The 56,131-nt window shown below is 67.8% G+C and carries 54 protein-coding genes and 1 tRNA gene (1 of these 55 cut by a window edge); 38 read left to right on the forward strand and 17 right to left on the reverse strand.

Going from position 1 to position 56,131, the window contains the following annotated elements; all coding sequences use genetic code 11:
- Positions 1-333 (reverse strand): ABC transporter permease (locus BJP32_RS14170; RefSeq protein WP_158043314.1); only part of this gene is annotated, 333 nt, incomplete at its 3' end.
- Positions 333-1,268 (reverse strand): ABC transporter ATP-binding protein, encoded by a 936-nt coding sequence (locus BJP32_RS14175; protein WP_003163886.1) that lies wholly within the window; start codon positions 1,266-1,268, stop codon positions 333-335. The genes BJP32_RS14170 and BJP32_RS14175, both read right to left, overlap by 1 nt.
- Positions 1,269-1,418: 150 nt before the next feature.
- Between BJP32_RS14175 and BJP32_RS14180 the strand changes: the two genes are divergently transcribed.
- Entirely contained in the window at positions 1,419-2,744 is a 1,326-nt protein-coding gene (locus BJP32_RS14180; protein WP_076224586.1) for a sorbosone dehydrogenase family protein, read from the forward strand.
- 257 nt (positions 2,745-3,001) lie between these two features.
- Positions 3,002-4,801 (forward strand): long-chain-acyl-CoA synthetase, encoded by a 1,800-nt coding sequence (locus BJP32_RS14185; RefSeq protein WP_076224588.1) that lies wholly within the window; start codon positions 3,002-3,004, stop codon positions 4,799-4,801.
- Here the strand turns inward: BJP32_RS14185 and BJP32_RS14190 are convergent.
- The gene (locus tag BJP32_RS14190) at positions 4,798-5,787 is read right to left on the reverse strand and encodes an AraC family transcriptional regulator (protein WP_003163891.1); all 990 of its coding nucleotides are present in this window, start codon (positions 5,785-5,787) and stop codon (positions 4,798-4,800) included. The two genes, BJP32_RS14185 and BJP32_RS14190, sit on opposite strands and share 4 nt — an antisense overlap.
- Positions 5,788-5,981: 194 nt before the next feature.
- Between BJP32_RS14190 and BJP32_RS14195 the strand changes: the two genes are divergently transcribed.
- From BJP32_RS14195 to BJP32_RS14230, 8 genes are all read left to right on the forward strand, one after another.
- On the forward strand, positions 5,982-6,734 hold the full coding sequence (locus tag BJP32_RS14195; RefSeq protein WP_233126853.1) for a DUF2306 domain-containing protein: 753 nt from the start codon (positions 5,982-5,984) through the stop codon (positions 6,732-6,734).
- Between the two features lie 112 nt (positions 6,735-6,846).
- Positions 6,847-7,716 (forward strand): flagellar motor stator protein MotA, encoded by an 870-nt coding sequence (motA, locus tag BJP32_RS14200; protein WP_003163893.1) that lies wholly within the window; start codon positions 6,847-6,849, stop codon positions 7,714-7,716.
- A gap of 91 nt (positions 7,717-7,807) precedes the next feature.
- Positions 7,808-8,125, forward strand: coding sequence for a hypothetical protein (locus tag BJP32_RS14205; RefSeq protein WP_003163894.1), 318 nt, complete (start codon positions 7,808-7,810; stop codon positions 8,123-8,125).
- Positions 8,126-8,264: 139 nt separating this feature from the next.
- Positions 8,265-8,552 (forward strand): hypothetical protein, encoded by a 288-nt coding sequence (locus BJP32_RS14210; protein WP_052747950.1) that lies wholly within the window; start codon positions 8,265-8,267, stop codon positions 8,550-8,552.
- A gap of 133 nt (positions 8,553-8,685) precedes the next feature.
- On the forward strand, positions 8,686-10,497 hold the full coding sequence (gene mnmC, locus BJP32_RS14215) for an FAD-dependent 5-carboxymethylaminomethyl-2-thiouridine(34) oxidoreductase MnmC (RefSeq protein WP_076224591.1): 1,812 nt from the start codon (positions 8,686-8,688) through the stop codon (positions 10,495-10,497).
- Positions 10,498-10,530: 33 nt separating this feature from the next.
- On the forward strand, positions 10,531-10,968 hold the full coding sequence (locus tag BJP32_RS14220; protein ID WP_076224593.1) for a DUF6491 family protein: 438 nt from the start codon (positions 10,531-10,533) through the stop codon (positions 10,966-10,968).
- A gap of 182 nt (positions 10,969-11,150) precedes the next feature.
- Positions 11,151-12,308: an efflux RND transporter periplasmic adaptor subunit gene (locus BJP32_RS14225; RefSeq protein WP_076224595.1), complete on the forward strand. Its 1,158-nt coding sequence runs from the start codon at positions 11,151-11,153 to the stop codon at positions 12,306-12,308.
- A 9-nt stretch (positions 12,309-12,317) separates the two neighbouring features.
- Positions 12,318-15,407, forward strand: a complete 3,090-nt coding sequence (locus BJP32_RS14230) for an efflux RND transporter permease subunit (protein ID WP_076224597.1) — start codon at positions 12,318-12,320, stop codon at positions 15,405-15,407.
- 287 nt (positions 15,408-15,694) lie between these two features.
- Here BJP32_RS14230 and BJP32_RS14235 read toward each other — a convergent pair whose 3' ends face one another.
- Complete coding sequence (locus BJP32_RS14235; RefSeq protein ID WP_046651903.1) at positions 15,695-18,289, reverse strand: TonB-dependent receptor; 2,595 nt, start codon at positions 18,287-18,289, stop codon at positions 15,695-15,697.
- 231 nt (positions 18,290-18,520) lie between these two features.
- A complete protein-coding gene (gene nhaA / locus BJP32_RS14240) occupies positions 18,521-19,732 on the reverse strand; it encodes a Na+/H+ antiporter NhaA (protein ID WP_046651904.1) in 1,212 nt (403 codons plus the stop codon).
- A gap of 222 nt (positions 19,733-19,954) precedes the next feature.
- Between nhaA and BJP32_RS14245 the strand changes: the two genes are divergently transcribed.
- The 6 genes from BJP32_RS14245 to BJP32_RS14270 all read left to right on the forward strand — a co-directional run bounded on the left by BJP32_RS14245 (position 19,955) and on the right by BJP32_RS14270 (position 26,045).
- Positions 19,955-21,406, forward strand: a complete 1,452-nt coding sequence (locus BJP32_RS14245; RefSeq protein WP_046651905.1) for a protein adenylyltransferase SelO family protein — start codon at positions 19,955-19,957, stop codon at positions 21,404-21,406.
- A gap of 262 nt (positions 21,407-21,668) precedes the next feature.
- Positions 21,669-22,082 (forward strand): DoxX family protein, encoded by a 414-nt coding sequence (locus BJP32_RS14250; protein WP_046651906.1) that lies wholly within the window; start codon positions 21,669-21,671, stop codon positions 22,080-22,082.
- Between the two features lie 200 nt (positions 22,083-22,282).
- The gene (locus tag BJP32_RS14255; protein ID WP_046651907.1) at positions 22,283-22,771 is read left to right on the forward strand and encodes a MerR family DNA-binding transcriptional regulator; all 489 of its coding nucleotides are present in this window, start codon (positions 22,283-22,285) and stop codon (positions 22,769-22,771) included.
- A 4-nt stretch (positions 22,772-22,775) separates the two neighbouring features.
- Positions 22,776-24,557 (forward strand): acyl-CoA dehydrogenase C-terminal domain-containing protein, encoded by a 1,782-nt coding sequence (locus BJP32_RS14260; protein ID WP_046651908.1) that lies wholly within the window; start codon positions 22,776-22,778, stop codon positions 24,555-24,557.
- Positions 24,558-24,657: 100 nt separating this feature from the next.
- Positions 24,658-25,821, forward strand: a complete 1,164-nt coding sequence (locus tag BJP32_RS14265; RefSeq protein ID WP_046651909.1) for an acyl-CoA dehydrogenase family protein — start codon at positions 24,658-24,660, stop codon at positions 25,819-25,821.
- A 35-nt stretch (positions 25,822-25,856) separates the two neighbouring features.
- Entirely contained in the window at positions 25,857-26,045 is a 189-nt protein-coding gene (locus BJP32_RS14270; RefSeq protein WP_003163904.1) for a hypothetical protein, read from the forward strand.
- Between the two features lie 6 nt (positions 26,046-26,051).
- On the opposite strand, the gene BJP32_RS14275 is transcribed toward BJP32_RS14270, so the two are convergent.
- A complete protein-coding gene (locus BJP32_RS14275; RefSeq protein WP_046651910.1) occupies positions 26,052-27,566 on the reverse strand; it encodes an AarF/ABC1/UbiB kinase family protein in 1,515 nt (504 codons plus the stop codon).
- Between the two features lie 83 nt (positions 27,567-27,649).
- Here BJP32_RS14275 and BJP32_RS14280 point away from each other — a divergent pair, with 83 nt between their 5' ends.
- The 3 genes from BJP32_RS14280 to BJP32_RS14290 all read left to right on the forward strand — a co-directional run bounded on the left by BJP32_RS14280 (position 27,650) and on the right by BJP32_RS14290 (position 31,505).
- Positions 27,650-28,369, forward strand: coding sequence for a 16S rRNA (uracil(1498)-N(3))-methyltransferase (locus BJP32_RS14280; protein ID WP_046651911.1), 720 nt, complete (start codon positions 27,650-27,652; stop codon positions 28,367-28,369).
- Between the two features lie 69 nt (positions 28,370-28,438).
- Complete coding sequence (locus BJP32_RS14285; protein ID WP_046651912.1) at positions 28,439-29,800, forward strand: glutamate--cysteine ligase; 1,362 nt, start codon at positions 28,439-28,441, stop codon at positions 29,798-29,800.
- A 94-nt stretch (positions 29,801-29,894) separates the two neighbouring features.
- A complete protein-coding gene (locus BJP32_RS14290; protein WP_046651913.1) occupies positions 29,895-31,505 on the forward strand; it encodes an ATP-binding protein in 1,611 nt (536 codons plus the stop codon).
- A 15-nt stretch (positions 31,506-31,520) separates the two neighbouring features.
- On the opposite strand, the gene BJP32_RS14295 is transcribed toward BJP32_RS14290, so the two are convergent.
- Positions 31,521-32,312 (reverse strand): TSUP family transporter, encoded by a 792-nt coding sequence (locus BJP32_RS14295; RefSeq protein ID WP_046651914.1) that lies wholly within the window; start codon positions 32,310-32,312, stop codon positions 31,521-31,523.
- A gap of 158 nt (positions 32,313-32,470) precedes the next feature.
- Between BJP32_RS14295 and BJP32_RS14300 the strand changes: the two genes are divergently transcribed.
- From BJP32_RS14300 to BJP32_RS14325, 6 genes are all read left to right on the forward strand, one after another.
- Entirely contained in the window at positions 32,471-33,076 is a 606-nt protein-coding gene (locus BJP32_RS14300) for a hypothetical protein (RefSeq protein ID WP_046651915.1), read from the forward strand.
- Positions 33,077-33,142: 66 nt separating this feature from the next.
- A complete protein-coding gene (locus BJP32_RS14305) occupies positions 33,143-33,895 on the forward strand; it encodes a DUF72 domain-containing protein (RefSeq protein WP_046651916.1) in 753 nt (250 codons plus the stop codon).
- A gap of 4 nt (positions 33,896-33,899) precedes the next feature.
- Positions 33,900-34,970 carry an NAD(P)-dependent alcohol dehydrogenase gene (locus BJP32_RS14310; RefSeq protein WP_046651917.1) on the forward strand — a complete coding sequence of 357 codons (1,071 nt, stop codon included), beginning with the start codon at positions 33,900-33,902 and terminating at the stop codon, positions 34,968-34,970.
- Positions 34,971-35,070: 100 nt separating this feature from the next.
- On the forward strand, positions 35,071-35,796 hold the full coding sequence (phbB, locus tag BJP32_RS14315) for an acetoacetyl-CoA reductase (protein ID WP_003163916.1): 726 nt from the start codon (positions 35,071-35,073) through the stop codon (positions 35,794-35,796).
- Positions 35,797-35,844: 48 nt separating this feature from the next.
- Complete coding sequence (locus BJP32_RS14320; RefSeq protein ID WP_046651918.1) at positions 35,845-36,678, forward strand: DUF4908 domain-containing protein; 834 nt, start codon at positions 35,845-35,847, stop codon at positions 36,676-36,678.
- A 54-nt stretch (positions 36,679-36,732) separates the two neighbouring features.
- Positions 36,733-37,755 (forward strand): isopenicillin N synthase family oxygenase, encoded by a 1,023-nt coding sequence (locus BJP32_RS14325; RefSeq protein WP_083674011.1) that lies wholly within the window; start codon positions 36,733-36,735, stop codon positions 37,753-37,755.
- Positions 37,756-37,831: 76 nt separating this feature from the next.
- Here the strand turns inward: BJP32_RS14325 and BJP32_RS14330 are convergent, their stop codons facing one another.
- The 3 genes from BJP32_RS14330 to BJP32_RS14340 form a co-directional block, all read right to left on the reverse strand.
- Positions 37,832-39,781 (reverse strand): TadE/TadG family type IV pilus assembly protein, encoded by a 1,950-nt coding sequence (locus tag BJP32_RS14330; protein ID WP_046651919.1) that lies wholly within the window; start codon positions 39,779-39,781, stop codon positions 37,832-37,834.
- A gap of 127 nt (positions 39,782-39,908) precedes the next feature.
- Positions 39,909-40,616, reverse strand: a complete 708-nt coding sequence (gene mtgA / locus BJP32_RS14335) for a monofunctional biosynthetic peptidoglycan transglycosylase (RefSeq protein WP_046651920.1) — start codon at positions 40,614-40,616, stop codon at positions 39,909-39,911.
- A 200-nt stretch (positions 40,617-40,816) separates the two neighbouring features.
- Positions 40,817-41,782 (reverse strand): WD40 repeat domain-containing protein, encoded by a 966-nt coding sequence (locus tag BJP32_RS14340; RefSeq protein WP_076224599.1) that lies wholly within the window; start codon positions 41,780-41,782, stop codon positions 40,817-40,819.
- 86 nt (positions 41,783-41,868) lie between these two features.
- Here BJP32_RS14340 and BJP32_RS14345 point away from each other — a divergent pair, with 86 nt between their 5' ends.
- Positions 41,869-42,567, forward strand: coding sequence for an alpha/beta fold hydrolase (locus BJP32_RS14345; protein WP_076224601.1), 699 nt, complete (start codon positions 41,869-41,871; stop codon positions 42,565-42,567).
- Between the two features lie 18 nt (positions 42,568-42,585).
- Here the strand turns inward: BJP32_RS14345 and BJP32_RS14350 are convergent, their stop codons facing one another.
- From BJP32_RS14350 to BJP32_RS14365, 4 genes are all read right to left on the reverse strand, one after another.
- Positions 42,586-42,795 (reverse strand): DUF2093 domain-containing protein, encoded by a 210-nt coding sequence (locus BJP32_RS14350; protein WP_003163923.1) that lies wholly within the window; start codon positions 42,793-42,795, stop codon positions 42,586-42,588.
- A complete protein-coding gene (locus BJP32_RS14355) occupies positions 42,792-43,889 on the reverse strand; it encodes a GTP-binding protein (RefSeq protein ID WP_076224603.1) in 1,098 nt (365 codons plus the stop codon). The genes BJP32_RS14350 and BJP32_RS14355 overlap by 4 nt, the downstream gene beginning before the upstream one ends.
- A gap of 49 nt (positions 43,890-43,938) precedes the next feature.
- The gene (locus tag BJP32_RS14360) at positions 43,939-44,913 is read right to left on the reverse strand and encodes a cation diffusion facilitator family transporter (RefSeq protein ID WP_076224605.1); all 975 of its coding nucleotides are present in this window, start codon (positions 44,911-44,913) and stop codon (positions 43,939-43,941) included.
- Between the two features lie 86 nt (positions 44,914-44,999).
- Entirely contained in the window at positions 45,000-45,659 is a 660-nt protein-coding gene (locus tag BJP32_RS14365; protein WP_076224607.1) for a hypothetical protein, read from the reverse strand.
- Between the two features lie 304 nt (positions 45,660-45,963).
- On the opposite strand from BJP32_RS14365, the gene rplU reads away from it, so the two are divergent.
- From rplU to BJP32_RS14420, 11 genes are all read left to right on the forward strand, one after another.
- Positions 45,964-46,455: a 50S ribosomal protein L21 gene (rplU, locus tag BJP32_RS14370; RefSeq protein WP_046651927.1), complete on the forward strand. Its 492-nt coding sequence runs from the start codon at positions 45,964-45,966 to the stop codon at positions 46,453-46,455.
- A gap of 96 nt (positions 46,456-46,551) precedes the next feature.
- Positions 46,552-46,836, forward strand: a complete 285-nt coding sequence (gene rpmA / locus BJP32_RS14375; protein ID WP_040344569.1) for a 50S ribosomal protein L27 — start codon at positions 46,552-46,554, stop codon at positions 46,834-46,836.
- 177 nt (positions 46,837-47,013) lie between these two features.
- The gene (locus BJP32_RS14380; RefSeq protein ID WP_003163930.1) at positions 47,014-47,547 is read left to right on the forward strand and encodes a GNAT family N-acetyltransferase; all 534 of its coding nucleotides are present in this window, start codon (positions 47,014-47,016) and stop codon (positions 47,545-47,547) included.
- Positions 47,548-47,671: 124 nt separating this feature from the next.
- Positions 47,672-47,758, forward strand: a tRNA-Leu gene (locus tag BJP32_RS14385).
- 161 nt (positions 47,759-47,919) lie between these two features.
- A complete protein-coding gene (locus BJP32_RS14390) occupies positions 47,920-48,534 on the forward strand; it encodes a ribonuclease D (RefSeq protein WP_046651929.1) in 615 nt (204 codons plus the stop codon).
- 20 nt (positions 48,535-48,554) lie between these two features.
- Positions 48,555-49,217 (forward strand): LPS export ABC transporter periplasmic protein LptC, encoded by a 663-nt coding sequence (lptC, locus tag BJP32_RS14395; protein ID WP_003163932.1) that lies wholly within the window; start codon positions 48,555-48,557, stop codon positions 49,215-49,217.
- Positions 49,214-49,702 carry an LptA/OstA family protein gene (locus BJP32_RS14400; RefSeq protein WP_076224608.1) on the forward strand — a complete coding sequence of 163 codons (489 nt, stop codon included), beginning with the start codon at positions 49,214-49,216 and terminating at the stop codon, positions 49,700-49,702. Before lptC ends, BJP32_RS14400 begins: the two co-directional genes overlap by 4 nt.
- Before the next feature lie 6 nt (positions 49,703-49,708).
- Positions 49,709-50,509, forward strand: a complete 801-nt coding sequence (gene lptB / locus BJP32_RS14405; protein ID WP_076224610.1) for an LPS export ABC transporter ATP-binding protein — start codon at positions 49,709-49,711, stop codon at positions 50,507-50,509.
- Positions 50,510-50,617: 108 nt separating this feature from the next.
- Positions 50,618-52,141: an RNA polymerase factor sigma-54 gene (gene rpoN / locus BJP32_RS14410; RefSeq protein WP_076224611.1), complete on the forward strand. Its 1,524-nt coding sequence runs from the start codon at positions 50,618-50,620 to the stop codon at positions 52,139-52,141.
- A gap of 72 nt (positions 52,142-52,213) precedes the next feature.
- A complete protein-coding gene (gene hpf, locus BJP32_RS14415) occupies positions 52,214-52,864 on the forward strand; it encodes a ribosome hibernation-promoting factor, HPF/YfiA family (protein WP_040344572.1) in 651 nt (216 codons plus the stop codon).
- A gap of 77 nt (positions 52,865-52,941) precedes the next feature.
- Complete coding sequence (locus BJP32_RS14420; RefSeq protein ID WP_003163938.1) at positions 52,942-53,406, forward strand: PTS sugar transporter subunit IIA; 465 nt, start codon at positions 52,942-52,944, stop codon at positions 53,404-53,406.
- Between the two features lie 48 nt (positions 53,407-53,454).
- On the opposite strand, the gene BJP32_RS14425 is transcribed toward BJP32_RS14420, so the two are convergent.
- Together BJP32_RS14425 and BJP32_RS14430 are read right to left on the reverse strand one after the other, a co-directional pair.
- Positions 53,455-53,709, reverse strand: coding sequence for a DUF1150 family protein (locus tag BJP32_RS14425; protein WP_003163939.1), 255 nt, complete (start codon positions 53,707-53,709; stop codon positions 53,455-53,457).
- 58 nt (positions 53,710-53,767) lie between these two features.
- Positions 53,768-54,187, reverse strand: coding sequence for an Hsp20 family protein (locus tag BJP32_RS14430; RefSeq protein ID WP_003163940.1), 420 nt, complete (start codon positions 54,185-54,187; stop codon positions 53,768-53,770).
- A gap of 203 nt (positions 54,188-54,390) precedes the next feature.
- Here BJP32_RS14430 and BJP32_RS14435 point away from each other — a divergent pair, with 203 nt between their 5' ends.
- Positions 54,391-55,065, forward strand: coding sequence for an OmpA family protein (locus BJP32_RS14435; protein WP_046651934.1), 675 nt, complete (start codon positions 54,391-54,393; stop codon positions 55,063-55,065).
- 262 nt (positions 55,066-55,327) lie between these two features.
- Here the strand turns inward: BJP32_RS14435 and BJP32_RS14440 are convergent, their stop codons facing one another.
- Positions 55,328-56,131, reverse strand: the 3' portion of a protein-coding gene (locus BJP32_RS14440; protein ID WP_076224613.1) for a UDP-glucose/GDP-mannose dehydrogenase family protein. 513 nt of this gene lie beyond the right edge of the window; the window shows 804 of its 1,317 coding nt (coding positions 514-1,317); its start codon lies off the right edge, out of view; the stop codon is at positions 55,328-55,330.

A 56,131-nucleotide genomic window follows, 5' to 3' on the forward strand; every position in this document is an offset into this window, starting at 1 on the left:
CGCCCCGACATAGGCCAGCACGATCTCCAGCGGCGACACGGGCGCGGACAGGATCTCGTAGATCGTCCCGGTGAACTTGGGGAAGTAGATGCCGAAGGAGGCGTTGAAGATCGACTGGGTGAACAGGCTGAGCATGATCAGTCCCGGCACGATGAAGGCGCCGTAGGGCACGCCGTCCACCTCGGTCATGCGGCTGCCGATGGCGCCGCCGAAGACGACGAAATAGAGCGAGGTGGTGATAACCGGCGTCACCAGCGACTGCCACAGGGTGCGTAAAGCCCGCGCCATCTCGAAGCGATAGATGGCCCAGACTCCGTATCCGTTGAAGCTCATCACGCGGCCTCCCGATCCTGATGGACCAGGCCGACGAAGATGTCCTCGAGCGAGCTCTGGCGGGTGCTGAGATCCTTGAAGCCGACGCCGAGATCCGACAGGCGGCGCATCAGGGAGGGGACGCCGGTCTTTTCGGCGTTGGAATCAAAGACGTATTCCAGTTCGGTCCCGTCGCCTTGCAGCGTGAGGTTCCAGTCGGCCAGTTCGGGCGGCAGGGCCGCCAGCGGCTCCTGAAGCTGAAGGGTCAGGGTCTTCTTGCCCAGCTTCTGCATCAGGTCGGCGGTCTTCTCGACCAGGATCAGTTCGCCCTTGAGGATGACGCCGACGCGGTCGGCCATCTCCTCGGCTTCCTCGATGTAGTGGGTGGTCAGGATGATGGTCACGCCGCGCTCGCGCAGGCGGCGCACCAGAGACCACATGTCCCGGCGCAGCTCGACGTCGACGCCCGCCGTGGGCTCATCGAGAAACAGGATTTCCGGTTCGTGGCTCAGGGCCTTGGCGATCATGACGCGGCGCTTCATCCCGCCGGACAGAGTCATGATCTTGGCGTCCTTCTTGTCCCACAGGGAAAGGTCGCGAAGGATCTGCTCGACATAGGCCGGGTTCGGCGCCTTGCCGAACAGGCCCCGGCTGAAGGTCACGGTGGCCCAGACGGTCTCGAAGGCGTCAGTCGTCAACTCCTGCGGCACCAGGCCGATCTTGGTGCGGGCGGCGCGGTAGTCGCTCTGAATATCGTGGCCGTCGGCGGTGATGGTTCCGCTGGACGGGGTGACGATGCCGCAGACGATGGAGATCATCGTCGTCTTGCCCGCCCCGTTCGGCCCCAACAGGGCGAAGATCTCGCCCTTCTCGATCTCCAGATCGACGCGTTTCAGGGCCTGATGGCCGGACTTGTAGGTCTTGGTCAGACCTTCGATGGAAATGACGACTGGCATGGAGCCCCTCCCGGCTTCGGGGAAGGCAGATAAGGAGCGGCATGATGCGGCTCAAGGGGACGCCCATCCTCTTCCAACGGAAAGGGGTTGCAGGAGCGATCCCCCCTGAAAGGCGTTATAGTCGAGGCCGAACCGCACAGGACGATCGCCATGTCCCCTCGCCGCCCCCTTCTTCTGGCCCTGCCCCTCGTCGCCCTGCTCGGTCTGACGGCCTGCGAGACCGAAAGCGTGCTGCCGGAAACAGACGGTTTCGGCGCCGCGCCCAACCTGCCGGCGCCCCAGCCCCAGGCCGTGCCGACCGTGAAGATCGCCCGCGCCGTCGGCTGGCCGCAGGGACAGACGCCGGTTGCGGCGGCGGGCCTGGCGGTGAACGCCTTTGCGACGGGGCTGGATCATCCGCGCTGGCTCTACGTCCTGCCCAACGGCGACGTCCTGGTCGCCGAATCCCAGGGGCCCGCCAAGCCGAAGGAGAAGAAGGGGGGCCTGCGCGGCTGGATCGAAGGGCTGGTTATGGCGCGCGCGGGATCGGGCGACCGCCCCAGCGCCGACCGCATCAGCCTGCTGCGCGACGCCGACGGCGACGGGACGGCGGAGACGAAGACCGTCTTCCTGAGCGGCCTGACCTCGCCCTTCGGCATGGCCCTGGTCGGAGAGCGGCTGTACGTGGCCAACGCCGACGCCGTGGTCATGGTCCCCTATCAGACGGGCCGGACGCGCATCGACGCGACGCCGGTCAAGGTCGCGGACCTGCCCGCCGGACGCAATCATCACTGGACCAAGAGCCTGATCGCCTCGGCGGACGGGACCAAGCTGTATGTCGGGGTCGGCTCCAACTCCAACATCGGCGAGAACGGGCTGGACGAGGAGGTCGACCGCGCCGCCATTCTGGAGATCGACGCGGCGACGGGCGCACGGCGCGTCTTCGCCTCGGGGCTGCGGAACCCGGTCGGCCTGGCCTGGAATCCGCAGGACGGGCGTTTGTGGACCTCGGTCAATGAGCGCGACGCCCTGGGCGACGATCTGGTGCCCGACTACATGACCTCGGTCACGCCCGGCGGATTCTACGGCTGGCCGTGGAGCTATTACGGCCAGAATGTCGACGAACGGGTGCAGCCCGCCCGGCCCGACATGGTCGCCAGGGCGATCAAGCCCGACTACGCCCTGGGGTCGCATACGGCCTCGCTGGGCCTGACCTTCTATACGGGGGCGCTGCTGCCCCAGTGGCGCGACGGGGCGATCATCGGCCAGCACGGCTCGTGGAACCGCAACCCGCCGTCCGGATACAAGGTCATCTTCGTGCCCTTCCGCGAGGGCCGCCCGGACGGCCCGCCGCAGGACGTGCTGACCGGCTTCCGCAACGCAAGGGGCGAGGCCATGGGGCGGCCGGTCGGGGTGGCGGTAGACGGACGCGGCGCCCTGCTGGTCGCAGACGACGTGGGCGACGCGGTCTGGCGCGTGACGCCCGCCTCGCGATGAGATGCGACGTCCGCCTGATCAGTCATGAAGGCGCGGGCCCGATTTCATCTGTAGACGATCCAGTGTGGAACCGCCGATCAGCGTCGGATCAGCTTGACCTTAGGTCGGCCTTCGACTTGACCCTACGTCATTGAAAAGGACGCGAAAGCTTGCCTTTTTGTCGAATGGCCCCGCCTGCGTCTCCGCCGCCGGTTGACCCGCCGCCCCGCGCCGTCCATCAACCATGACAAAGGCAATCGGGAAGAGGCGGCGCACCCATGGGACTGGCGGCAAACATCCGGCGTGACATCAAGTTCGCTGGCGGGCTGTTCAGACTTCTGAAGCGCATCAAGCCCATCACGCTCGACAGCGACGTCCTGGCCTGTGACGACATCGAGGAGGCGGTCGACAGGTTCGGCCCCAACATCGCGGTCGAGGACGAGAGCCGCAAGCTGACCTATCGCGAGTTCGAGGCCCTGGCGAACCGCTACGCCAACTGGGCCAAGAGCCGCAATCTGAAGCGCAGCGACGTCATCGCCCTGGTGATGCACAACCGCGTGGAATACGTGGCCGCCTGGTTCGGCTTCTCCAAGGTCGGGGTGGCCACCGCCCTGATCAACAACAATCTGACCGGCGCGGCCCTGGCCCACTGCCTGACCATCTCGACCGCCTTCAACGTGGTGACGGACGAGGACTGCTGGCAGGCGGTCGAGGACGCGCGCGGCCTGGTCGACCGCAACCTGATGATCTGGGTCCACGGCCTGGGCGAAGAGAACGAGACCAACGCGCGCCGCGACCTGGACAACGCCGTGCGCAGCGCATCGTCCGTACGGCCCGACCGTTCGCTGCGTCAGGGCATGACCAACCGCGACACGGCCCTGTACATCTACACCTCGGGCACGACCGGCCTGCCCAAGGCGGCGCGGATGCCGCATTCGCGGGTGCGGACCTATATGCGCGCCTTCGCCGGGGCCACGGCCTCGACGCCGAAGGACGCCCTGTTCAACGTCCTGCCGCTGTATCACTCGACCGGGGGGCTGGTCGGCGTCGGCTCGGTGCTGCTGAACGGCGGGCGGATGATCACGCGGCGGCGCTTCTCGGCCACGCATTTCTGGCCCGACGTGAAGACGACCGGCGCGACCATGTTCGTCTACATCGGCGAACTGTGCCGCTATCTGATCAACAGCCCCGAAAACCCGGACGAGAAGGGCCACAAGCTGCGGCTGGCCTTCGGCAACGGCCTGCGCCCCGACGTCTGGCCCGAGTTCCAGAGCCGCTTCGGCATCAAGGACATTCTTGAGTTCTACGGCTCGACCGAGGGCAACGTCTCCCTGTTCAACTTCGACGGCAAGGCTGGGGCCATCGGCCGCGTGCCGGGCTTCCTGAAGTCGCAGATCAACATCCGCCTGATCGACCTGGACCCGGAGACGGGCGAGCCGGTGCGCGGCCACGACGGCCTGTGCCGCCTGGTGCTGACCGGCGAGACGGGCGAGGCCATCGGCCAGATCGGCAGCGACATCCGCCACGACTTCTCGGGCTACGCCGACAAGAAGGCTTCGGAGAAGAAGATCCTGACCGACGTGTTCAAGAAGGGCGACCGCTGGTTCCGCACCGGCGACCTGATGCGCCAGGACCGTCAGGGCTACCTCTATTTCATGGACCGTCTGGGCGACACCTTCCGCTGGAAGGGCGAGAACGTCTCGACCGCCGAGGTCGAACAGCGCCTGTCCGAGGCGCCGGGCGTGCAGGAAGTCATCGCCTATGGCGTCGAGGTGCCGGGCCAGGAAGGCAAGGCGGGCATGGTCGGCCTGGTGCTGGACGAGAAGTTCGACGCAGCCGCCTTCGCCGCCTGGGCCGATGAGCAGTTGCCGACCTACGCCCGGCCGGTGTTCGTGCGGATGCTGAAGTCGGCCGACACCACCGGCACCTTCAAATACCGCAAGGTCGATCTGGTCGCCGACGGCTTCGACCCGGACAAGGTCGACGGCCCCGTCTGGGTGCGCGGCGGCAAGGCTGGTTATCAGAAGCTGACCGCCAAGGCGCGCGAGGCGATCCTGAGCGGCGCGACGCGGCTCTAGACCCGCGCGCGAAACGCCTGCGGCGTCACGCCGGTCTGCGCCTTGAAGGCGCGGTTGAAGGGGCCGATCGACCCGAAGCCGCAGTCATAGGCGATGGTCAGGATCGGCAGGCGGCGCAGAGCGGGGTCCGCCAGCCGCCGCTTCGCCTCCTCGATGCGGAAATGGTTGGCCATCTGGCTGAAGTTGCGGAAGCCCAGCCCGGCGATGCTGCGGCTGACCTTGTATTCCGCCTCGCCCAGACGCTGCGCCAGATCCGACACCTTGAGGTTGGGCTGGGCGTAGAGCGCCTGTTCGGTCATCAGACGCAGGATGCGCTCGCCCAGGTCCGCCTCCGCATCGGTCCGGGGCCGGGCGCGACTGCGAACGGCCGTCGTCAGCGGGCGGCGGCGACGCCACCAGACGGCGAAGCCCATGCCGCCCAGGGCGATCAGGGCGCAGACCGCCTTGATCTCGCCGCTCCGAAGCGCGGCCCAGCTCCCGTCCGGCGCGCCGTTCACCCAGACGACGGCGACCGCCAGGATCGCCGCATAGCCGACGGCGAAGCCGATGCGGAAACCGCGCTCCGAGGCGGAAACGCCCGACCCCAGCCGCTTGAGCGGCTCGACGGCGGCGAGCAGCAGCAGGGCGGAGCTGACCAGGCCGCTCAGATTGTCCACCATGCGCGGCCCGGCGGCTGAAACATCCGGCGCCAGGCGCAGGAAAGCCCCCGCCCCCACCAGGGCCAGAACCACAAGCAGGGGCCACCGGGCGCGAGCGCCTCCGGCCGGAAGAGGCGGCTGGAACAGGGCGCGGACCAACAGCCAGGACCAGCCGCAGGTGGCGTCGCCCAGCACGGCGACCGCTTCCGACGCCATGCCGAAGCGATGGCCCATGACCTGCGCCAGACAGAAGGCCCCCGCCGCCGTAGCGAAAAGACCGCCGTACAGCGTCAGCTCCGACAGGCGCGACCCGGCGCGCGACGACGCCATCAAGCCGTCGGCGCTCATGACTGAACCTTTCCGCGCCGGCGCAAGGGAAAATCCATGGCCGATTTCCAAATCGGCGAGATCGCGACGGCCAAACCGCTCACAGCCCGGATCACCTCAAACGAACCAGGGACGCACAGGACGTGACGATATCGAAAACCGCAAGCCCCCCGATCCGCGCGCGATCGGACGCAAGCCTGCTGCGGCGATCCGGCGTGATCTGGTTCGGCGTCGCCGCGATCGGCCAGGCCGCCTTCGTCTGGATGATCCTGGCCCATTTCGGACGGCGGACCCTGATCGGGGACTTCGCCGGCTGGAACGACAAGCCACTGATCAAGGGCTATGCGCCCGGCGACGACGTGGGGAATGTGATGTTCGCCATCCACGTCCTATTGGCGGCGGTCGTCACCCTGGGCGGACTGATACAGCTGATTCCGGCCCTGCGGCGCCGGGCGCCGGCCCTCCATCGCTGGAACGGGCGCGTCTTCCTGATGACGGCCGTCGTCATGGCGGTCGGCGGCCTGTGGCTGACCTGGGGGCGAGAGACCTATCTGTCGCTCATATCGGCCGTCGCGGTCTCGGTGGACGGGGCGCTGATCCTGATCTTCGCCGCCCTGGCCTGGCGCACGGCCGTTCGACGGGACTTCGAGGCGCATCGACGATGGGCGATGCGCGCCTTTCTGGCGGTCAACGGCGTCTGGTTCCTGCGGGTGGGACTGATGGCCTGGGCCATCGCCACGGGCGGCCTCGGCATGAACAAGACCCTGTCCGGCCCGGCCGACGTCGTACTGCAGTTCGGCGCCTATCTCATTCCCCTGGCCCTGTTCGAAGCCTATTGGCGCGCAGGACGCAGCGCCCGCCGCGGCCTCCAGCGACTGACCGTCGTCGCGATGGGGCTGGCCGCCGCCGTCACGGCCCTGGGCGTTTTCGGGGCCGTCGTCTTCATGTGGGGCCCCTATATGCTCTAGCGTCGCCCATCTCGCGTTTTCGTCCCGAACCGGGATTCGCGAAACGCGGCCTTAAGCATTAACGCCGATAACGGCGTCCTAACCCTTCGGCTCCAGGACGCCTGCTCGCCTCATGTTCCAGATCATCGGCATCGTCATGCTGTTCGCCATGGTGTTCGGCAGCTTCCTGCTGCACGGCGGCAAGATGGCGACGATCCTCTATTCGCTGCCCTATGAGCTCATGGCCATCTTCGGAGCGGGCATCGCGGCCTTCCTGATCTCCAACAGCCTGCCGGTGATCAAGGCCACCCTGGGCGGCCTGGGCAAGTGCTTCGCCGGGCCGAAGTGGAAGAAGCAGGACTACAAGGATCTGCTCAGCCTGCTGTTCCAGCTGACCAAGACGATGAAGTCCAAGGGCGTGATCGCCCTGGAAAGCCACATCGAAAAGCCGGCCGAAAGCGCCATCTTCCAGAAATATCCCAAGGTGCTGAAGGACCACTTCGCCACCGACTTCATCTGCGACACCCTGCGGATGATGACCATGAACCTCGAGGATCCGCACCAGATCGAGGACGCCATGGAGAAGCAGCTGGAGAAGCACCACCACGAGGCCCTGGCCCCGGCCCACGCGCTTCAAACCCTGGCCGACGGCCTGCCCGCCCTGGGCATCGTCGCCGCCGTGCTGGGCATCATCAAGACCATGGGGTCGATCACCGAACCGCCGGAAGTGCTGGGCGGCATGATCGGCGGCGCCCTGGTCGGCACCTTCCTGGGCGTCTTCCTGGCCTATGGCCTGGTCGGGCCGTTCGCCTCGCGCCTCAACGCCATCGTCGAAGAGGAAGGCGCCTACTACAAGATCATCCAGTCGGTGCTGGTGGCCCACCTGCACGGCAACGCGGCCCAGATCTCGGTCGAGATCGGCCGCGGCGACATCCCCTCGACCGCCCAGCCGTCCTTCACCGAAATGGAAGAAGCCCTGGCCGCCGCGCCGATGGACGCCTGACGCCCTTCGGCGATCTTCGGAACACGGAGCGTTCACGACGGTTCTCTCAGGATCACGGCCGCGTGCGCGGCCCTACGCCTGGAGCCGTCCCATGCCTGTGCGTCTCACCCGCCGTCCCGCCCATTTCGCAGCCGCGCTCGGCGGCCTGTCGATTCTGATGCTGACCGCCGCCTGCAACGAACGGGCGCCCGAACGGCCCGCCCCCCTGGCCGACCCCGCGCCCGCAGCCGCCGCGCCTCCGGTCAGTCCCGCGCCTGCGCCCGATTCGACGGGAACGGCGACCCCGCCGCCAGGCGACGCGATCCCCGTCCCCACGCCCCCGACCCTGCCGCCCGATCCGAACGAGCCGACTCCGCCCGACCCCATGGACCCGACGGCGCCGCGTCCCGTTCCTCCGGACAACCCTTGAATTTCGGGGCTGAATCCGGCCTGCCTCAAGTTGTCTTCACGAACGCGTGAGAAATCGCTTGCACTCCCGCTCACGAAGCCGTTATCACTTCCTCAGCGAGGTTCATGGTCTCGCTTTTACCTTCTGAAGGAAGAAACCTATGCGCATCACCGCTCTGATCGCCGCTTCGGCCGCCGCTCTGGCCCTGGCTGCTTGCCAACCGGCCGCCACGGACAAGGCTGAAGACGCCGCCGCCGACGCCACCGCCGCCGCCGACACCGCTGCCGACGCCGCTGCTACGGCTGACGCCGCCGCCACCGACGCCGCCGCCGCCGCTGGCGAAGCTGCCGGCGAAGCCACCAAGGCTGCCGACGCCGCTGCTGCTCCGGCCGCTGACGCCGCTGCCGCTCCGGCCGCTGCTCCGGCTGCTCCGGCTGCCGCTCACTAAGACTTACGTCTTGGATCGCGGTCTTCGGATCGCGATGCGGAAAGGGGTCGTCCTCACGGACGGCCCCTTTTTCATGCCCGCTTTCCAGGCAGGGCGGCTTTCGTCCGGCGGCGCGGCCCGATAGACCCCCGCCATGACCGCCGCACCGCCCTCCGACGACGCCTCGCCCCAACTGCTGTGGGCCGACGACGGCTCGCCCCGTTCCGGGCGATTCGGCGATGTCTATTTCTCCAAGGACGACGGCCTAGCCGAGACCCGCGCGGTCTTCCTGCAGGGCTGCGGCCTGCCCGAGGCCTGGTCCGGGCGATCCGCCTTCACCGTCGGCGAGCTGGGCTTCGGCACCGGGCTGAACATCGTCGCCCTGCTGGACCTGTGGCGGCGCACGCGCGCGGACGGGGCGCGGCTTAAGGTCTTCTCCATCGAAGGTTTCCCGCTGACGCGCGATGAGGCCGCGCGCGCCCTGGCCGCCTGGCCCGAGCTGGCCGAAACGGCCGCCGGGGTGCTGGACGCCTGGCCCGCCGGGACGTCCGGCTTTCATCGGCTGGACCTGCCGCAGTGGGGGGCGACGATCGACCTGGCCGTCGGCGACGCCCGCTGGGCGCTGGACCAATGGTCGGGACCGGCCGACGCCTGGTTCCTGGACGGGTTCTCGCCCGCGCTGAACCCCGGCATGTGGTCGCCCGAGATTCTGGCCCTCGTCGCGGCGCGCTCCAACCCCGGCGCGCGGCTGGCCACCTTCACCGTCGCCGGAGCCGTGCGGCGCGGCCTGGCCGAGTACGGCTTCACCGTCGAGAAGAAGCCCGGCCACGGCAGGAAGCGCGAACGGCTGGAGGCGCGCATGGCGGGCGAGGCGCCGACGGAGCGCCCCCGCCATGTCGCCGTGATCGGCGCCGGGATCGCCGGGGCCGCCGTCGCCCGCGCCCTGATCGCCGAGGACGCGCGCGTCACGGTCGTCGAGGCCGAGCGGGCGGGCGCGGGGGCCTCGGGCTTTCCCGCGTCGCTGGTCACGCCGAGGCTGGATGCCGGCGACGCCTTCATCGCCGGGTTCCACGCCCAAGCGCTGGAGCGAGCGGGAAGCCTGTACCGCGCCCTGCCCGGCGCCGTCGTCGCCGAAGGGGTGCTGCAACTGGAGCAGGCTCCGCGCGACGCCGCCCGCTTCGACAAGATCGCGGCCCAGCCCCTGTGGCCCGAGGGCGCCATGCAGCGGCTGAACCCCGCCGCCTGCGCCGAGCGCCTGGGCGAACCCACGACGCGCGGCGGTCTGATGATGGGCCAGGCCCTGGCGACGCGCTCCAGCGCCATACTGGAGCCGTGGCTGGCGGGCGCCGAACGGGCGGCGGGACGCGCGGCCGCGCTGGAGGCGACGACAGACGGCTGGCGCGTGAAGGGCGAGGACGGCGACGTGCTGGCCGAGGCGGACGCCGTGGTGCTGGCGGCGGGCTGGGGATCGGCGCGGCTCATGCCCGACCTGCCGTTGTCGCCGGTGGCGGGACAGGCGGACTGGATCGAAGGGACGCCGCCGCCTCTGCCCGTCGCCTGGGGCGGCTACGCCGCGCCGACCGGAAACGGGATGCTATACGGCGCCACCCACGACCGGGGCGTGAAGACGCCCGAGGCCTCCGATGCGGCCAGCGCCCGCAACCAGGCGACCCTGGCCGCCGCCCTGCCCGCCCTCGCCGAGGCCGTGGATCAGACCCCCGCCGAGGCGCGCGGCCGCCGGGTCGCCGTGCGGGCCACGACGCCCGACCGCCTGCCGCTGTGCGGCGCCTGGAGCGAAGCCGGTCTGTACGTCCTGACGGGGCTGGGCTCGCGCGGCTTCTGCGTCGCCCCCCTGCTGGGCGAGCATCTGGCGGCGCTGATCATGGGACGGTCATCTCCCGTTCAGCTCGACCATGGGCATCGTCTGAGCCCTGCGCGTCATGACAATGTCGCTGAAGACCACTAGGGTTGCATACCAACGATCGACAAAGGATTCGCCATGGCTCGCCGCATTCCCTTCGCCGCTTGTAAGATCACGGCCTTGAGCCTGGCGCTGAGCCTGGGCGTCGCAGCCTGCGCGCCCCAGAGGAACGGCGGCGCCTCCACCGTGCAGACGGCCTCGTCGACGGCGGCCCCCTGCTTCTATGCCGATCAGGTCCGCAACTTCCGCTCGGATGATCGCACCAACATCTATTTCGACACGGGTCGCGGACGCATCTATCACGCCCAGGCGGCCGGCATCTGTCAGGACATGGACTTCGCCACGGCCCTTACCATTCGCCCGCAAAGCGCCGGCAAGTCACGCCTGTGCGCCGGCGACTGGGCGAACCTGAACGTGCGCGGCATGTCGGGCGTCAACGGTCCTTGCCGCGTCCGTATCGTCAAGGCCCTGAGCGCGGCTGAGGTCGCCGCCTTGCCGGATCGGGTCCGCCCCTGATCGCACCTCGGCCGCCCGCACAGTCAGAACCCATTTCGGTTGCAGATTACATCGCAGTAATTGCGAATGAGTCGTTTGAGCGCGGATCGCCGAACGGGTAAACAGCGTTGCTATGCCCGCGACGCCGGACAGAAGGTTGGCGCGCGCCTGACTGTACGCTCAACCTCCCAGGATATCCGCACGTGGCGATCTCTCGACGCTTTCCGGCCCGGCTGAACGTCAGCCTGGCTCTCGCCTTGGCTTCAAGTCTGACCCTGGCCGCCTGCGGCGGACACGGGGACGAAAAGGACAAGAAGGACGGCGCCTCGCGCCAGACCGTCAGCGCGACGACGGCGACCTCGGTCGCCCTGCCTCGCACCGTGGTCGCCTCGGGCACCGTCTCGGCCTGGGAAGAGGTGCCGGTCGGCGCCGAGACCGGCGGACTGACGGCGACGACCCTCTATGTCGATGAAGGCTCCTATGTCCGTCAGGGCCAGCCGCTGGTGCAGATGAACGACGTCCTGCTGCGCGCCCAGGTGCGCCAGCAGCAGGCGGCGGTGCAGACGGCCGAGGCCAACGTCGCCCGCGACGACGCCGCCCTGGGCCGTGCGCAGGAGCTGAAGACGCGCGGCTTCCTGAGCCAGGCGTCGCTGGACACGGCCCTGGCCAATCAGCGGGCCTCGGCGGCCAATCTGGCCTCGGCCCAGGCCGCCCTGGCCGAGACCCAGACTCGCCTGTCCCAGGCCACCATCCGCGCGCCGGTCAGCGGCCTGATCATCAGCCGCAGCGTCACCAAGGGCCAGATCATCAGCGCCGGAACCGAACTGTTCCGCATGGTGCGCGACGGCCGTCTGGAGCTGGACGCCCAGGTGCCCGAGACCGAATTGCCGCTGATCCAGGCCGGTCAGAGCGCGGCCGTCACCTCCAGCCAGGCCGGTTCGACCACCGGCACGGTCCGCATCGTGACGCCCGAAGTCGATCCGCAGACCCGCCTCGGCCTGGCGCGCATCAGCCTGGCGCCCGGCAGCGCGCTGAAACCCGGCATGTTCGCCCGCGCCGCCATCGAGGCGGGCGCCCGACCGGCGACCGTGGTGCCGACGGACGCGGTCCTTTACCGCAGCAACAAGTCAGGGGTGTTCGTGCTGAACGCCGACTCCTCGGTGCGCTTCGTGCCGGTGACGGTGCTGTCGCGGCGCGACGACCAGACCTCGGTCGAGGGGCTGAACGCGGGCGTCCGCGTCGTGGTGGCCGGCGCCGGCTTCCTGAACGACGGCGACAAGGTGACAGTGGCCGCGCCGCGCGCCGCTGCGCCCGCAGCGCCTCCGGCCGCCGCCCCCGCCCAAGCGCCCGCCAAGAAATAAGGCCCGGCCATGAATCAGCTTTCCGCCTGGGCGATCAAGAACCCCATCCCCATCATCCTGCTGTTCCTGCTGCTGACGCTGGGCGGCGTGACCGGCTTCGCCGGGATGCGGATCAACAACAACCCCGACATCGACTTTCCCCTAGTCGCGGTCACGGCCGCGCGCCCCGGCGCCGCCCCGACCGAGATGGAGGTGCAGGTCACGCGCGTGATCGAGGATTCGATCGCCGGCCTGTCGGGCGTGCGCCACATCTATTCCAACGTCTCGGACGGGGTGTCCTCGACCACCATCGAGTTCGAACTGGGCACCGACACCGAGCGCGCCACCAACGACGTCCGCAACGCCATGAGCGGGGTGCGCGCCAGCCTGCCCCAAGACATGCAGGAGCCGACGGTCCAGCGCATCGACATCACCGGCGACGCCCTGATCACCTATGTCGTGCGCTCGGAGACGATGACGCCCGAGCAGATCAGCTGGTTCATCGACAATGAGATGAGCCGCGCCCTGCTGGCGCTGGGCGGCGTCGGCGAGGTCAACCGCTCCGGCGGGGTGGACCGCGAAATCCGCGTCGAACTGGATCCGCAGCGGCTCAGCGCCTACGGCGTGACGGCGGCCCAGGTCAGCCAGGCCCTGACCAACGTCAACAACAACCTGCCGGGCGGTCGCGTCACCATCGCGGGTTCGGAGCGCGCCGTGCGCACCCTGGGCGCCGCCGGTTCGGTGGAGCAGCTGCGCGAGACCCTGGTGCCTGTCGGCGACGGTAAGAACGTACGCCTGGGCGACCTGGGCGCGGTGGTCGACAAGTGGAGCGAACCGCGCCGCCTGGCCCGCTACAACGGCCAGGAGGCCGTGACCTTCAACTTCCTGCGCTCGCGCGAGGCCAGCGAGGTCAAGGTCTCCGAAAAGGTCCGCGCCGAGGTCGAGAAGATCGACGAGGCCCATCCCGAACTGACCATCGAACAGGTCACCTCGAGCGTGAAATACATCGAGGAATCCTACCTCGCCTCACTGGAGGCGTTGATTCTGGGCGCGGTCCTGGCGGTCATCGTGGTGTGGATATTCCTGCGCGACTGGCGGGCGACCCTGATCGCGGCGACGGCCATGCCGATGTCGCTGATTCCGACCTTCGCCATCCTGGGGCCGATGGACCAGTCGTTGAACGTGGTGACGCTGCTGGCGCTGTCGCTGACGATCGGCATCCTGGTCGACGACGCCATCGTGGAGATCGAGAACATCGTCCGCCACATGCGCGACGGCAAACCGCCCTATGACGCCGCCTTCGAGGCCGCCGATGAGATCGGCCTGGCCGTCGTGGCCACGACCGGCACCATCATCGCCGTGTTCGCGCCCGTGGGCTTCATGCCCGGCATCATCGGCCAGTTCTTCAAAGCCTTCGCCCTGGCCGCCTGCATCAGCGTCTTCTTCTCCCTGGTGGTGGCGCGTCTGCTGACGCCGCTGATGGCGGCCTACATGCTCAAGCACACCCACCACGAGGACAAGGATCCCTTCTGGATGGGGGGCTATCTGCGCTCGCTGAAGTGGTGCCTGCGCCATCGCTGGATCGTCTTCATCATGGGCGGGGCCTTCCTGTTCGGCTCCATCGGCCTGTCGATCGCGGCCAAGATGTCGTTCGAGTTCATGTCGCCGGCAGACGAGGGCCGCGCGGCCTTCCAGATCGAACTGCCGCCCGGCTCCACCCTGCACCAGACCGATGTCGTGGTGCAGCAGGTGACGCAGAAGCTGAACGCCCGGCCCGAGGTCACCTCGGTCTACGCCGCCATCGGCGGGCAGTCGGTGAACCAGGCCAATGTCTACGCCGACATGGTGCCCAAGGGTAAGCGCGAGCTGAGCCAGCAGGCCTTCGCCCGCGTCATGGTCGATGAGATGAAGCAGATCCCCGGCGCCCGCATCCGCGCCGGCATCGCCCAGCAGGGCGGCGGACCAGGCGACGGCACCAGCTACACCTTCTCCATCCTGGGCGATGATCCGGTCGTGCTGGAAGCCGCAGCCCGCAAGGTCGAGGAAGAGATGCGCGGGGTGCCGGGCCTGGCCAACATCGTCAACACCGCCGCCATCGCCCGGCCGGAAATCCTGGTCACGCCGCGCCCGGATGAGGCGGCGCTGCTGGGCGTCTCGGCCGGGGCCATCTCCCAGGCCGTGCGCGTCGCCACCATCGGCGACATCGACCAGAACCTGCCGAAGTACAATCTGGGCGACCGGCAGATCCCCATTCGCCTGCAGCTGACTGAAGCCGCGCGTGAGGATCTGAACGTGCTGGAGACGCTGCGCGTGCCGACCGCCTCAGGGGCCGCCGTGCCGCTGAGCGCCGTGGCCGACATCGAGTTCGGCGCCGGTCCGGCCACGGTCAGCCGTCAGGACCGCTCGCGCATCGCCTCCATCTCGGCCGAGCTGGACGGCATCACCACCGGCGCGGCGGGCCAGGCGGTCAACAAGCTGCCCTCGGTGAAGAACCTGCCGACGGGCGTGCGCCAGGTGCCCGCCGGGGACGCCGAGTTCATCCAGGAGATGCTGGTGGGCTTCGGCATCGCCTTCCTGTCGGGCATTCTGCTGATGTATGCGGTGCTGACCCTGCTGTTCAAAAGCTTCGCCTATCCGGTCACCATCATGGCGGCCCTGCCCCTGGCCATCGGGGGCGCCTTCATCGCCCTGGTGATCGCGGGCAAGAGCTTCTCCATGTCGGCCCTGATCGGGGTGCTGATGCTGATGGGGATCGCGGCCAAGAACTCCATCCTGCTGGTCGACTACATCATCATGGCCGAGAAGAGCGGGCTGAGCCGCTTCGCCGCCATCATGGACGCCGCCCACAAGCGGGCGCGGCCGATCCTGATGACCACCTTCGCCATGGGGGCGGGCATGGTGCCCATCGCCATCGGCTGGGGCGCCGACGTGGAGTTCCGCTCGCCCATGGCCGTGGCCGTGGTGGGGGGGCTGATCTCCTCGACCTTCCTGTCGCTGCTCTATATCCCGGCGGTGTTCACCATCATCGACGACATCGCCGGCTTCGGGCGGCGCATGCTGAACCGGATGTTCGCCGGGCAGCGGAGACTGGCGGGGGAAAACCACACCCCGGCGGAGTGAGGCGGCCGGCTCGCGGTTGAATGAGGAAAAGCCCCCGGTCATGCGGCCGGGGGCTTTTTCGTATGGCGGTCGCGTTCGATAGCCGCTCATCCGGCGGACGCCGGGATCCCGTCAGCCCGTCGCCGACCCTGCCTGATTATGGAGGCGTTCTGAGGCCAAAACACTGGGCCCCGGCGCCCGCCGGGGTGAGCGGGATTGGGCCCCTCCGTCCCACGCGGTCCCGCCAAAAGCAAAGGGCGGGCCGGACTACTCCGACCCGCCCTCAGACTCTCAAACGTCGCGCTGGATCAGTAGCGGACGCGCAGGGTCATGCCGTAGGTGCGCGGCTGGCCCATGAAGGCGTTGTAGGTCTGGGTGTCGCCGGCCGGGCTGTAGTAGGTGCCGTTCGGCTGGACCGTGGTCTGGAAGGCCGAGCCCTGCAGCGGGGCGTTGATGGCCACCTGCATATACTCCTCGTCCGTCAGGTTCTGGCCCCAGATGTCCAGCGCCCAGTTCTCGTCTTCCGCGCCCAGAGTGATGCGGCCGTTCACAAGGGTCATGGCGTCCTGCATCTTGTAGGGCAGCAGGTCGGAGCCAGTGTTGAACTCGGTCGAGTATTTGGCCGACAGGTTCAGGCCCAGCTTCAGCCCCGCGCCGATCGAACGGTCGAAGGCCATGGAGGCCGTCGCCGACCATTCCGGCGCGAACGAGGCGCGGGCGCCCGGCAGCAGGGACAGCTGCGGGAAGTTGGCCGGGTTGGTCAGGTCCGAGGCGACGAAGTTGCCATATTTGGTGTCGGCGTAGGTCACGCCGCCCGAGAAGGACAGGCCCTCGACCGGGGTGAACCAGACGAAGTCGGCGTCGACGCCCTCGGTCGTGACCTCGGGGATGGACTCCACCACGAAGGCCGTGCCCAGGAAGGTGTTGAGCTGGAAGTCCTCGAACTTCTGATTGAAGTAGGTGAGGTTCAGCAGCACCGAGCGGTTGAACAGGGTGTTCTTCAGCCCGATTTCATAGCTGTTGACCGTCTCGGACGGGAAGTAGAGCGACGAGGTCGGCGTCACGCCCGCCTGCACCCGATCCATGTTGTAGCCGAACGACTTGTAGCCGTGGGCGTAGGAGGCGTAGCCCATGACGCTGTCGTTGAAGCGATAGCTGCCCTTGATCGTACCCGAGAACTCGCCGCCGTTGTTCGATTCCGAAATGCGGCGATTGTCGAACTGGGGGTTGGCCCAGGGCAGGCAGATGGTGCCGACCAGGGTCGAGGCCAGGGCCTGAATCTGCGCGGGCGTCAGCGTGGGGTTCGCGATGCCGATGGCGCCGCCGATCGCGCCGGCGTTGCCCAGGGCGCCGCCGCAAGCCGCGCCGTTCGTGCCCACATTGTCCTGAACGCCCAGCAGGCGCTTGTGGTCATTCGAGTAACGCAGACCCAGGGTGACGTCGAACTTGTCGGTCAGCTTCACCGTGTTGTTGGTGAAGAAGGCGATGGATTCCGTGCGCTGGCTGTAGTGGTCCTTCACGCCCTGACCGACGCCAAAGCCCGGCCCGGTCGGAGCGGTCGCCCCGGTCAGGCAACCGACGATGCCCATCGGCGTGGCGCCAGCCCCGGTCACGCAGTTCACGGCGGCCGGATTGGTCAGGTTCAGCCGCGATCCCAGCAGCAGCGACATATAGGGGGTGTAGCCCGCGCCGTACCAATAGCTGTCCTCACGGGCGATGCTTTCGCGCGTCAGGAAGGCGCCGACCAGCCAGTCCAGGCGGTCGGTAGCGCCCGCCAGGCGGAACTCCTGGGTCAGGTTCTCAAGCTCGAAGCCGTAGCCGCCGTCGTCCACGCGATAGAGCAGGTCGGCGGTGGTGTAGTCGAGGTCCATGCCGTTGACGCCCGACCAGTTCCGCCAGGAGCTGAGCGAGGTGAAGGTGGCGTTCCACGACGGGATGTCGATGTTGGCCTCGGCGGAGAGGCCCATGTCCTCCATTTCCTGCCCGGTGCCGCGGTTGGCGTAGGCCTTGCGCGAGAAGGGCAGCTTGCCGAAGCCGGGCGCGGGCGGCGTCTGCTGGCCGCCGATGGCCGTGATGATGCCGTAGGTCGGGCCGGTGCGGACCTGGGTCGAGACGCAGCAGTATTCGTCGCGCTTGGAGTAGTCGGCGATCAGGCGGATCGACACGTCGTCCGAAGGCAGGATCAGCAGTTGGCCGCGCGCGGTCCAGAAGTCCTGATTCTGGTCGTCCTGCTCCTGACGCGGGCCGGGGCCGGTGACGACGTCGTAGAAGCCGTCACGCTGACGCTTGGCCACATAGAGGCGGCCGGCGATCTGATCGGTGATCGGGCCGGTGATCGAGCCGGCCAGGCCCCAGGCGTTGAAGTTGCCGTAGGTGGCCTCGGCGCTGAAGCCTGGCGTGAAGGACGGCGCCTCGGTGATGATGTTGATGACGCCGGCCGAGGTGTTCTTGCCGAACAGGGTGCCTTGCGGCCCCTTCAGCACCTCGATGCGGCTCAGCTCGCCCAGATCGCCGAAGCCGACGCCGTTGCGCGAGCGGTAGACGCCGTCGATGACCACGCCGACCGAGCTCTCCAGGCCGGGGTTGTCCCCGACGGTGCCGACGCCGCGGATGCGGGCGGTGGTGGCGGTTTCCGACTGGGTCGAGGTGACGGTCATGCCCGGCGTCAGGATCTGCAGATCCTTGATGTCGCGGACCCCGGCGCCGTCCAGCGCCTCCTGCGACAGGGTCGTCACCACGATCGGCACGTCCTGCAGGCTCTGTTCGCGCTTCTGGGCGGTGACGATGATGTCGTCGACCGTGGTCGGTCCGTCCTGAGCGGCGGCGGCGCCGACAAGACCGAAGGCTGCGACGCCGACGACGGCGACCGAAGCGGTGCAGCGGAGGATGTGGTTCAAACGCATAAGGCGGCTCCCCGACTCTATGGGCCCGACCGCATTCGCGGCCGTGCGCGATTCCTGTCCCTGATGACCCGCGCTCATTGAACGACGCGAATTCTCATTCAAAAGGGGTAGTCTATGGTCGAGTCACCGACAAGGAGAGGCCACTTGGAGAACGATAATTTCACCCAAGCCCGCCTCACCTGTGGCGATAAAGAGACAAATATACTGACGTTAGGTCAATGTTATCGTCGTTCAGATAGCCGAAGCGACTGATTTCGCGTCGCGTCTTTTCTTTCGCCCCGCCTCGGCGAGCGCCAGAATCGTCGCCGCCATGACGGCCGACAGCACCGATCCGCCGATGACGCCCAGCTTGACCTCGATCTGTTCGGGCGAGTCCACCGCGCCGGGGAAGGCCAGGACGCCGATGAACAGGCTCATGGTGAAGCCGATGCCGCACAGCAGGCTGACGCCGTAGAGCTGCATCCAGCCCGCGCCCGACGGCTTGTCGCCCAGGCCCAACTTCACCGCCAGCCAGGCCACGCCGAAGACGCCGATCTGCTTGCCGATGAACAGACCCAAGGCGATGGCGATGACCAGAGGCGCGAAGGCCTGCTCCAGCGACAGGCCGGCGAAGGAGACGCCCGCCTTGGCGAAGGCGAACAGGGGCAGGACCAGATAGGCCACATAGGGGTGCAGGTCGTGCATGGCGTCCTTGAGCGGGCTCTGCGAGGTCTCGCGGCGCGGCTCGACCGGCACGATCAGGGCGAAGGCCACGGCGGTCAGCGAGGTCGACAGCCCCGACAGCACCGTCAGATACCAGACGGCGCCGAAGCCCAGCACCCAGAAGGCGGCCGCCATGCGGCGACGCCCCAGGACGGCGAAGACGGCGATGACGCCCAGCGCCGCCAGCAGCGGAATCCACTGCACGCCCTGGCTGAACAGAATGGCGATCAGGGCGATGGCGCCCAGGTCGTCGACGATGGCCAGGGTCAAGAGGAAGACGCGCAGGGAGGACGGCAGATTGCGCCCGACCACGGCGAAGACGGCCAAGGCGAAGGCGATGTCGGTGGCCAGGGGAATGGGCCACCCCTGCGTCGGTCCGCCCAGCGCCCCGACCACGCCCAGGTAGACCAGGCCGGGAACGGCCATGCCGCCGAGCGCCGCCAGGATGGGCAGGGCCAGCTTCTTGGGATTGCTCAGTTCGCCCTTGAGGATCTCGTATTTGATCTCCAGGCCGACGACGAGGAAGAAGATCGCCATCAGACCTTCCTTGATCCAGTCGGAGACCGTTTCTTCGAGCCGCAGCGGGCCGATCTGGACGGCGTGGACGCTCTTGAGCCAGGCGAAATAGTCGGCCGACAGGGGCGAGTTGGCGACGATCAGGGCGGCGACGGCGGCGAGGCCCAGGACGGCCCCGGAACCGGCCTCGGTCTTGAGAAAGGCGAGCGTGAATTTTCTGGCCACGAAGGTCTCCGAAACAATGAGATGGTCTGTCGTGGCGTCAGGTTATCGACGGACGCCGGACCGGATTCGCGCGCAGGGCGGCGCCGGCCTGGCCTCGGGATCGGTTCACGCGAGACCTGATATCTGCGGGAGAAAATACGGATCGGCGACGAAGGTTCAAGCCTGATCGGCCCGATCGGGCTCGCAGTTGCGAAATGCGCGGCGAAGGCGCATCTGCCGCCCATGCCCGTCTCCCCCGCCTATCGCCCCGAACCCCGCTTCTTCGACCTGGGCGCCGACTACGGCGACCCCGTGCAGGCGGCCGATTTCCCGCAGACGATCCTGCGCCTGCGCAACGACCGGGCGGCGGCCGAGGTCGGGCTAGAGACGCTGAGCGACGCCGAATGGATCGCCCATTTCGGCCGGTTCGAGCCCCTGCCCGGCCAGCCCGGCGGCGTGGCCATGCGCTACCACGGCCATCAGTTCCGCGTTTACAACCCCGACATCGGCGACGGACGCGGGTTCCTGGCCGCGCAGATGCGGGAAACCCCTCAAGCAGCCTCCCTCCGCGAGGGAGGCGATAGGGACACTCAAAATCCCCGCCTTCTCGACCTGGGCACCAAAGGCTCGGGCCAGACGCCGTGGTCGCGTCATGCAGACGGGCGGCTAACGCTGAAGGGCGGCGCGCGCGAGGCGCTGGCGGCGGCCATGCTGGACAGCCTGGGCGTGCCGACCTGCCGCATCCTGTCGCTGATCGAGACGGGCGAAGACCTTGAGCGACATGACGAGCCGTCGCCGACGCGGTCGGCCGTCATGGTGCGGCTGTCGCACAGCCACATCCGGTTCGGGACGTTCCAGCGCGCCGCCTACTATGGGCGCAAGGATCAGATCGAGGCGCTGATGGAGCACGCCCGCAGCCTGTATCATCCGGCGGTCGCGGCGGGCGACGCGGCGGGCTTCCTGGGGGCGGTGGTCGAGGCCTCGGCAGCGCTGACGGCGAAGTGGATCGCGGCGGGCTTCGTCCACGGGGTGCTGAACACCGACAATCTGAACGTCACGGGCGAGAGCTTCGACTACGGCCCGTGGCGCTTCCTGCCGCACTATGAGCCGGGCTTCACCGCCGCCTATTTCGACCAGAACGGCCTCTACGCCTTCGCGCGCCAGCCCGAGGCGGTGTTCTGGAACCTGACCCAGTTGGCCGGGTGCCTGAAGCTGATCGCCGAGCCCGAACCGCTGGCGGCGGCGCTGAACGCCTTCGGCCCGGCCTATATCCGCCATCTGCGGGCGGCCTTCCTGAACCGGCTGGGCGTGCAGAGCCTGGGCGAGGCGGCGGACCAGCGGCTGCTGGACGCCACGCTGGCGCTGGCGCGCGAGAAGAAGGAGACCCTGCGCTGGGAGCCGCTCTTCTTCGACTGGTTCGGCGGGTTCAGCTCGGCGGCGCGGGCGCTGGGCGGGGTGCGCGGCAAGACCTATCAGGGCGAGACCTTCGACGCCTTCCGCTTCGCCCTGATGGAGCATGAGCCCGATCGGCCCGAGCGGCTGGAGCATCCGATGTTCGCCGCGCCCGAGCCGGAAGAGATGCTGATCGACGAGGTCGAGGCCCTGTGGAGCGCCATCGACACGGCCGACGACTGGGCCCCGCTGCAGGCCAAGCTGGCCCGACTGGAGGCGGCGAAGGCGGCCTGGCGTCTTTGAGGTCCCCCTCGCCCCGCCCAGGCGGGAATGGGCGGATATTGTGAAGCCGCGCCCTTAAGTCATCAATTGATGTCATCGAGCGTTGACTCGAAATCCGCCCGGGCGTAGAGGCGGATGATCCCGGCTGGGTTACGAGGAATTGTGGTTTCGGCCCTGCTGTCGCCACGTCGTTCTCCGACCGTGATCACAGATTGTTTCAGCCGCTTGCAAATCGGAACCCTGCAACTGATCTTGTGACTGTTGCGAATTAACGGTTACGGCCATGACGACGACCACCTTGAACACCCACCAGGCGCGCGCCCGCGCCGACTATCTGAACATCGCGCTTTGGACCTTTCAGGGCTGGATCGCCATGTTCTTCATCGCCGCCGGCTACGCCAAGCTGTCCGAGCCGATGGAGAATCTGATCGTCCTGATGCAGTGGCCCGCCGCGGCCAGCGAGGCCTTCGTGCGCGGCCTGGGCGTCGCCGAGATCATCCTGGCCGCCATGGTTCTGGCGCCGCTGGTCTCATGGCGGTTCGGCCGCCCCCTGCTTCTGACCGCAGCGGCGGGCCTGCTGATCCTGGAGAGCATCGCCCTGGGCGTGCACGCCTTCGGCCTGGACCTGGGCCTGAGCCTGACCAACGTCTTCCTCATCGCCATCACGGCGCCGGTGCTGTGGCTGCGTCGCCGCTGAGCCGCCGCATCGCTTAAAGGTTTGCGGGTCCGCTTCTCCCCCTCCCCCTGAGGGCCCGCAAATACAGAGGCCGCGACCCGTCCCCGGTCGCGGCCTTTTAGCTTTTGTCCGCCGACGCCCCCTCGCCCGCTCGTTCACAACTTCGTAGCCCGGCGCGCGAAAAGCTTCCCTTTACGTCCGCGTCAAGTTATGAAGTCGTCATGCCGATTGCTGACGAACATCGCACCTATTCCATCCGGCAGCTGTGCCGCGAGTTCGGCGCGACCGCGCGCGCGCTGCGCTTCTATGAAGACAAGGGCCTGCTGACGCCGTCGCGCAAGGGTCAGACGCGGGTCTACGGCCCGCGCGACCGCGCCCGGCTGAAGCTGATCATGCGCGGCCGACGCATCGGCTTCACCCTGGTCGAGATCCAGGAGATGCTGGATCTGTATGACCAGAAGGACCACAACGTCCATCAGATGGCCATCGCCCTGCCGCGCCATCGCGCCCGCATACAGGCGCTGAAACAGCAGCTCGAGGACATCGAAGGCGCCATCGAGACGGCCGAGGCCGCCTGCGCCTGGATGGAGTCCAAGCTGACAGAACACCGTCCCGACCTTCTGCCGGGCGCAGAGGCCTACGCCAGCCTGCTGAGCGAGCGTCTCAACGATCCCGACGATCAATTCCTGACCTTCAAAGCGAGAGCCTGATCCCATGAGCTACAAGGCGCCCGTCCGCGACCTGTCCTTCGTCCTGCATGAGGTTCTGAAGGTCGAGAGCTACGGCAACCAGCTGCCCGACGCCGACCTGTCGCGCGACCTGATCGACCAGATCGTCGAGGAAGGCGGCAAGTTCGCCGAAGAGGTCATCGCCCCGATCAACCGTCCCGGCGATCTGGAAGGCTGTCACATCCAGGGCGACGTGGTGACGACGCCGAAGGGATGGAAGGAAGCCTATCACCAGATGGTCGAGGCCGGCTGGCCCTCGTTGGGCTTCAGCACCGAGTTCGGCGGTCAGGGCATGCCCTCGGTCGTGTCCAGCGCGGTGGGCCAGTTCACCGCCGCCGCCAGCGCCGCCTTCTCCATGTATCCGGGCCTGACCAGCGGCGCCTTCCACGGCATCGAGGCCAGCGCCTCGGACGAGATCAAGCAGAAGTATCTGCCGAAGATGGCGTCGGGCGAATGGACCGGAACCATGAACCTGACCGAGCCGCAGTGCGGCACGGACCTGGGCATGGTCCGCACCAAGGCTGTGCCGAACGGCGACGGCTCCTATTCGATCACCGGCCAGAAGATCTGGATCTCGGCGGGCGAGCACGACTTCGCCGACAACATCATCCACACGGTGCTGGCCCGCGTCGAAGGCGCGGTTCCGGGCATCAAGGGCCTGTCGCTCTTCGTGGTGCCCAAGTTCCTGGTGAACGAGGACGGGTCGCTGGGCGAGCGCAACGGCGTGTCCTGCGCGGGCCTCGAACACAAGATGGGCATCCACGGCAACGCCACCTGCGTCATGGCCTATGAGAACGCCAAGGGCTGGCTGATCGGCGAAGAAGGCCGCGGCATGAACAATATGTTCGTGGTCATGAACGAGGCCCGCTTGGGCACCGGCCTGCAGGGTCTGGCCATCGGCGACGCCGCCTATCAGGCCGCCGTCGAGTTCGCCAACGACCGCCTGCAGGGCCGCAGCCTGACCGGACCGAAGAACCCGGACGGCCCGGCCGACCCGATCATGGTCCACCCGGACGTGCGCCGCATGCTGCTGGAAGCCAAGGCCTTCGTCGAAGGCGGCCGCGCCTTCATCCTGTGGACCGCCCTGCAGGCCGACCTGCAAAAGGCCGCCGATGAAGCCGTCGCCGCCAAGGCCAAGGACTACATGGGCCTGATCACGCCCGTGCTGAAGGCCTATCTGACCGACAAGGGCTTCCACGTCGCCTCGCTGGCGATGCAGGTTCACGGCGGTTCGGGCTACACCGAACACTTCCCCGCTTCGCAGTATCTGCGCGATGCGCGGATCACCATGATCTATGAAGGCACCAACGGCATCCAGGCGCTAGATCTGGTCGGCCGCAAGCTGCCCGCAAACGGCGGCCGCGCCATCATGAGCTGGTTCGCCGACATCGACGCCTTCGTGGCCGAGAGCGGCGACGACGAGGCGATCAAGCCCTTCGTCGAGGGCCTGGCCGACGCCAAGAAGAAGCTGCAGGAGGCCACCATGTGGCTGATGCAGAACGGCATGGCCAACCCGGACAATGCGGCGGCCGCCTCGACCGACTATCTGCACATCTTCGGCCTGACGGCCTACGCCTTCCTGTGGGCGCAGATGGCCAAGGCGGCGCAAGAGAAGATCGCGGCCGGGGACGCCGATCCCTACTACGCCAACAAGCTGATGACCGGCCGCTACTTCGTCGAGCGCATCCTGCCCGACGCCGGGGCGCACCTGAAGAAGCTGAAGTCCGGCGCCGAGGTGCTGATGCAGATGCCCGCCGAGGCGTTCTGATCCGCTTCTGACCCAGGGGCCTCTCTCGCCACGGCAGGAGAGGCCTTTTCTTTATTGCAGAAGGGCGGCGCAGACCGCCCGCGTCAGCAGGAAACACCCCATGAACGTCCTAGGCAGCCCCGAACCCGACTTCATGAAGGAAGAGGAGATCGTCCTCTTCTCCGACTCCGTCGCCAAGTGGATCGACGAGCACGCCCCGCAGGAGAAGTTCCAGCAGTGGATCGCCGAATCCTCGGTGCCGCGCGGGCTGTGGAACGCGGCGGGCGAAGCGGGCCTGCTGGGCCTGTCGCTGCCGGAAGAAGACGGCGGCTTCGGCGGCGACTATCGTCATGAAGTCGTGCTGATGCGCCAGCTGGGCTGGAAGGGCGCGGACCACTTCGGCATCTCGCTGCACAACGCGATCGTCATGCCCTACATCTGGCACTACGGCACGGCCGAGCAGAAGGCGCGCTGGCTGCCGCGCCTGCAGTCGGGCGAACTGGTCGGCGCCATCGCCATGACCGAGCCGGGCGCCGGGTCCGACCTGCAGGGGGTGAAGACCACCGCCGTGAAGCAGGGCGACCACTATGTCCTGAACGGCTCCAAGACCTTCATCACCAACGGCCAGCTGGCCAACTTCATCATCGTGGTGGCCAAGACCGACCCGGCCGAAGGCGCCAAGGGCACCAGTCTGATCTGCCTCGAAACCGACGGGGCCGAGGGCTTCGAGCGCGGCCGCAACCTGCACAAGATCGGCATGGAGGCGAACGACACCTCCGAGCTGTTCTTCAACGATGTGAAGGTTCCGCTGGAGAACGTCATCGGCGACACCGAGGGTCAGGGCTTCGTCCAGCTGATGCAGCAGCTGCCGCAAGAGCGTCTGAACATCGCCGTTCAGGGCGTGGCCGCCGCCGAGCGCGGACTTCAGGAGACGCTGGCCTACGTCAAGGAGCGCAAGGCCTTCGGCAAGCGGGTCATCGACTTCCAGAACACCCAGTTCAAGCTGGCCGAGATCAAGACCAAGCTGACCGTGGCCAAGGTCTTCGTCGACCACTGCATCGGCCTGCACCTGAAGGGCCAGCTGGACGCCGCCACGGCGTCGATGGCCAAATACTGGGTGACGGACATCCAGGGCGAGACCATCGATGAGATGCTGCAGCTCTTCGGCGGCTACGGCTATATGACCGAATATCCGATCGCCCAGCTGTACAAGGACGCCCGCGTCCAGCGCATCTACGGCGGGACGAACGAGATCATGAAGCTGCTGATCGCGCGGACGCTGTAAGGGCGCCGTGCGGCGCCAAGGGAGATCAGGGACGGATGGCCGCCCATAGCGAGACGGACCTTTCAGAAGCGCTGCGCGCCGTCGAATCCCTGATCGCCAAATGCGAGAAGGCCGTCCTGAAGCTGGCTCCCGGCGCGGCGCAGCACACCCTTCTCGTTCGCCGCATCGCTGCCTTGAAGATCGCCCGCGACCTGATCGAGGAACGGCTGGACGCGACGCGCTGAGGCCGGTCAGCGCAGCAGCAGGGCGCCCGCGATCAGGGCGCCGGCGAGCACAATCGAAGCGGCGATCCACCGCCCGGCCGAGACGATCGACCGGGCGGTTTCCTTGTCCGACGATGCAGCCGCGACAGGGGCGGCCGTCAGGCGGCGCGAGGCGGCGCGGATCAGGCGGGGCAGGTCGTCGCTGGCCGCCGATAGGTCCAGCAAGGCGCCGATCAGACGGTTGCGCAGGGCCTCGGGACTGCGGCTGGAGAAGAGGGCGCGGCTCCAGGCGCCCTTCATCGTCTTGACCAGGTCGAAGTCGGGGTCGACGCGCGACAACACCCCCTCGATCGTCACCAACGCCTTGAGGATCAGCACCAGATCGGGCGGCGCCGCCACCCGTTCCTGCCGCATCAGCCCCATCAGGTCGGCGACGATGGCGGGCAGGTCGACCGCGCCCTGGCCGTGGCGGGCGATCAGCCGTTCGGCCCCGGCGGTCAGGCTGGCGCGCGAGACATCCGCCCCCTCGGTCCAGTCGGCCAGCACCTCGGCCATGCGGGCGCCGTCGCCGGAGGCCAGCGACTGGACGAAGCTGATCAGCTCGGCGCGGCGGCGCGGGGTGACGGTCCCGACCATGCCGAAGTCAAGCAGCCCCACCCGGTCGCCGGGCAGACCGCGCAGGTTGCCGGGGTGCGGATCGGCGTGAAAGCGGCCGTTGACCAGCACCATGTCCAGCACGGCCTCGGCCCCGACGCGGGCCAGCCGGTGCGGGTCAATGCCCGCCGCCCTCAGCCGCGCCGCGTCTATGGGCGCCACGCCGTCGAGGTAGTCCTGCACCAGCACGCTGTCGGTCGTGTGCTGCCAATAGACAGCCGGGATGACGACATCGCGGTTCTTGGCGAAGTCGGCGGCGAAGCGGTCGACGTTGCGGCCCTCGGTGGTGAAGTCCAGCTCGTCCAGCATGGCCTCGGTCAGTTGGGCGATCAGGGCGCGCGGGCGATAGCGGGCGATCTCGGCGCTGGACTGTTCGGCGCGGCGGGCCAGTTCGGCGATCAGGCGCAGGTCGGCCTCGACGCGCGGACGCACGCCGGGGCGGCGGATCTTGACCACCACCTCGGTCCCGCCGTGCAGGGCGGCGCGATGCACCTGGGCGATGGAGGCGGCGGCCAGCGGCGCCGTGTCGAAACGGGCGAAGACCTGTTCCGGCGGCCCGCCCAGGGCGGCCTCGACCTCGGGCCGCAACTTCTCGAAGTCGAGGGTGGGGCCGGCGCTCTGAAGCTGTTCGAACTCGACGATCCAGTCGGCGGGCAGCAGGTCCGAGCGGGTAGACAGGATCTGGCCCAGCTTGACGAAGGTGGGGCCCAGCGCCTCCAGCGCCTGACGGGTGCGGCGCGACAAAGGCTCCGGCCCGTCGGCATGGGCCTCGCCGCCGCCGAGGCCGAGGCGCAGCAGCACGGCCTCAAGCCCGAAGCGGGCGGCGACGCCGGAAATCTCGGCCAGACGTTTTCGATCGCGCGCCGCTACGGCCAAGGTTGTGAACATGAGAGGCCAACGCGGGTCAGGCTCGGCGCGTTCCCATCAGGCCGAGGTTGGTCGTCTCTGCGAAAGCGCGATATGCAGGCGCCATGATCCGTCTTTACGTTCAGGGCGACCTCGCCCCCGGCGCCGCCGTGGCGCCCACGCTCGACCAGTCGCGCTATCTGACGCAGGTGATGCGGTTGAAGGCGGGCGACGAGCTTCTGGTCTTCAACGGCCGCGACGGCGAGTGGCGCGTCAGCGTCGCCGAGGTGCTGAAGAAGGGCGTCATCCTGCGCGCCGAGGAACAGATGCGGCCGCAGATCTATGGCCCCGATCTGGAGCTGATCGTCGCCGTGGTGAAGAAGGCCCGCGTCGAGACCATCGTCGAAAAGGCCGCCGAACTGGGCGCCAAACGCGTGCGGCTGGCGCTGACCCATCGCACCAACGCCGACCGCCTGCGGCTGGACCGGCTGGACGCCATCGCCGAGGAGGCCGCCGAGCAGACCGGTCGTCTGGACGTGCCGGTCGTGGATGATCCGGTGAAGCTGGACGCCCTGCTGGACGGCTGGGAGGATGGGCGTCGGTTGATGTTCTGCGATGAGACGGGCGGCGAGCCCGCCGTATCAGCGTTGACGCAGGCGGGCGACGGCAAGTGGGCCATTCTGATCGGGCCGGAGGGCGGCTTCTCGCCCGAGGAGGGCGAGCGGCTGCGGTCCCTGCCCTTCACCACCGCCGTCTCGCTAGGGCCGCGCATCCTGCGGGCCGACACCGCCGCCATCGCCGCCATGACCCTGTGGCAGGCGGCCGTCGGCGACTGGGATCGCTAGAAGTTTCCGCCGCCCCCCTTGAGCATGGCCGTCGGCTGGCCCATCTAGCCGCGACAGCAGAGGTTACAGATGTCCGACACGGCGCCCCTTTCCAGAGACCAGCTGATCCACGCCATGTCGAAGGGCGAGAAACCCCGCGACCAGTGGCGCATCGGCGCCGAGCACGAGAAGTTCGGCTTCGACAAGTCGTCCCTGCGCCGCCCCGCCTATGAGGGCGAGAACGGCATCCTGGCCATGCTGACGGGCCTGCAACGCTTCGGCTGGTCGCCGGTCGAGGAAGCCGGCCGCGTCATCGCCCTGGAGCGCAGGAACGCCGAGGGCTTCAGCGCCTCGATCAGCCTGGAGCCGGGCGGACAGTTCGAACTGTCGGGCGCCCCGCTGAAGGACATTCACGACATCTGCAATGAGACCGGCCAGCACCTGATGGAGGTCAAGCAGGTCGCGGACCAGTTGAACCTGGGCTTCCTCGGGTTGGGCTTCGACCCGATGTGGCGGCGTGAGGACATCCCCGTCATGCCCAAGGGCCGCTATGACATCATGCGCGCCTACATGCCCAAGAAGGGCGCGCTGGGCCTGGACATGATGCTGCGCACCTGCACCATCCAGGCGAACCTCGACTTCGACTCCGAAGCCGACATGGTCATGAAGTTCCGCACGTCGCTGGCGCTGCAGCCGATCGCCACCGCCCTGTTCGCCAATAGCCCCTTCACCGAAGGCAGGCCGAACGGCTTCCTGTCGGCGCGCGCCAACGTCTGGACCGACACCGACCCGGACCGCACCGGGATGCTGGACTTCGTGTTCGAGGACGGCTTCGGCTATGAACGCTACGCCGACTATGCGCTGGACGCGCCGATGTATTTCGCCAAGCGCGGCGAAACCTATGTCGACCTGTCGGGCCAGTCGTTCCGCGCCTTCATGGACGGCAAGCTGGACGCCCTGCCGGGCGACCGCGCCACGGCCAAGGACTGGGCCGACCACCTGACCACCCTCTTCCCCGAGGTGCGGCTGAAACAGTATCTGGAGATGCGCGGAGCCGACGGCGGGCCGTGGAGCCGCATCTGCGCCCTGCCCGCCCTGTGGGCCGGGATCCTGTATGACGCGCCGTCGCTCGCGGCGGCCTGGGATTTGTGCAAGGACTGGGACATCGCCGATCACGAGCGCCTGCGCCGCGACGTGACGCGGCTGGGCATGAAGGCTGAGGTCAATGGGCGCAGCGTGCGCGACATCGCCGTCGACATGGTCAACATCGCCAAACAGGGCCTGAAGAACCGCGCCCGCTTCAGCGGCGGCATGGTGGACGAGCGCGGCTACATCACCGAACTGGAAGACATCGCCGACAGCGGCGTGACCTCGGCCGACCGCCTGCTGGAGCTGTACAACGGCGAATGGAGCGGCGACGTCAGCCGCGTCTATCGCGACATGGCCTATTGAAGCTCTCCTGAGACGCGAGCCGCAAGGCGCCCTTAACCGGCAGGCGCTAGGGTGAGGTCCAGCCCGCCTTCAGGACCGCGCCTCAGGACCGCCCATGCCCCTCACTCCGGCCGCCGCCCCTTCATCGACGGGACAGCCGCAGCCGCCGCCTGACGCCGGAGTCGATCTGGCGACCTTCTTCGACGTGTCCCTGGACCTGCTAGTGATCCGCGACCTGGAGGGGCGGATCGTGCGGGTCAGCGCCTCCTGGGCCTCCATCCTGGGCTATCGGCCCGAAGAGCTGGTCGGCCTGCCCATACTGACCCTGGTCCACCCCGACGACCTGCCCGGCACCCTGGGCAGCGTGACCGAGGTCGAGACGCGCCGCCCCGGCGATCCGGTGCTGGGCCACGTCAACCGCTATCGCCACAAGGACGGCCGCTACGTCACCCTGGAATGGCGGGCGCAGAAGTTCGGCGAGCGCATCTACGCCGTCGCCCGCGACGTGACGGCCAAGGTGGCCGCCGAGCGCGCCCTGGTCGAGGCCAAGGCGGCGGCCGAGGCCGCCAACCGCGCCAAGTCCGACTTCCTGGCCAATATGAGTCATGAGATCCGCACGCCGCTGAACGGGGTCATCGGCGTCATCGACGCCCTGGCGCGCACGCCGCTGTCGCCCCAGCAGGCCGAAATGGTCGAACTGGTCCGCAGTTCGAGCGTGACCCTGGAGCGGCTGGTCACGGACATCCTGGACGTGTCGCGCATCGAATCCGGGCGCATGACGCTGGAAACCCGCCCCTTCGACCTGAACGACGCCCTGATCCCCGCCATCGCCCCTCTGCGCGGCCTGGCCGAAGAGAAGGGGCTGACCTTCCGCCTTGAGCGCGCCGATGCGGCGTGCGGCGTCTTCAACGGCGACGTGGTGCGGGTTCGCCAGATTCTGGGCAATCTGCTGTCCAACGCCGTCAAATTCACCGCCCAGGGCCAGGTGTCGGTCCATGTCGACCTGCTGGACAGGGGCGACGGCGCCGTCCTGCTGACTCTGGAGGTGCGCGACACCGGCATCGGCTTCGGCGCCGACCATGCAGCGCAGTTGTTCCAGCGGTTCAGCCAGGCCGATGCCTCCATCACCCGGCGCTTCGGCGGGGCCGGGCTGGGCCTGTCCATCTGCCACGCCCTGACGGAGATGATGGGCGGACGCATCGAGGCCGAGTCGGCGCCGGGCCAAGGCAGCCGCTTCCAGGTCGAGCTGCCCTTGACGCGCATCGCCTCCCTGGCCCAGTTCGATGCGGCCTACGTCGAAGAGGCGGCGTCAGACGCGCCGCCTCCCGGCCCGCGCCCGCGCGTCCTGCTGGCCGAGGATCATCCGATCAATCAGCGGGTGGTGCAGCTGATCCTGGGCGACAGCGTCGAGCTGACCCTGGTCGAGAACGGCGAGCAGGCGGTGGCCGCCTTCGTCGCCGAACGGTTCGACCTGGTGCTGATGGACATGCAGATGCCGGTGATGGACGGGCTGAGCGCCACCCGCGCCCTGCGCGAGATCGAGGCCGCCGATCCGGCGCGCCCGCGCGCGCCGGTCATCATGCTGAGCGCCAACGCCATGATCGAGCATCAGGAACAGGCCGCCCAGGCCGGCGCCGACCTGCACCTGGCCAAACCCGTCACGGCCGAGGCCCTGACCGATGCGGTCCGCAGGACGCTGGCCGACCGCGCGGTCCAGCCCGGCTGACCTAGCCCAGCTGACCTAGCCCAGCCAGCCGGCGATCATGGCTCTGAGCGGATTGGCCGGATCAGACAACAGCCGCGCCGTCATGGCCAGGGAGATGACCACCAGCAGGGGGCGGATCAGGCGCGGCCCGAAACGCATGGCCGCGTGCGAGCCCATGCGCCCGCCGATGAACTGGCCGACCGCCATGATCCCGGCCAGAACCCAGACCACATGGCCCCCGACCGCCAGGACGACGATGCCGACGACGTTGCTCATCAGGTTCAGCGCCTTGGTGTGCGCCGTCGCCCGCGTCAGCCCCATGCCCAGCAGCATGACGAGGCTGAGCGCGAAGAACGACCCCGTCCCCGGCCCGAAGAAGCCGTCGTAGAAGCCGATCCCGCCCGCCACGAAGGCGTAGGCCAGCGGCGTCAGCCGGGCGTGGGCGTCCTCGTCCGCCGCCTTGGGGCCGAGCAGGAAATAAAGCGCGATGCCGACCAGCAGCACGGGCAGCAGGATCATCAGCCACCGCGTGTCGACCAGCGTCACGGCGAAGGCGCCCAGCCCCGCCCCGACCGCCACCAGAGCCATCGGCCAGCGGATCAGGCGAAAGTCCACCCGCCCCTTGCGCCAGAAATTCCACAGGGCGCTGGCCGTGCCGACGCTGCCCTGAACCTTGTTGGTGGCGATGGCGGCGACCGGGTTCAGCCCCACCGACAGCAGGGCCGGCAAGGAGATCAGCCCCCCGCCCCCGGCGATGGCGTCGATGAAGCCGGCGATCACCGACGCGACGCCCAACAGGGCGATGATCTCAGGCGTCAGTTCGAACACGCGCGATACTCCTGCAGCAGCTGTGCTATAGACCTCGCCGTCGCCTTTCGCCATCGCGCGGATTGCTGGACGGAAACCACCGCCGCACGGTTCCGGCAGGGCGCCGACGATATGGACCGACAGACGCCCACGCTCTAAGCGAGACAGCGGGGGATCGCATGAGCGCGTTCGAATTCTTCTTCAGCTTCTACGGCCTTGTGCTGGGACTGTCTGTGGCGGTGATCGCCACGGGCGTCGCGCGGGCCTTCAAGCACCGCAAGACCGTGCCGGTCGGCTGGAAAACGCCGCTGTTGGCCGCTTTCGTCGCCTTGGATATCGCTACCTTCTGGGATGCCGCATGGGTGAATTTCAGCACCGCCCCTTACAGCTACGGCCTGCTGATCGCGGGCCTAGTCGTGGCCACCATCTACTTCGTCGCCACCAGCCTGATTTTCCCCGAACCTGATGACGAAGTGCAGGGTCTGGACGCCCATTTCTGGGCCAACAAGCGCGCCGTCATGCTGCTGTTGATCCTGGCCAACCTGATGATGCTGATAGGAGCCGTCTGTGTGAGCATGACCAAGGGCGGCGGTCTGGAAGTGGCGTACAGCTACGGGCTCAATCTGATCATCTATCTGGTGCTGGTCATACCGGCGGCCCTGACCCGCCGAGCCTGGTTGTTCGCGCTGACCGTGGGCCTGCACATCGCCCTCTACCTCTATCTGGCCGGGCTCAGCATCTTGAACCCCGCTGTCATGGTAGCAGCCTCGGTCGGCGGCTCCTGAGCTGACCAGTTGCTCGCCGCCCCACGCCGGGTGCATGAAGAAGCACATATCTACGGAGGCCCTCCAATGACAGGATCCATCCATATCGGCGTCGGCGGCTGGACCTTCGAGCCGTGGCGCGGGGTCTTCTATCCCGAGGGGCTGGTGCAGAAGCGGGAACTGGAGTTCGCCAGCCGGGCGCTGACCTCGATCGAGATCAACGGCACCTATTATTCGACCTTCAAGGCCGACAGCTGGGCGAAGTGGCGCGACGAGACGCCGGACGGCTTCGTCTTTGCGGTCAAGGCCAGCCGCTACTGCACCAATAGAAAGGTTCTGTCGGACGGCGCCGAGAGCTTCGAGCGGTTCCTGTCACAGGGGCTGACGGTGCTGGGCGACAAACTGGGGCCGATCAACTGGCAGTTCATGGGAACCAAGAAGTTCGATCCCGAGGACTTCGAGGGCTTCCTCAAGCTATTGCCCAAGGAGAAGGACGGGGTGCGGCTGCGGCATGCGCTGGAGGTGCGCAATCCGACCTTCGCCACCGAACAGTTCTATGATCTGGCGCGGAAATACGGCGCGGCCGTCGTCTATGCGGTCGATGACGAGGAGCCGACCTGGCCCCAGATCGACGAGGCGACGGCGGACTTTACCTACGCCCGGCTGATGTCCAGCCGCGAGGACGAGCCGACGGGCATGACCTCGGAAGAGCTGGACGCCGTGGCGAAACAGGCGCGCGGCTGGGCCGAGCGCGGCGACGTTTTCGCCTACTTCATCTCGGGGGCCAAGGTGCGGAACCCGGCGGCGGCCCAGGCGCTGATCGCCAAACTCAAGGACTGAGCCCATGCCCATCGCCACGCGCGCCTTCGCCGCGACCGCCGCCGACCAGCCGCTGAGCCCCTACACCTTCGAGCGCCGCGATCCCGGCCCGGACGACGTGGCCATCGAGATCAAATACTGCGGCGTCTGCCACTCGGACCTGCATGTGGTGAAGAACGACCTGGGCGGGACGCGCTATCCCATCGTTCCGGGCCATGAGATCGCCGGGGTGGTGACGGCGGTCGGCGCGAACGTCGCCCGCTTCAAGCAAGGCGACCGCGTCGGCGTCGGCTGCATGGTCGACAGCTGCCGGACCTGTTCGGCCTGCCGCGAGGGGCTGGAGCAGTATTGCGAGCCGGGCATGACCCAGACCTACGGCTCGCGCGATCCCAAGGGCGCGGCCGTCGGCCAGACCATCACCCAAGGCGGTTATTCGAACAGGATCACCGTCGACCAGGCCTTCGTGCTGAAGATTCCCGACAGCCTGCCGCTGGATGCGGCGGCGCCGCTGCTATGCGCGGGCGTGACCACCTGGTCGCCGCTGAAGACGTGGGGCGTAGGGCCGGGGTCGAAGGTGGCGGTGATCGGCCTGGGCGGGCTGGGCCATATGGCGGTCAAGCTGGCCGCCGCCCTGGGCGCGGAGGTGACGGTGCTGTCGACCTCGGACCGCAAGATGGCCGACGCCGAGCGGATGGGCGCCCGGCATTTCCTGATCAACTCGGACGCCGACGCCATGAAGGCGGCGGCCGAGCAGTTCGACCTGATCATCAACACCGTCTCGGCCACGCATGAGATCGCCAGCCACGTCAATCTGCTGGCGCGCGACGGGACCATGGTCATGCTGGGACTGACGACGGAGGGGCTGCCGGTCTTCGCCATGCCCCTGCTGTGGCGGCGTCGGCGCATCGCCGGTTCGCTGATCGGCGGGATTCGCGAGACGCAGGAGATGCTCGACTTCTGCGGCGAACACGGGATCGTGTGCGATATTGAAGTGATCGCCCCCGACCAGATCAACCAAGCTTATGAACGAATGGAGCGGTCGGACGTGCGCTACCGCTTCGTCATCGACATGGGCCGCATGGCCGCGACGGCATAACCCCGTCTTCTCGTTCGCCTCCAGCCGCGCTAAGGCTGGCAACAAGGGAGACGGACGGCGTCGCCACCACGACGGCCGCCGCACAGGACAGGGAGACGTCATGACGCGTACCGCATTCGTCACCGGGGGCACCCGGGGCATCGGCAAGGCGATCGTTCAACGACTGAAGGAAGACGGGCTGCAGGTCGCAGCCGGTTATTCCGGCAACACCGAGGCCGCAGAGGCCACCGCCCGCGAACTGGGCGTCATGGTGGTGAAGGGCAATGTCGGCTCGTTCGAGGATTGCGAGCGGGCGGTCAGGGAGGTCGAGGCGCAGCTGGGCCCCATCGACGTCCTGGTGAACAACGCCGGCATCACGCGCGACGGCTTCTTCCACAAGATGAGCGCGGACCAGTGGTCCGACGTGATCCGCGTCAACATGGACAGCGTGTTCAACATGACGCGCCAGGTCATCAACGGCATGCGCGACCGGGGCTTCGGCCGCATCGTCAACATCTCCTCGATCAACGGCCAGAAGGGCCAGATCGGCCAGACCAACTATTCGGCCGCCAAGGCCGGGATGATCGGCTTCACCAAGGCGCTGGCGCTGGAGAACGCGCGCAAGGGCGTGACCGTCAACTGCATCGCGCCGGGCTATATCGACACCGAAATGGTCGGTGCCATGGACCAGAAGGTGCTGGACGCCATCGTGGCCCAGATCCCCGTCGGCCGCCTGGGCAAGGGCGAGGAGATCGCCGACATGGTGTCCTGGCTGTCGGGCGAGCGTGCTGGATATGTCACAGGCTGCACGCTCTCGCTCAACGGCGGGCAGTACCTGGTTGGATAAGCCGCGTTCGCCCAAAATCCGCCGTTCGCGCGTATCACCTCTGAAAACATGAAGTCTGCGGTCGAAGTCGTGGCGGAGAAACCGCCTTTCTTCGCCGTCGCAACGCCCAGTGCAGCGACGGGCGCGGGGGTGCGCCTGCTCCAGGCCACAGGGCTGGCGTTGGCGTTGGCCTGTCTGGCGGGCGCGGTCGAGGCCGAGGCCCAGACCCGCTCGAACGTGCAGTCCGAACAGAGCCGTGTCATCCGCGACCAGTCGGTGATCCGCACCACCCCGCCGCCGGGACGCTATGTCTCCGAGGCGGGGCAGACCTTCATCCTGGACCGGGCGGGGTCGCTGACCCTGCTACGGTTCGAGCGCTCGACCGAGACCTGGGCCCTGCGCCCGTCCTCGGCGCCGCGCGGCGACACCATCTATCGCAACGACGCGGGCGATCAGGTGCTGCGCGTCACTACCGGCGGCGGCATCACCGTCTATACGACGCGCACGCCCGGCGGCTCGCCGGTCAGCCTGGCCGGGCCGCCCGTCAGCCTGGAGCCGCCCTCGCTCGGCCCGGTGCAGATGTTCAACCTGATGACCCGGCGCAGCAGCCTGGTGTCGGAAGCGATGGGCCGCCTGGTCCGCATCAACGTCTTCGGCGAGGAATCCGAGGCCCTGTGCATCGAGGCCCTGATCGTCACCACCGACGCCGTGGTCCGCATCGCCCGTTCGCCCAGCGCCCGCCCCTTCCTGGACCGGCTGCGCAGCATCACCGTGGTCGAAGGCCCGCGCGCGAGCGTGACCTATTCCAGCGGCGACCTGCGCGTCGTGGTCGATCCCCGGCGCGGCATCGCCGGCCGCCCTTCGTCCGCGCGCGTCATCCGGGCCGTCATCCCGCAGGACTGACGGTGGACCAAAGGTCCGATGCGCGCCATCTGCCCTTTCGCGCCCATTGGGCGTATGAGGGCCGCCATATTCACTATCAGAGAGGCTGATTTCACAGTGACCTCTTCCCTCACCGCCGTTTCCGCCGAGGACAAGGCCAAGACCCGCGCCATCGTCCCCGTGTCGATGAAGGGTTATGACGCCGACTTCCAGGCCTTCGCCGACGCCCTGGGCGCCTCCTTCGCCCGCTACGGCTTCGCCGTCATCGCCGACCACGGCCTGGATCAGGGGCTGATCGACGCGGCCGTGGCCGACGCCAAGGCCTTCTTCGCCCTGCCTGAAGACGTGAAGCGCCAGTATCACCAGCCCGGCACGGGCGGCGCGCGCGGCCTGACCCCCTTCGGCGTCGAGGCGGCTAAGGGTGCCAAGGCCGTGGACCTGAAGGAGTTCTGGCACACGGGCCGCGAGTTGCCGGAAGGCCATCCCTATCGCCAGTACATGCGCGACAACGTCTGGCCGACCGAGGTGGCGGGCTTCCGCGAGCAGGTCTACGGCCTTTACGAAGGTCTGGACGAACTGGGCCGCCGCATCCTGAAGGCCATCGCCCGCTATCTGAAGCTGGACGACGCCTATTTCGAGGACAAGGTCCAGCTGGGCAACAGCGTGCTGCGCCTGCTGCATTATCCGCCGATCCCGGCCGACGCCGAGGGCGTGCGCGCGGGCGCCCACGAAGACATCAACGTCATCACCCTGCTGCTGGGCGCCGAAGAGGCCGGACTGCAGTTGAAGGACTCCGACGGCGAGTGGCTGGACATCGCCCCGCCGCCGGGCGCGCTGGTGGTCAATATCGGCGACATGCTGCAGCGGCTGGTCAACCACGTGCTGCCGTCGACGACGCACCGCGTGGTCAATCCGGCGCCCGAGCGTCGCGGCTTCGCCCGCTATTCGACGCCTTTCTTCCTGCACTTCAACCCGGACTTCCCGATCGAGACCCTGCCGTCGACGATCACGGCGGAGAACCCCGACCGCTATGCGGGCGAGACCATCCTGGCCGAGGACTTCCTGACCCAGCGTCTGAAGGAGATCCGCCTGATCTGATCGGACGGAACGACTGAAAAGCACGAAGGGCCGGCGGAGCGATCCGCCGGCCCTTTTGCTTACGTCCGCGCCCTCGTCAGCGGGCTATGCGCAGGCGGGTGATGTCGCGACCGATGGCGCGGAAAGCTTCCTTCAGGTCGGTGCCGTCATCCGCCTTGAAAAAGTGCGTCTGTTCATTGGTCGCGCACTCGCGCATCACGTCCAAGGCGGTATCCACGACGCCCTCACGTCCCGTGGCGCTGCCCAGGTCAAAGCCGACGGTATAGACGACCACTCCCTTGGCCTGCATGGCCTGGCATAGGGCGACGGACTGGGCGAAGGGGTCTCCATTCGACGAGTTCAGATTGATATGGCTGTCCAACCCGCCGCTGCCGGTTCCGGCGTCAAGAGCGATGACCCCATCCCTGAAGGGCGTGTTGAACTCGCCGTCAGTCATCAGAATAGCGACCTTCAGGGTATCGCTGGGGGCATAGGCGCCTGGCTCGCCTTCGCCACTGAACAGGGAAGCGAAGTTGGGCGAGAGCGCATACCAAGCCCAGGCGATGCCGATCTGACCCGCCGTCGAACCGCCGGCGCTCATCTGATCAATCTTGCTCTTGAGCGAACCGGCGCTGGAGGAAAGCGCGGACAATTCCGCCGAAGGACAAGAGTTCGAGGACGATAGGTAACTGCGCCCCACATAGGCTGTCGACGGGCGAGCATCCGTATACCGCTCCACACCGACCCGTTCGCTGACGCAAGTGCTGGAGGCGTGGACGTTGACGTACCCGTCCGCCGTAGGAAACACCCGCCATTCGCTGCCGTCGCGACCGTTCATGAGCTTGCCGCCGCTGCTATAGGTCACGCCGCCCTTGGACGCGCTAGCCAGACCTAGGCTGCGTGTAGTGTCCAGAACAACCTGGGAACCGCTGACGCTGGCGACGCGATAACCACCGTCGTTCAACTGCGCGAGCCCGCCCATGTTCGTCAGGCGCACATAGTCATCTGCCGCAAGGCCGTGACCAGACGCCGTCAACACCAGACCGCAATCGGAACGCGCGCATTTGGCGACATAAGCGGTGTTCGACATGCTGCTGGAGGAACTGACATAGCTGGACGCATTGCCCCACCTGTCTAGTGAACGCAGTCGGAACTGGCTGCTGGAAACGCGCACGACCTCATAGGGCACGCCATTCAGACCCGTTATCCTAGCGATGTTCCAAAGCACGACGCGATCACCATTAGAAAAGCCGTGGCTGCTGGCGTTGACGGTCAGGGGCGAACCCCCGGAAATGCTCGAGATCGTCTTCACAGAGCCCGTCAACCATGTGGCCCCCGAAATGTTGTGGGTGGTCGTGTCCAACGGACCGCGCGCACTAATCGCTGAAGAACCGACGTTAACGCCTGCAGCATAGGGAATCAGAGCGACCTTTGAATAAAAAGGCGTCTGCTGATCCTGCACCACGATGTCGACCAATTCCTTGGCCGCAGCCTGCAAGTCTTCAAGCTTGGAGGTCGGCGGACAGTTGCGGCTGCAGTTGTCCATCGATCCGGTAATGTCCAGCGCCATCGCCACCTCGACGTTGCGCGAGGCGCGCAAGACTTCGGAGCGGCTGCTGACCGGCAAGAAATCATCCAGCAGCTTGCCATAGGGCGGCAGTACGACGTTGGCGACCAGCACCTTGACGTTGACTGTCGCCTCGCCGGTGACGCGGTTGTTGAGCAGGACAAAACTGGCGGTGTCGCCCTCCTTGTCGAAATAGCCTGGCATATTGGCCTTGAGCGCCGCCAGGCCGACCTTGTTGATGTTGACGTCGTCGGTGAAGGTCGAGCGGGCGGCGGCCAGGGCGGCGGCGTCCAGCGCGTCCTGAAGTTGGGCCTTCACCTTGGAGGCCTGGTGGATGTCGATGGCGCCCAGGGTGATCATCAGCAGCACCGGCAGGGCCATGGCGAACATCATCGCCACATTGCCCTGGGTCTGGCGCAGGAAGCGCGAGGCCAGGCTCTTCAGGCCGGCGGCCGCGCGGGCGCGTTTCAATCGGTCCATCGTCTCGCCAAACCCCGGCTGCCTCGGCGCGGGCGCACAGGCCCGCAGTCGACCTTCAGCCTGACACGGGTCCGTTAAGGCTTGGCCCCACGCTCACGGTTAACGACGGGTTGCGAAACGGCCGGCTTCAGCGGCGGTCGACGCAGGCGTCCAGCCCCTGTTCGCGCACCGTGCCCATGGCCGCCTGAATGCGGGCGGCGCGTCGACGGACATAGGGACCGGGCGATCCGGCGTTGTAGCGGCGCGGGCTGGGCAGGACGGCGGCCAGGCGGGCGGCCTCGCGCGCCGTCAGCTTGTCCGCGCTCTTGTCGAACCAGTGGCGCGAGGCGGCCTCGGCGCCATAGACGCCCGGCGCCCATTCCGCGACGTTCAGATACATCTCCATGATCCGCCGCTTGCCCCAGCCGATCTCGATCAGGCCGGTGTACCCAACCTCCAGACCCTTGCGGACCCAGTCGCGGCCCGGCCACAGGAAGACGTTCTTGGCGGTCTGCTGGCTGATGGTCGAGCCGCCGCGGACCTTGCCCGAGCCGCGTTGTTCGGCGCGTTCATTGGCCTCCAGCGCCTTCTGGATCGCCTCGACATCGAAGCCGTGGTGCTGGCAGAAGCGGGCGTCCTCGGCGGCGATCACCGCCTCGACCAGACGCGGCGAAATACGGTCCAGCGAGCGCCAGCGATAGTCCATGCCGTGCCCGGCCGCCGCCTGCTTGACCATCAGGATGGTCGTCAGCGGCGGCAGGAAGCGATGCACCGCCACCCCGGCCAACGGGAACAGGGCCAGGATCACGAGCAGGGTCAGAAGCGGACGGCGCTTCCGGTGTTTCGCGCGGGTCATGGGATGAGGATGACTCAGGAAGGTTGAGAAATCTAAGCTTCTTCTCCCTTCCCCCTCGATGGGGGAAGGGTTGGGGATGGGGGTGGTCGCGCGACGGCAATGGACCGGCGCGGGAGGCGGCGCGTCTCTCGCGCTTTACCGGAAACGCATCGCCCGCACCCCCACCCTGCCCTCCCCCATCGAGGGGGAGGGTTCGAGAGCTACAGCGACACCACGCCCGCGTGGCCGTCCTCGTCCGCCCAGGCGATGCGGGCGGCGCCGGAACTCATGGCCAGGGCGGTGATGGGGGCGCCCTTGTCCTGTTTGACGAACTGCAGGCCGCGCCCGGCCGGATCGGCCCACCAGACGCGCCCGTCTTCCAGCCCCGCCGCCAGACGGCCGTGGGCGGGGGCGGCGGCGACCTGGGCGATCAGGGTCGTTTCGTCATAGCCGATCTCGGTCGCCTCGCGCCCCATCGGCCCGTTCGAGCCGACGAAGGGCCACAGCACCACGCCCTGCGCGCCCGAGGTGGCCAGAAGCTGCCCCTTGGCCAGGAAGGCGAAGCTCTTGATCTTGGACGGATAGCCGCCCATCCGCATGTTCTTCTGATCCTTCAGGCGCCAGCCGTGCAGTTGGTTGTCCTGCATCGAGGTGACGACATAGGCGCCGTCGGGCGCGAAACCGACCGCCAGGTGCGACCCGGCCCAGGCCAGCTTGATCGGCTGCTGCTGCTCGATGCGGGCGTACCACAGCCAGGCGCCGCCATAGGTCGAGGCGGCGATGCGGCGGCCCTTGGGATCGAAGGCCACGCCCGAGACGGTGCGCTCGTGCTGGAAGTCGCGGCGGAAGTGCGGATCCTTGACGTCCAGCACGCTCAGCGCGCGGCCCGAGGAGAAGGCGATCAGCCCCGACTCGACCGAGGCGGCCACAGCGTCGATCCATTGCCCCCTGGTCTGGGCCAGCAGGACGGCCTCGCCCTCACGGCTCCACACCAGCTTGCCGTCGTCGCCGCCGGTGACGATCCCCTCGCCCGAGGGGTGGACGCAGGCGCACAGCACGGCGCCGTCATGGACCTCGCTGCGGGCGCCGCTCTCAAAGCGCACCGAGCCGTCGCCCAAGGCGAAGATCGCGCCGGTCTTGTCGAACAGGGCGGCGGTGACCTGGGCGTCGAAGGAGAAGGTCGTCATGTCGGCTCACGAAAAGCGAGAAAAGTCAGATGCGCCTCATAACGTCCTGCGTCGCGTCTGTCGCGTGGCGGGTCTATGAGGGAGCCATGACCCTGCTGCTCATTCCCGGCTTCATGGCCGATGCGACCCTGTGGGACGCCCTGAAGGACGAAATGGCCGACGATCTGGCCCCGTTCGGGCCGCTGGTCGCCACCGACCTCAGCCGGGGCGAGGATATCGAGCGCATGGCGGCGGCCGTCCTGAGCGATGCGCCGGAGCGGTTCGTCGCCGTGGGCTTTTCCATGGGCGGCTATGTGGCGCGGGAGCTGGCCCGGATCGCGCCAGAGCGGGTGGAAGCCCTGATCCTGATCGCCACCTCGGCGCGCGGGGATACGGAGGCGCTGATCCGCCAGCGGCGGTCGTCGTTGAAGGCGCCGCCGAGGGCCTTCAAGGGGTTGAGCCGTCCAGCCATCGTCTCGTCCCTGCATCCTGATCTGGCGAACGACGAGATGATGATCACGCGGGTGCGCGACATGGGACTGAGCCTGGGCGGCGAGGTGTTTCACCGCCAGTCGGCGATGACGCGGGCGGGCGATCTGGACCGGCTGGGAGAGATCGTTCAGCCGACGCTGATCGTGGCGGCGGACGCCGATCGCCTGCGGATGCGCGAGGAGGCGGAGGAGCTCCACCGCGGGATCGCCGGCTCGACGCTGGAGACGGTAGAGCACAGCGGCCACATGATCCCGTTGGAACAGCCGAAGGCGCTGACGCGAGTGATGACGGACTGGCTGAAAACCCTCTCCTGATGGGAGAGGGTCAGCAACCTATTTGTGCGTCTCGACCCAGCGCTGGGTCATCAGTTCGCCGGACGCATAGGCTTCCTGAAGTTCGACGCTCCAATAGTTAAGCGCCTCCAGCGGGATCGGAGCGCCGGAGACGGCGCAGCGGACGTGGTCGCCGTGCTGCACGATCTCGAACTCGGGCGTGCCGTAGATCAGCTTGGCTTCGGTGCGCGGGCGGGGCGGCGGGTTCATGCGGCGCAGGCCTCGAACCCGGCTTTCAGAGCGGCTTCGTCCAGATCGCGGCCGATGAAGACGGCGCGGCTCCAGCGGCGCTCCTTGTCGCCCCACGGCTTCTGAAGGTCGCCCTCGAGGATCATATGCACGGCCTGGAAGACCAGGCGGCGGTCCTCGCCCTGAACGTCGATGATGCCCTTGGCGCGCAGGATGTTCTGACCCTGCTCGCCCAGCAGCTTGTCCAGCCAGGCGGTGAATTTGGCGCCGTTCAGCGGGCGGTCCAGCGTCAGGGAAATACCCTTGATGTCGTCATTGTGGGCGTGGCCGCGCGGGCCATGGTCGTGACCATGGTCATGATGGTCATGGCCGCAGTGTTCGTCGTGAACGTGATCCTCGGCATGGTCATGCCCGTGGCCGCAGTGTTCGTCGTGGACGTGGCCCTCGGCGCCGTGGGGCGGGTTCACGAAGTCCGGCTTGACCTCGAGGATGCGGTCCAGATCGAAGGCGTGCAGACCCAGCACCTGATCCAGCGGCACGTTCGAACGCTCGGCGCGGACGATGGGGGCCAGCGGGTTCAGCGCGCGCAGGCGGGCCTCGACGTCGGCCAGTGCGGCCTCGTCCACCAGGTCGATCTTGTTCAAGATGATGCGGTCGGCGAAGGCCACCTGCTCGCGGGCTTCCTTGGAGTCGTCCAGACGCGCCATGACGTGCTTGGCGTCGACCAGGGCGGTGACGCTGTCCAGCTGGGTCTTGGCCTTGACCTCGTCGTCGACGAAGAAGGTCTGGGCCACCGGGCCGGGGTCGGCCAGGCCGGTCGTCTCGACGATGATGGCGTCGAAGGCGGGCTTGCCGGGACGCTGGCGCTTCATCAGGCCGTTGACCACGCGGATCAGGTCGCCGCGCACCGTGCAGCAGACGCAGCCGTTGTTCATCTCGAACACGTCCTCGTCGGCGCCGACCACCAGGTCGTTGTCGATGCCGATCTCGCCGAACTCATTGACGATGACGGCGTAACGCTTGCCGTGGTCCTCGGTGAGGATGCGGTTCAACAGGGTGGTCTTGCCGGCGCCGAGGTAGCCGGTGAGGACGGTCACGGGTGTCTTCTGGGTCATGGCTCGCTAGATGGCGGCTGAGGGCCGCCTTGGGAAGAGGCGAAACCGCTCAGCAGGTCGGACAATCCGGCAGGACCGCCGTTTCCAGCTGAAGGGTCGTGTGGCTGATGTCGAATCGGCCGCGCGCCAGGCCTTGCGCCTCGGCCAGAAGGGCGTCGCCGTCGGGACGCTGGTGGACGATATGGGCGGTCAGGGCCGCATCGGTCGTCGACAGCCCCCAGACGTGCAGGTCGTGCACCGCCGTCACCCCCGGCAAGGCCAGGAAGGCGGCGCGGATCTCGCCCACGTCCAGGCCGTTCGGCGCGGCGTCCAGCGCCAGGTTCACTGAATCCTTCAGCAGGCCCCAGGTGCCGATCATGATGACGGCGACGATGATCAGGCTGACAACCCCGTCAATCAGCGACCATCCGGAGAACAGGATGACGACGCCCGCGACGACCACGCCCAGCGACACGGCGGCGTCGGCCATCATGTGCAGATAGGCGCCGCGCACGTTCAGATCCTTGTGCTGGTCCTTCATGAACAGCAGGGCCGTGCCCAAGTTGATAAAGAAGCCGATCCCGGCCACGACGATGATGACGCCCGAGGCCACGGGCGCGGGCTCGGCCAGGCGGCGCACCGCCTCGAAGGCGATCGCCCCGCAGGCGAAGATCAGCAGCAGGGCGTTGCCCAGGGCCGCCAGCACCGTCGCCTTGCCATAGCCGTAGGTGCGCTTCGGCCCCGCCGCGCGCCGCGCCAGCCAGGCCGCCCCGCCCGCCATGGCCAGACCCAGCACGTCCGACAGGTTGTGGCCCGCATCGGCCATCAGGGCGGTGGAGTCGGCGACGAAGCCGGCCGTGAACTCGGCGACGACAAAGGCCAGGTTGACGATCAGGCCGACGGCGTAGCGCCAGTCGCCCGTATCCGTCGGGCCATGATAGTGGTGCCCGCCGAAGCCGTGCGAATGGCCATGACCGTGGTCATGGTCGTGGGAGTGATCGTGATGATCGTGGCCGTCATGGCCGTGTGCGTGATCGTGCGCCATGTCCGCTCAGCTAGGTCTTCCCGCGCGGGAAGGTCAAGCCCCGCAGAAGATAAGTCTTTGAATGTAAATATATAACCTATCGAAACTCAGTGCTGGTGCGTCAGCACCAGGAAGCCGATCAGGATCAGCGCCCCGCCCAGGATGGCCCCTTCATAGCGCGCCCACCGCTCCAGCCGCAGGATGGAGTAACCCGCCGTGGCCAGGGCCGCCAGCAGGGTCATGCCCAGCACCGTCCCCGCCGCGAAGGTCAGGGTCAGCAGGGCCAGGGCGCCGACGCCCTCGGTCGCCGAGGACAGATAGATGGGCAGCAGCACCTCGCCCGGCGTCACCGCCATCATCAGCACCAGGCCCCAGAAGGCCGCCTTGTTGGACACGGCGGGTTCGGCCAGTTCCGTCGCCGGCCCGCCCGCCGTGGCGGGCCGCTTCAGCGAGGCCCTGGCCAGGTAGAAGGCGCCGAACAGGAACAGCAGCGCCGCCGAAAGGTGCGGCAGCAGCCCCTCGACCCAGCGGTTCAGCGCCAGCCCCGCCGCCACGATCAGCGAGCCGACCACGGCCGTCGACAGAATATGCGCCAGCCCCGCCGTGACCACGGCCGTCATCACCCGCGCCACGCTCCAGCGCTGGGCGCGGCCGACCAGGACGAAAGGCAGCCAGTGGGTCGGCAGGGCCGCATGCAGAAAGGCCGCGACGAAGCCGCCGCCCAGAAGCGACAACAGCACCGGCTCGGCGAGATCGGGGGAGGACATGGCTGCTCCCTTAGAATGTTACCTTATAACAATCGAGAAGAATCGGCGAAGAATCTTCACGCGCGGCGTCACGCCGCGCCGCCGTCCGCCTCGCATAGGCGCGCGAACATCCTGTCTCGCCCATTGCATCACCCGTGCAATCGGGCCACAGACTCCGCTAGGAACAGGTTCCGCGCGGGTTTTCGCCCTAGGCGCCGCCCTTTCACGTTGACTCTTCCGTGACCATCCGTATATGTCGCCGCTCTTCGCCCGCAGGGTCTCCTGGCGGGCGCATCCATTTTTGCGTTCACGCTGAGGCTTCCTAATGTACGCGGTGATCAAGACCGGCGGAAAGCAGTACCGGGTCCAACCGGGCGATGTGATTGTTGTCGAGAAGATCGACGGCGACGCTGGCGCTGCCGTCAATTTCGGTGAAGTCCTCATGCTGGGCGGCGACAAGGGTGTTACGGTCGGCGCTCCGCTGATCGACGGCGCCGCTGTTGCAGCCACGCTGATCGAGACCCGCAAGGGCGAGAAGATCAAGATCTTCAAGAAGATCCGCCGTCAGGGCTATCGCCGCACGAACGGCCATCGCCAGATGGAATCGGTCCTGCGCATCACCGGCATCGAAGGCGCCGGCGAAAAGGCCAAGTGGGACGGCAAGGTCGAGCTGATCACCAAGGCGGAAATCAACGCCCGCGCTCGTGGCCTGGCCCCGCGCGTCGAGGCTGTCGAAGCCGAGGCTCCGAAGGCCAAGAAGGCTCCCGCCAAGAAGGCCGCCCCCAAGGCTGAGGCCTCCGAAGGCGCCGAGGCCTAAGATTTTCACCGGCGCTGGATCAGCGCCTAGCAGGACAGATGGCGCGCTCAAGCAGCCCGAACGGGCGGTAGCGCACCAAGGAAGAGGAGCAGCAAGATGGCTCACAAGAAATCCGGCGGTTCGTCGCGTAACGGTCGCGACTCAGAGTCGAAGCGCCTTGGCGTGAAGAAGTTCGGCGGCGAGCGCGTGCTGGCCGGCAACATCCTCGTGCGTCAGCGCGGCACCAAGTTCCACCCGGGCGCCAACGTCGGCCTGGGCCGTGACCACACTCTGTTCGCCACGGCGACCGGCGCGGTGCAGTTCACCACCAAACGTGGCGGCCGTTGTTACGTGTCGATTCTCCCGGCCAACGACGACGCCCAGGCGATGGCCGCCGAGTAACGCGAAGCCAGGACAGTATTTCCCCGGATCGCGTTGCTCTCGACAGCAGCCGATCCGGACCAAGGGAAAATTTTCCGCGGGGAGTCTGGATCATCAGGCTCCCCGTTTGCGTTTCCCCGCCTCGCAAGCCGCCCGAGCCCTCCAAGGAGGCGGCGCCGAAGACATCGAGGCCGAACCATGTGCGTGATCGAAACCTCCCCCGTCGTCGAGACGCGGCGTCTGCTGCTGCGCGCGCCCGGCGCCCAGGACGTGACGCGGATCGCGGCCCTGGCCAATGACCACGACATCGCCCGCATGACCCAGCGCATGCCCCACCCCTTTCGCGTCGACGACGCCGAGGACTTCGTCCTGCAGGTGGCGTCCCAGGATCCGAAGCGGGCCAACACCTTCCTGATCGAGCACGAAGACCACGGCCCCGTGGGCGTCATCGGCATGTTCCAGAACACCGACGCCGTGCCCGAAGCCGGCTACTGGATCGGACGCGAGTTCTGGGGCCGCGGCTATGCGACCGAGGCGCTGGAAGGCGCCCTGGTCTGGGCCTCGACGCGGTGGAAGCGCCGCGCCCTGATGGCCGGCCACTTCGCCGACAACCCCGCCTCTGGCCGGGTGCTGGAGAAGGCCGGTTTCCTGTACACCGGCGAGACCCGCCCGGCCTTCAGCCGCGCGCGGGGCGAAAGCGCCGATACGCGGATGATGGTCTGGCTGGCCTGATAGAGCGCGGATTTCTCGGAGCTTTTGGTCAACGGCGCAGTTTTTTCAGGAATCGGGAAAAAGCCTGTTGACCGCCCCGAGGCTCCCCCCTATTAGTCCGGCCCTCGGCGGGGCGACCCACCGGGCCCAGGTGGCGGAATTGGTAGACGCGCTGGCTTCAGGTGCCAGTGGCTTAACGGCCGTGGAGGTTCGAGTCCTCTCCTGGGCACCATTTCTCAAGCGGCGCTGTATCCGATCGGATGCGGCGCCGTTTGTCATTCCGGCCCTCCCCTTTCCTTTCGACGGCCGCGACAGCAAAGGTCGAGCTTGCGTCCTAGCGATAGCGCGCGGTTCGTCTATGTTACGGCCTGAACGACGAACGAGTTTCTGCGCATGACGGTTTATTTCCACGAAGGCGACCTGCCCGACGGCCTCGACCTGGGGCCGCAGGTAGCGATCGATTCCGAGACGATGGGCCTGCGCTTCCGTCGCGATCCGCTGTGCGTGGTGCAGCTGTCGTCGGGCGACGGGAACGCCCACGTCGTGCGCCTGAACCGTCCGGCCTACGACTGCCCCAATCTGAAGCGGCTGCTGACCGACCCGAAGGTGCTGAAGATCTTCCACTTCGGCCGCTTCGACATCGGCATGTTCGACCTGCACCTGGGCGTCGAGACGCGCCCGGTCTACTGCACCAAGATCGCGTCGAAGCTGGCGCGCACCTACACCGACCGCCACGGCCTGAAGGACGTGGCCAAGGAGTTGGCCGGGGTCGACATGTCCAAGGCGCAGCAGAGCTCGGACTGGGGCGCGGCGGAACTGAGCCAGGCGCAACTCGACTACGCCGCCTCGGACGTTCTGTATCTGCACGCCATCATGAACCGCCTGAACGAGATGCTGGTGCGTGAAGGCCGCATGGAGCTGGCCCTGGCCTGCTTCGACTTCCTGCCCGTGCGTTCGCGCCTCGACCTGGCCGGTTGGGACGAGATCGACATCTTCGCCCACGCCTGAGAATCGGACCCGAGACGCCGATGAGCGAACAGCCCGCCCAGGACGAGCAGAAGCGCGCCGACGAGGCGCGCGTCGCCCGCGCCGGCGAACGCTGGCGCACGCGCTCGCGCCGGGTGAAGCTGTATCGCCGCGTCCTGCCCATCGTCATCCTGATGCTGGCGGGCGGCGCCCTGACCTGGACCGTGTTCCGCACCGTCATGTCGGGGGTGGAGCGCAAGGCCAGCGAGAGCCGCGAGATCCGCCTGGACAACCCCATGTTCCACGGCCAGGACGCGCAGGGCCGCTCGTTCGTCATCGGCGCCCAGGGCGCGGTGCGTGATCCGGCGACCGGCCATTTCCGCCTGGTCGGTCCGCTGCTGCGGCTCAACCTCGGCGCACGCAAGACGACCGAGCTGACCGCCGACGGCGGCACCTATCTGGAAACCCAGCGCAAGGTCGTCATCGGCCCGAACGTGAAGATTTCCGACGGCGGCACGGGCTGGACCCTGGTCACGCCCGAGGCCGTGGTCGACACCGAGACCGGGGTGGTGACCGGCGACAAGGGGGTGCAGGGTCGCGGGCCCCTTGGAAGCATCAATGCTTCGTCTTATGCGATTTATGATCAAGGCCAGCGGGTCGTTTTCAACGGCCAGGGCGAAACCAAGGTAAGCGGGACGATCAATCCCGCCGGAGCCGACCGATGAACATGTCCAAGTCCAAGCTGACGATCGCGGGCGCGGTCCTGATGACCGCCCTGGCCCTGCCCGCCGTTTCGGGCGCCCAAAACCGCGCCGACGCCAGCCGCCAGCCGGTCCAGTACGGCGCCGACAGCGGGGAATATACGCCCGACGGCTTCTCCCTGCGCGGACGGGCCGAGGTGACGCAAGGGTCCAACCGCCTGCGCGCCGACGCCATCCGCGGCTTCACGGCCAACGGCGAGCTGAACCGCATCGAAGCGACCGGCAGCGTCTACTTCGTCACCCCGGACCAGAGCATGAAGGGCGACCGCGCCGTCTACACGCTGAACGACGGCAACGTCGTCGTGACCGGCGACGTCATCCTGACCCAGGGCAAGAGCGTGCTGACCGGCAACCGCCTCGTCTACAACGTCCGCACCGAGACGGCGCGCATCGAGGGCGGCGGCGCCAACGGCCGCGTCCAGGGCGTCTTCTATCCGCAAGGGAACTGACCCCGCGTGGCGCGCAAGGAACTCTCAGCCCTGAACCGGGACGCGCCCGCCGCCGAGACGGCGGCGACCTCGGCCGACGATGCGCGTCCGACTGGCCTTCGCGTCGAGCACATCGCCCGCAGCTTCGGCCAGCGCCAGGTCGTGCGCGACGTCTCCCTGAACGTCCAGCGTGGCGAGGTCTGCGGCCTGCTGGGCCCCAACGGGGCGGGCAAGACGACCTGCTTCTACATGATCACCGGCCTGATCCCCGCCGACAGCGGCTCGATCTGGCTGGACAATGAGGACATCACCCAGCAGCCCATGTACCAGCGCGCGCGCATGGGCCTGGGCTATCTGGCGCAGGAAGCCTCCATCTTCCGCGGCATGACGGTCGAGCAGAACGTCAAGGCCGTGGTCGAACTGCGCGAGAAGACCGCCGCCGGCGTGCGGGACGAGACGACCCGCCTGCTGGAAGAGCTGCGCATCGACCATCTGCGGCACGCCCCGGCCACCGGCCTGTCGGGCGGCGAGCGGCGTCGCGTCGAGATCGCCCGCGCCTTGGCCGCGCGGCCCAGCTTCATGCTGCTCGACGAGCCGTTCGCGGGCATCGACCCCCTGGCCATCGCCGACATCCGCCAGGTGATCCGCTATCTGTCCAGCCAGGGCATCGGCGTGCTGATCACCGACCACAATGTGCGCGAGACGCTGGACATCATCGATCGCGTCTCGATCATCTCGTCCGGATCCGTCCTGTTTGAAGGCACGGCCGACGAGGCCGTCGCCGACGCCGAGGTGCGCCGCGTCTACCTGGGCGAAATGTACGCCTGACGCCCAGAAGGCCTGACGCGGCGGCTGTTCGCCTCGCGTTAACGGCTTCCGATCCATGATCCCAGCAAGAAGCGGGCCAACAGCGCCTGCGTGCGGGGCGGAAACGACGTGATCGGTCAGAGGCTGGAGGTCAGACAGGGGCAGGGGCTGGTCATCACGCCCCAGCTGCAGCAGGCGATCAAGCTGCTGCAACTGTCGAACCTTGAGCTGGAGGCCTTCGTCGAGGGCGAGCTGGAGCGCAATCCCCTGCTGCAGCGGGATGAGGGCGAGCCCGGCTCCGAGAGCGCGCCCGAGGCCGCCAATGACGCGTCTGCGGGCGACGGCGGCGACGACGGCGAGATGCGCTTCGTCGAAGGCTCGGACGCCCACGCCCAGAGCCTGGACGCCGGCGCCGACGATCTGTACGGCGACGCCGCCCCCGGCGAGCGCGTCAGCGACCGCCAGGATGATCCGGCCACCGACCAGCCCGGCCTGGCCGACTGGTCCCGCGCCGGCTCCGGCGGCGGCCTGGCCGACGGCGAGGAGCGCGAACGCCCCGACCAGCGCGACGAGACCCTGTGGGAGCATCTGCAGGCCCAGGCCTCGGCCGCCGGCTTCAGCCCCGCCGACCACGCCATCGCCCTGACCCTGATCGACGCCACGGACGAAGGCGGCTATCTGCGCGCCGACCTGGGCGAGATCGCCGAACGGCTGGGCGTGGACGAAGCCCGCATCGAGGCCGTCCTGGCCGTCTGCCACGGCTTCGAGCCGACCGGCGTCATGGCCCGCTCCATCCCCGAATGTCTGAAGCTGCAACTGATCGAGCGCAACCGCTTCGATCCGGCCATGGGCGCCCTGCTGGATCATCTGGACCTGCTGGCGCGGCGCGACCTGGCGGCCCTGCGCAAGGTCTGCGGCGTCGACGCCGAGGATCTGGTCGAGATGATCGCCGAGCTGAAGGCCCTGACGCCCCGTCCCGGCGCCGGCTTCGGCGGCGAACCGGCCCAGACGGTCGTGCCCGACGTCCATGTCCGTCCCGACCCGGCCGGCGGCTGGCGGGTCGAGCTGAACACCGACACCCTGCCCCGCCTGCTGGTCGACAAGCGCTATCATGCCGTGGTGGCGGCGGGCGCCCGCTCGGACGTCGAAAAGACCTTCGTCGCCGACTGCGCGGCCCAGGCCAGCTGGCTGGTCAAGTCGCTGGACCAGCGCGCCCGCACCATCATGAAGGTGGCGTCAGAGATCGTGCGCCAGCAGGACGCCTTCCTGGCCTTCGGCGTCGAGTTCCTGCGGCCCCTGACCCTCAAGACAGTGGCTGAGGCCATCGAGATGCACGAATCGACGGTCAGCCGCGTGACCTCGAATAAATACGTGGCCACCCCGCGCGGGGTGTTCGAGCTGAAGTTCTTCTTCACCGCCGCCATCCAGTCCAGCGACGGCGGTGCGGCCCACTCGGCCGAAGCCGTGCGCCAGCGAATCAAGACCATGATCGACGGCGAATCCGGCGACGGCGACGTGCTGAGCGACGACCGCATCGTCGAGATTCTGAACGAGGCCGGCATCGACATCGCCCGGCGCACTGTGGCGAAATATCGCGAGGCCCTGCGCATTCCCTCGTCGATCCAGCGCCGCCGCCTGATGAAGGCCGGCTGACCCTTCTCAAGCGTCACCACAAATCGGTGATCGGCATTGACACCAAAGCCGGTCAGTCGCGTTCTAGTGGACATGAAGATCCAAGTCAGCGGCAAGCAAGTGGATGTCGGCGAAGCGCTAAGCTCGCGCATCTCCCAGGAACTCGAAGAGGGCATCGGCAAGTATTTCGCCCGCGGCGCCCAGGACGCCGAGGTCGTGGTGTCCAAGGATCGACACGGCTTCCGGGTCGATTGCTGGGTGCGTCTGGCCTCGGGCCAGTCACTGGTGACGACCGGCTTCGGCGGCGACGCCCAGGCGGCCTTCGCCGACAGCCTGTCCAAGCTCGAGAAGCGCGTGCGTCGCTACAAGCGTCGCCTCAAGGACCACCACATCGGGCCCAAGGGCCTGTCGCCCGAGAAGACCGAGAACGCCGCGCGCGAAGTCGCCGCCCTGACCATCTTCCGCGACCCCGACACCGTCGAGGACGAGGAGTTCGGCGAGGCGGGCCTGCCGGGCGAACCGCCTCCCGTGGGCATGGTCATCGCCGAGACCGAGGCCGAGATTCGCACCCTGACCGTGGGGCGCGCCGTGGCCGAACTGGACATGACCGGCTATCCGCTGGTGATGTTCCGCAACGCCGCCCACGGCGGCCTGGCCGTGGTCTATCGCCGGCCCGACGGCAACGTCGGCTGGATCGATCCGCAACGCACGACCAAGGGCGCGGCGGCGCAAGCTGTCGGCTGAGGCTTCCTCAGGAAGGGCGAAGGCGCTAAAGAGCACCCGCCCTTCCGCCAATGTCGGGTTCGATTTTCGGGGTAAGCATGGACATCGCTGATTTGCTGTCGTCGGACGGGATCGTCCTGCGGGGCGGGGCGTCATCCAAACGTCAGGCCTTGCACGCCGTAGCCGAAGCCTTCGGCGCCGCCTTCGACCTGGACGCCGACAAGGCGTTCGAGGCCCTGCAGGAGCGCGAGGCCCTGGGCTCGACGGGTCTGGGGTCGGGCGTCGCCGTGCCGCACGCGCGCATCAAGGGGCTGGATCGGGTCTGCGCCGTCTTCGTGCGCCTGGACACGCCGGTCGCCTATGAATCGCTGGACGATCGTCCGGTGGACCTGTTGTTCGCCCTGTTCGCCCCTCTGGACGCCGGGGCCGAGCATCTGCGGGCGCTGGCGGCGGTGTCGCGCGCCCTGCGTTCGCCGGAACTGCGCGAGCAACTGCGCCAGGCGCGGACCGTGGACGCCATCCGCGCTCTGTTCGTCAAGGATGTGTCGAAAACCGCCGCCTGAGCGGTCTTCCTCACGTCTTCATCCGTTTCAAGAACGGCGCAGATGCGCCTAGTGGACCGACATCGGCTCTAGGTCATGCGCCACGGCGGCCGCGAAGGCGGTCTCGCGGTCCAGCATGACGGCCAGACGCTCGCCGTCGGCGCCGTGCACCGCATAGAGAATCTGATCCGGATCGATTTCGATGTCGGCGGCCGTCTCGACCCTGACGTCCTCCAGAACGTCTGAGGCGCGGATCGCGCGGACATAGACCAGGTCCGGGGCGCCGAAATCGGCGAAGTCCTTCGTATTCATGTTGGGCGTCATAAGACCGCCTCCTTACGCTTGACTAAACGCCTGGAAAGCCAGGCGGTTCGACGGCCGTTCAGCCCGTCGTGATGGGTATGCGCCGCACGCTGCGTTCCTGTTCCGGGCGGATCAGTTCGACGTGCAGCAGGCCATGCTCCAGGCGGGCGCCCGCGATCTCCAGCCCATCGGCCAGGACGAAGCTGCGGACGAAACCCCGCGCCGCGATGCCCCGGTGCAGGAAGGCCTGAGGGTCGCGCCCGGCGTCGTCGCGCTTGCCGGTGATGGTCAGCTGACGCCCTTCCACCGTGACCGACAGCTCTTCGGGGGTGAAGCCCGCCACCGCCAGGGTGATGCGCACCGCCGCCTCGCCGAGCTGCTCGACGTTGTAGGGCGGATAGGACTCGGCCGCCGCCTTGGCCGCCCGATCGATCAGGGCGCGCGTATGGTCGAAACCCAACAGGAAGGGGCTGTCGAACAACAGGGTGCGTGCAGTCATGGGGCCCTCGCAATGAAGCGACCTCGGCCGTCCGGCGCCCCCCGTAATCGGCGAAGCGCCCGGCCGCTGTTACAGATGGGGGGACAGGCTGCGGAGGTCAACGGCAGGCGACGCCGGTCCGCGTTCATGGTCCATACACATTGAAACCTTAACTGTGGGGCAAGCGTTCACGCGACCAGAAGTCGCCATCGAAAGGATTTCCCATGCGCGCCAAGATCGCCGTCGCCGGTCTGAGCATCGCCGCCCTGCTGGGCGCCGCCGCCTGCACCACGACCGACCCCTACAGCTCCGCGCCCCGCCGCAACAACACCGGCACCGGCGCCGTCGCGGGCGCCCTGGGCGGCGCGCTGCTGGGCTATCTGACCAACACCTCCAGCGGCGAGCAGGGCCGCAAGAACGCCCTGATCGGCGCAGGCATCGGCGCCCTGGCCGGCGCCGGGGTCGGCCAGTACATGGACGGCCAGCAGCGCGCCCTGGAAGCCGAACTGTCGGGCACCGGCGTCGGCGTGGCGCGTCAGGGCGACAATCTGGTCCTGCGGATGCCGTCGGACGTGACCTTCGCCACCAACCAGTCGGACTTGGACCCGCGCTTCCTGCCGGTGCTGGACGACGTGGCCCGCGTGCTCAACCAGTACGACCGCTCGATGGTCGACGTGGTCGGCCACACCGACTCCTCGGGCGGCGACGCCATCAACCAGCCGCTGTCGGAGCGCCGCGCCGCCTCGGTCGCCTCACACCTGATCAACCGCGGCGTGATGCGTGAGCGCATCTATGTCGCCGGCATGAGCGCCCGCGCGCCGATCGGCTCCAACGCCACCCCGGAAGGCAAGGCCCAGAACCGCCGCGTCGAAATCCTGATCCGCCCCTTCACGGGCTGATCGGCGACAGCTGGATGTAAAGAAGGGGGCGGCGCGTTATGCGCCGCCCCCTTTTGCGTGCTCCACAGTCAAGCCGAAAACAGCACAGCTTCACGCCCTGCCCTCTTGCCTTGCGGGGCGGACTGTCGGCCTATCCAGGCTGGAGATTCGGATGGAAGACGACGGCCTGGGCCGGGCGATGAAACTGGTCGGGATCGCGACGGCGACGGCCGTCATGGTCGCCGCCGTGGTCATCACGGCCGGTCGCCTGCTGCTGCTCTAGTCAGGCCGCGTCCAGCGGGCGGCCGATGGAGAAGTAGCGGAAACCGCGCGCCCGCATGTCTTCCGGACGATAGACGTTGCGCAGGTCGACCATGACCGGCTGCTTCAGCAGCAGCTTGATCCGGTCAAGATCCAGGGCGCGGAACTGATTCCACTCCGTCATGATGACGGCGGCGTCAGCGCCCGACAGGGCGTCGTAGGGGCCGTCCTTGAACACCACGCCGTCCAGCAGCTTGGCCGCCTCCTCCATGCCTTCGGGATCGAAGGCCTGGACAACGGCGCCGCGCTCGATCAGCGCCGGGGCCACGTCCAGCGAGGGGGCGTCGCGCATGTCGTCGGTGTTCGGTTTGAAGGTCAGGCCCAGAAGGGCGACCGTCTTGCCCTTCAGATCGCCGCCCAGGGCCTCGGCGACGCGGTCGGCCATGGCCTTCTTGCGCGCATCGTTGATGGCGACCGTGGTCTCGATCAGCTTCAGCGGCGAGCCGGCGTCGGTCGCGGTGCGGACCAGGGCCAAGGTGTCCTTGGGGAAGCACGATCCGCCGTAGCCCGGCCCGGCGTGCAGGAATTTCGAGCCGATGCGGTTGTCCAGGCCGATCCCGCGCGCGACCTGCTGCACGTCGGCGCCGACCGCCTCGCACAGGTCGGCGACCTCGTTGATGAAGGTGATCTTCATGGCCAGGAAGGCGTTGGCCGCATATTTGATCAGTTCGGACGTGCGACGCCCGGTGAACATGATCGGCGTCTCGTTCAGATTCAGCGGGCGATAAAGCTCGGCCATGACCGCACGGGCGCGCTCGTCCGTCGT

The sequence above is a fragment of the Brevundimonas sp. ZS04 genome (assembly GCF_001956865.1).
GTDB classification, from domain to species: Bacteria; Pseudomonadota; Alphaproteobacteria; order Caulobacterales; family Caulobacteraceae; genus Brevundimonas; species Brevundimonas diminuta.

Coding starts and splice junctions, on each gene's coding strand:
- BJP32_RS14175 (WP_003163886.1), bottom strand. CDS start 1,268: ATGCCAGTCGTCATTTCCATCGAAGGTCTGACCAAGACCTACAAGTCC.
- BJP32_RS14180 (WP_076224586.1), top strand. CDS start 1,419: ATGTCCCCTCGCCGCCCCCTTCTTCTGGCCCTGCCCCTCGTCGCCCTG.
- BJP32_RS14185 (WP_076224588.1), top strand. CDS start 3,002: ATGGGACTGGCGGCAAACATCCGGCGTGACATCAAGTTCGCTGGCGGG.
- BJP32_RS14190 (WP_003163891.1), bottom strand. CDS start 5,787: ATGAGCGCCGACGGCTTGATGGCGTCGTCGCGCGCCGGGTCGCGCCTG.
- motA (WP_003163893.1), top strand. CDS start 6,847: ATGTTCCAGATCATCGGCATCGTCATGCTGTTCGCCATGGTGTTCGGC.
- BJP32_RS14205 (WP_003163894.1), top strand. CDS start 7,808: ATGCCTGTGCGTCTCACCCGCCGTCCCGCCCATTTCGCAGCCGCGCTC.
- BJP32_RS14210 (WP_052747950.1), top strand. CDS start 8,265: ATGCGCATCACCGCTCTGATCGCCGCTTCGGCCGCCGCTCTGGCCCTG.
- mnmC (WP_076224591.1), top strand. CDS start 8,686: ATGACCGCCGCACCGCCCTCCGACGACGCCTCGCCCCAACTGCTGTGG.
- BJP32_RS14220 (WP_076224593.1), top strand. CDS start 10,531: ATGGCTCGCCGCATTCCCTTCGCCGCTTGTAAGATCACGGCCTTGAGC.
- BJP32_RS14230 (WP_076224597.1), top strand. CDS start 12,318: ATGAATCAGCTTTCCGCCTGGGCGATCAAGAACCCCATCCCCATCATC.
- BJP32_RS14235 (WP_046651903.1), bottom strand. CDS start 18,289: ATGCGTTTGAACCACATCCTCCGCTGCACCGCTTCGGTCGCCGTCGTC.
- BJP32_RS14245 (WP_046651905.1), top strand. CDS start 19,955: ATGCCCGTCTCCCCCGCCTATCGCCCCGAACCCCGCTTCTTCGACCTG.
- BJP32_RS14250 (WP_046651906.1), top strand. CDS start 21,669: ATGACGACGACCACCTTGAACACCCACCAGGCGCGCGCCCGCGCCGAC.
- BJP32_RS14255 (WP_046651907.1), top strand. CDS start 22,283: ATGCCGATTGCTGACGAACATCGCACCTATTCCATCCGGCAGCTGTGC.
- BJP32_RS14260 (WP_046651908.1), top strand. CDS start 22,776: ATGAGCTACAAGGCGCCCGTCCGCGACCTGTCCTTCGTCCTGCATGAG.
- BJP32_RS14265 (WP_046651909.1), top strand. CDS start 24,658: ATGAACGTCCTAGGCAGCCCCGAACCCGACTTCATGAAGGAAGAGGAG.
- BJP32_RS14270 (WP_003163904.1), top strand. CDS start 25,857: ATGGCCGCCCATAGCGAGACGGACCTTTCAGAAGCGCTGCGCGCCGTC.
- BJP32_RS14275 (WP_046651910.1), bottom strand. CDS start 27,566: ATGTTCACAACCTTGGCCGTAGCGGCGCGCGATCGAAAACGTCTGGCC.
- BJP32_RS14280 (WP_046651911.1), top strand. CDS start 27,650: ATGATCCGTCTTTACGTTCAGGGCGACCTCGCCCCCGGCGCCGCCGTG.
- BJP32_RS14285 (WP_046651912.1), top strand. CDS start 28,439: ATGTCCGACACGGCGCCCCTTTCCAGAGACCAGCTGATCCACGCCATG.
- BJP32_RS14290 (WP_046651913.1), top strand. CDS start 29,895: ATGCCCCTCACTCCGGCCGCCGCCCCTTCATCGACGGGACAGCCGCAG.
- BJP32_RS14300 (WP_046651915.1), top strand. CDS start 32,471: ATGAGCGCGTTCGAATTCTTCTTCAGCTTCTACGGCCTTGTGCTGGGA.
- BJP32_RS14305 (WP_046651916.1), top strand. CDS start 33,143: ATGACAGGATCCATCCATATCGGCGTCGGCGGCTGGACCTTCGAGCCG.
- BJP32_RS14310 (WP_046651917.1), top strand. CDS start 33,900: ATGCCCATCGCCACGCGCGCCTTCGCCGCGACCGCCGCCGACCAGCCG.
- phbB (WP_003163916.1), top strand. CDS start 35,071: ATGACGCGTACCGCATTCGTCACCGGGGGCACCCGGGGCATCGGCAAG.
- BJP32_RS14320 (WP_046651918.1), top strand. CDS start 35,845: ATGAAGTCTGCGGTCGAAGTCGTGGCGGAGAAACCGCCTTTCTTCGCC.
- BJP32_RS14325 (WP_083674011.1), top strand. CDS start 36,733: ATGAGGGCCGCCATATTCACTATCAGAGAGGCTGATTTCACAGTGACC.
- BJP32_RS14330 (WP_046651919.1), bottom strand. CDS start 39,781: ATGGACCGATTGAAACGCGCCCGCGCGGCCGCCGGCCTGAAGAGCCTG.
- mtgA (WP_046651920.1), bottom strand. CDS start 40,616: ATGACCCGCGCGAAACACCGGAAGCGCCGTCCGCTTCTGACCCTGCTC.
- BJP32_RS14340 (WP_076224599.1), bottom strand. CDS start 41,782: ATGACGACCTTCTCCTTCGACGCCCAGGTCACCGCCGCCCTGTTCGAC.
- BJP32_RS14345 (WP_076224601.1), top strand. CDS start 41,869: ATGACCCTGCTGCTCATTCCCGGCTTCATGGCCGATGCGACCCTGTGG.
- BJP32_RS14350 (WP_003163923.1), bottom strand. CDS start 42,795: ATGAACCCGCCGCCCCGCCCGCGCACCGAAGCCAAGCTGATCTACGGC.
- BJP32_RS14355 (WP_076224603.1), bottom strand. CDS start 43,889: ATGACCCAGAAGACACCCGTGACCGTCCTCACCGGCTACCTCGGCGCC.
- BJP32_RS14360 (WP_076224605.1), bottom strand. CDS start 44,913: ATGGCGCACGATCACGCACACGGCCATGACGGCCACGATCATCACGAT.
- BJP32_RS14365 (WP_076224607.1), bottom strand. CDS start 45,659: ATGTCCTCCCCCGATCTCGCCGAGCCGGTGCTGTTGTCGCTTCTGGGC.
- rplU (WP_046651927.1), top strand. CDS start 45,964: ATGTACGCGGTGATCAAGACCGGCGGAAAGCAGTACCGGGTCCAACCG.
- rpmA (WP_040344569.1), top strand. CDS start 46,552: ATGGCTCACAAGAAATCCGGCGGTTCGTCGCGTAACGGTCGCGACTCA.
- BJP32_RS14380 (WP_003163930.1), top strand. CDS start 47,014: ATGTGCGTGATCGAAACCTCCCCCGTCGTCGAGACGCGGCGTCTGCTG.
- BJP32_RS14390 (WP_046651929.1), top strand. CDS start 47,920: ATGACGGTTTATTTCCACGAAGGCGACCTGCCCGACGGCCTCGACCTG.
- lptC (WP_003163932.1), top strand. CDS start 48,555: ATGAGCGAACAGCCCGCCCAGGACGAGCAGAAGCGCGCCGACGAGGCG.
- BJP32_RS14400 (WP_076224608.1), top strand. CDS start 49,214: ATGAACATGTCCAAGTCCAAGCTGACGATCGCGGGCGCGGTCCTGATG.
- hpf (WP_040344572.1), top strand. CDS start 52,214: ATGAAGATCCAAGTCAGCGGCAAGCAAGTGGATGTCGGCGAAGCGCTA.
- BJP32_RS14420 (WP_003163938.1), top strand. CDS start 52,942: ATGGACATCGCTGATTTGCTGTCGTCGGACGGGATCGTCCTGCGGGGC.
- BJP32_RS14425 (WP_003163939.1), bottom strand. CDS start 53,709: ATGACGCCCAACATGAATACGAAGGACTTCGCCGATTTCGGCGCCCCG.
- BJP32_RS14430 (WP_003163940.1), bottom strand. CDS start 54,187: ATGACTGCACGCACCCTGTTGTTCGACAGCCCCTTCCTGTTGGGTTTC.
- BJP32_RS14435 (WP_046651934.1), top strand. CDS start 54,391: ATGCGCGCCAAGATCGCCGTCGCCGGTCTGAGCATCGCCGCCCTGCTG.